General features: G+C 46.6%; 55 protein-coding genes (2 of these 55 only partly in view). 26 read left to right on the top strand and 29 right to left on the bottom strand.

The genetic code is table 11. The annotated features are described in order from the left end of the window. The 3 genes from ACT6NU_RS13375 to ACT6NU_RS13365 form a co-directional block, all read left to right on the top strand. Nucleotides 1-835 carry the 3' portion of an NAD(P)-dependent alcohol dehydrogenase gene (locus ACT6NU_RS13375; protein WP_445382174.1) on the top strand. It extends 218 nt beyond the left edge of the window, so 835 of the gene's 1,053 nt are visible here — the last part of the coding sequence; its start codon lies off the left edge, out of view; its stop codon occupies nt 833-835. A 110-nt stretch (nt 836-945) separates the two neighbouring features. After that, the gene (locus tag ACT6NU_RS13370) at nt 946-2,106 is read left to right on the top strand and encodes a DUF819 family protein (RefSeq protein ID WP_445382173.1); all 1,161 of its coding nucleotides are present in this window, start codon (nt 946-948) and stop codon (nt 2,104-2,106) included. A gap of 73 nt (nt 2,107-2,179) precedes the next feature. Then, nucleotides 2,180-3,106 (top strand): EamA family transporter, encoded by a 927-nt coding sequence (locus ACT6NU_RS13365; RefSeq protein WP_445382172.1) that lies wholly within the window; start codon nt 2,180-2,182, stop codon nt 3,104-3,106. Nucleotides 3,107-3,112: 6 nt separating this feature from the next. Here the strand turns inward: ACT6NU_RS13365 and ACT6NU_RS13360 are convergent, their stop codons facing one another. Next, a complete protein-coding gene (locus ACT6NU_RS13360) occupies nt 3,113-5,338 on the bottom strand; it encodes a DUF5916 domain-containing protein (protein WP_445382171.1) in 2,226 nt (741 codons plus the stop codon). Between the two features lie 182 nt (nt 5,339-5,520). Here ACT6NU_RS13360 and ACT6NU_RS13355 point away from each other — a divergent pair, with 182 nt between their 5' ends. Together ACT6NU_RS13355 and ACT6NU_RS13350 are read left to right on the top strand one after the other, a co-directional pair. After that, nucleotides 5,521-6,234 (top strand): protein-L-isoaspartate(D-aspartate) O-methyltransferase, encoded by a 714-nt coding sequence (locus ACT6NU_RS13355; protein WP_445382170.1) that lies wholly within the window; start codon nt 5,521-5,523, stop codon nt 6,232-6,234. 97 nt (nt 6,235-6,331) lie between these two features. Next, complete coding sequence (locus ACT6NU_RS13350; protein ID WP_445382169.1) at nt 6,332-6,760, top strand: FKBP-type peptidyl-prolyl cis-trans isomerase; 429 nt, start codon at nt 6,332-6,334, stop codon at nt 6,758-6,760. 54 nt (nt 6,761-6,814) lie between these two features. On the opposite strand, the gene ACT6NU_RS13345 is transcribed toward ACT6NU_RS13350, so the two are convergent. Next, nucleotides 6,815-7,903, bottom strand: coding sequence for an endonuclease/exonuclease/phosphatase family protein (locus ACT6NU_RS13345; protein ID WP_445382168.1), 1,089 nt, complete (start codon nt 7,901-7,903; stop codon nt 6,815-6,817). Between the two features lie 55 nt (nt 7,904-7,958). Further along, the gene (locus ACT6NU_RS13340; RefSeq protein WP_445382167.1) at nt 7,959-10,151 is read right to left on the bottom strand and encodes an amino acid permease; all 2,193 of its coding nucleotides are present in this window, start codon (nt 10,149-10,151) and stop codon (nt 7,959-7,961) included. A gap of 102 nt (nt 10,152-10,253) precedes the next feature. Between ACT6NU_RS13340 and ACT6NU_RS13335 the strand changes: the two genes are divergently transcribed. From ACT6NU_RS13335 to ACT6NU_RS13320, 4 genes are all read left to right on the top strand, one after another. Then, the gene (locus tag ACT6NU_RS13335) at nt 10,254-11,456 is read left to right on the top strand and encodes a PQQ-dependent sugar dehydrogenase (RefSeq protein ID WP_445382166.1); all 1,203 of its coding nucleotides are present in this window, start codon (nt 10,254-10,256) and stop codon (nt 11,454-11,456) included. A gap of 5 nt (nt 11,457-11,461) precedes the next feature. Continuing rightward, complete coding sequence (locus ACT6NU_RS13330; protein ID WP_445382165.1) at nt 11,462-12,148, top strand: class I SAM-dependent methyltransferase; 687 nt, start codon at nt 11,462-11,464, stop codon at nt 12,146-12,148. Between the two features lie 156 nt (nt 12,149-12,304). Continuing rightward, nucleotides 12,305-14,404 (top strand): elongation factor G, encoded by a 2,100-nt coding sequence (locus tag ACT6NU_RS13325; protein ID WP_445382164.1) that lies wholly within the window; start codon nt 12,305-12,307, stop codon nt 14,402-14,404. A 678-nt stretch (nt 14,405-15,082) separates the two neighbouring features. Then, nucleotides 15,083-16,093 carry a leishmanolysin-related zinc metalloendopeptidase gene (locus tag ACT6NU_RS13320; RefSeq protein ID WP_445382163.1) on the top strand — a complete coding sequence of 337 codons (1,011 nt, stop codon included), beginning with the start codon at nt 15,083-15,085 and terminating at the stop codon, nt 16,091-16,093. 272 nt (nt 16,094-16,365) lie between these two features. On the opposite strand, the gene ACT6NU_RS13315 is transcribed toward ACT6NU_RS13320, so the two are convergent. After that, complete coding sequence (locus ACT6NU_RS13315) at nt 16,366-17,061, bottom strand: hypothetical protein (RefSeq protein WP_445382162.1); 696 nt, start codon at nt 17,059-17,061, stop codon at nt 16,366-16,368. Nucleotides 17,062-17,309: 248 nt separating this feature from the next. Between ACT6NU_RS13315 and ACT6NU_RS13310 the strand changes: the two genes are divergently transcribed. Beyond that, nucleotides 17,310-17,759 carry a nuclear transport factor 2 family protein gene (locus ACT6NU_RS13310; RefSeq protein WP_445382161.1) on the top strand — a complete coding sequence of 150 codons (450 nt, stop codon included), beginning with the start codon at nt 17,310-17,312 and terminating at the stop codon, nt 17,757-17,759. 313 nt (nt 17,760-18,072) lie between these two features. Here the strand turns inward: ACT6NU_RS13310 and ACT6NU_RS13305 are convergent, their stop codons facing one another. Together ACT6NU_RS13305 and ACT6NU_RS13300 are read right to left on the bottom strand one after the other, a co-directional pair. Beyond that, nucleotides 18,073-18,645, bottom strand: coding sequence for a DUF4251 domain-containing protein (locus ACT6NU_RS13305; protein WP_445382160.1), 573 nt, complete (start codon nt 18,643-18,645; stop codon nt 18,073-18,075). 104 nt (nt 18,646-18,749) lie between these two features. After that, nucleotides 18,750-20,423 carry a hypothetical protein gene (locus tag ACT6NU_RS13300; RefSeq protein ID WP_445382159.1) on the bottom strand — a complete coding sequence of 558 codons (1,674 nt, stop codon included), beginning with the start codon at nt 20,421-20,423 and terminating at the stop codon, nt 18,750-18,752. 133 nt (nt 20,424-20,556) lie between these two features. Here ACT6NU_RS13300 and ACT6NU_RS13295 point away from each other — a divergent pair, with 133 nt between their 5' ends. Then, nucleotides 20,557-21,501 carry a DUF6268 family outer membrane beta-barrel protein gene (locus tag ACT6NU_RS13295; protein WP_445382158.1) on the top strand — a complete coding sequence of 315 codons (945 nt, stop codon included), beginning with the start codon at nt 20,557-20,559 and terminating at the stop codon, nt 21,499-21,501. Here the strand turns inward: ACT6NU_RS13295 and ACT6NU_RS13290 are convergent. After that, complete coding sequence (locus ACT6NU_RS13290) at nt 21,493-21,864, bottom strand: DUF7009 family protein (protein ID WP_445382157.1); 372 nt, start codon at nt 21,862-21,864, stop codon at nt 21,493-21,495. The two genes, ACT6NU_RS13295 and ACT6NU_RS13290, sit on opposite strands and share 9 nt — an antisense overlap. Nucleotides 21,865-21,988: 124 nt before the next feature. Between ACT6NU_RS13290 and ACT6NU_RS13285 the strand changes: the two genes are divergently transcribed. From ACT6NU_RS13285 to ACT6NU_RS13275, 3 genes are all read left to right on the top strand, one after another. After that, the gene (locus tag ACT6NU_RS13285) at nt 21,989-22,126 is read left to right on the top strand and encodes a hypothetical protein (RefSeq protein ID WP_445382156.1); all 138 of its coding nucleotides are present in this window, start codon (nt 21,989-21,991) and stop codon (nt 22,124-22,126) included. Nucleotides 22,127-22,183: 57 nt separating this feature from the next. Beyond that, complete coding sequence (locus ACT6NU_RS13280) at nt 22,184-23,389, top strand: multidrug effflux MFS transporter (protein WP_445382155.1); 1,206 nt, start codon at nt 22,184-22,186, stop codon at nt 23,387-23,389. A 95-nt stretch (nt 23,390-23,484) separates the two neighbouring features. Continuing rightward, nucleotides 23,485-24,441, top strand: a complete 957-nt coding sequence (locus ACT6NU_RS13275) for a TerC family protein (protein ID WP_445382154.1) — start codon at nt 23,485-23,487, stop codon at nt 24,439-24,441. A gap of 4 nt (nt 24,442-24,445) precedes the next feature. Here ACT6NU_RS13275 and ACT6NU_RS13270 read toward each other — a convergent pair whose 3' ends face one another. Further along, complete coding sequence (locus ACT6NU_RS13270) at nt 24,446-24,775, bottom strand: hypothetical protein (RefSeq protein WP_445382153.1); 330 nt, start codon at nt 24,773-24,775, stop codon at nt 24,446-24,448. Nucleotides 24,776-24,975: 200 nt separating this feature from the next. On the opposite strand from ACT6NU_RS13270, the gene hpf reads away from it, so the two are divergent. Further along, entirely contained in the window at nt 24,976-25,284 is a 309-nt protein-coding gene (gene hpf / locus ACT6NU_RS13265) for a ribosome hibernation-promoting factor, HPF/YfiA family (protein ID WP_445382152.1), read from the top strand. Between the two features lie 2 nt (nt 25,285-25,286). On the opposite strand, the gene ACT6NU_RS13260 is transcribed toward hpf, so the two are convergent. The 11 genes from ACT6NU_RS13260 to ACT6NU_RS13210 form a co-directional block, all read right to left on the bottom strand. Continuing rightward, complete coding sequence (locus tag ACT6NU_RS13260) at nt 25,287-25,628, bottom strand: hypothetical protein (protein WP_445382151.1); 342 nt, start codon at nt 25,626-25,628, stop codon at nt 25,287-25,289. Nucleotides 25,629-25,758: 130 nt separating this feature from the next. Beyond that, nucleotides 25,759-26,007, bottom strand: coding sequence for an acyl carrier protein (locus ACT6NU_RS13255; RefSeq protein ID WP_445382150.1), 249 nt, complete (start codon nt 26,005-26,007; stop codon nt 25,759-25,761). Next, complete coding sequence (locus ACT6NU_RS13250; RefSeq protein ID WP_445382149.1) at nt 26,004-27,284, bottom strand: beta-ketoacyl-[acyl-carrier-protein] synthase family protein; 1,281 nt, start codon at nt 27,282-27,284, stop codon at nt 26,004-26,006. The genes ACT6NU_RS13255 and ACT6NU_RS13250 overlap by 4 nt, the downstream gene beginning before the upstream one ends. Next, on the bottom strand, nt 27,281-27,736 hold the full coding sequence (locus ACT6NU_RS13245) for a 3-hydroxyacyl-ACP dehydratase FabZ family protein (RefSeq protein WP_445382148.1): 456 nt from the start codon (nt 27,734-27,736) through the stop codon (nt 27,281-27,283). The genes ACT6NU_RS13250 and ACT6NU_RS13245 overlap by 4 nt, the downstream gene beginning before the upstream one ends. A 3-nt stretch (nt 27,737-27,739) precedes the next feature. After that, nucleotides 27,740-28,540, bottom strand: coding sequence for an SDR family oxidoreductase (locus tag ACT6NU_RS13240; RefSeq protein WP_445382147.1), 801 nt, complete (start codon nt 28,538-28,540; stop codon nt 27,740-27,742). A gap of 10 nt (nt 28,541-28,550) precedes the next feature. Further along, nucleotides 28,551-29,606: a type III polyketide synthase gene (locus ACT6NU_RS13235; RefSeq protein ID WP_445382146.1), complete on the bottom strand. Its 1,056-nt coding sequence runs from the start codon at nt 29,604-29,606 to the stop codon at nt 28,551-28,553. 6 nt (nt 29,607-29,612) lie between these two features. Next, nucleotides 29,613-30,323, bottom strand: a complete 711-nt coding sequence (locus ACT6NU_RS13230) for a methyltransferase domain-containing protein (RefSeq protein ID WP_445382145.1) — start codon at nt 30,321-30,323, stop codon at nt 29,613-29,615. Further along, on the bottom strand, nt 30,320-31,435 hold the full coding sequence (locus ACT6NU_RS13225) for an NAD(P)/FAD-dependent oxidoreductase (RefSeq protein ID WP_445382144.1): 1,116 nt from the start codon (nt 31,433-31,435) through the stop codon (nt 30,320-30,322). The genes ACT6NU_RS13230 and ACT6NU_RS13225 overlap by 4 nt, the downstream gene beginning before the upstream one ends. Nucleotides 31,436-31,506: 71 nt before the next feature. Beyond that, nucleotides 31,507-32,199 (bottom strand): OmpA family protein, encoded by a 693-nt coding sequence (locus ACT6NU_RS13220; protein ID WP_445382143.1) that lies wholly within the window; start codon nt 32,197-32,199, stop codon nt 31,507-31,509. Between the two features lie 4 nt (nt 32,200-32,203). Beyond that, entirely contained in the window at nt 32,204-32,686 is a 483-nt protein-coding gene (locus tag ACT6NU_RS13215) for a lipocalin family protein (protein ID WP_445382142.1), read from the bottom strand. Nucleotides 32,687-32,792: 106 nt separating this feature from the next. Further along, entirely contained in the window at nt 32,793-34,769 is a 1,977-nt protein-coding gene (locus ACT6NU_RS13210; RefSeq protein WP_445382141.1) for an alpha-ketoacid dehydrogenase subunit alpha/beta, read from the bottom strand. Between the two features lie 108 nt (nt 34,770-34,877). On the opposite strand from ACT6NU_RS13210, the gene ACT6NU_RS13205 reads away from it, so the two are divergent. From ACT6NU_RS13205 to ACT6NU_RS13185, 5 genes are all read left to right on the top strand, one after another. After that, nucleotides 34,878-35,828 (top strand): isopenicillin N synthase family dioxygenase, encoded by a 951-nt coding sequence (locus ACT6NU_RS13205; protein WP_445382140.1) that lies wholly within the window; start codon nt 34,878-34,880, stop codon nt 35,826-35,828. A 36-nt stretch (nt 35,829-35,864) separates the two neighbouring features. Further along, nucleotides 35,865-36,194 (top strand): translation initiation factor, encoded by a 330-nt coding sequence (locus ACT6NU_RS13200; protein ID WP_445382139.1) that lies wholly within the window; start codon nt 35,865-35,867, stop codon nt 36,192-36,194. A gap of 94 nt (nt 36,195-36,288) precedes the next feature. After that, the gene (locus ACT6NU_RS13195) at nt 36,289-37,221 is read left to right on the top strand and encodes a DUF1835 domain-containing protein (protein ID WP_445382138.1); all 933 of its coding nucleotides are present in this window, start codon (nt 36,289-36,291) and stop codon (nt 37,219-37,221) included. A 1-nt stretch (nt 37,222) separates the two neighbouring features. Beyond that, nucleotides 37,223-38,101, top strand: a complete 879-nt coding sequence (locus ACT6NU_RS13190) for a nucleoside phosphorylase (protein ID WP_445382137.1) — start codon at nt 37,223-37,225, stop codon at nt 38,099-38,101. Continuing rightward, nucleotides 38,098-38,946 (top strand): substrate-binding domain-containing protein, encoded by an 849-nt coding sequence (locus ACT6NU_RS13185; RefSeq protein ID WP_445382136.1) that lies wholly within the window; start codon nt 38,098-38,100, stop codon nt 38,944-38,946. The genes ACT6NU_RS13190 and ACT6NU_RS13185 overlap by 4 nt, the downstream gene beginning before the upstream one ends. 8 nt (nt 38,947-38,954) lie before the next feature. Here ACT6NU_RS13185 and ung read toward each other — a convergent pair whose 3' ends face one another. Beyond that, nucleotides 38,955-39,620, bottom strand: coding sequence for a uracil-DNA glycosylase (gene ung / locus ACT6NU_RS13180; protein ID WP_445382135.1), 666 nt, complete (start codon nt 39,618-39,620; stop codon nt 38,955-38,957). 27 nt (nt 39,621-39,647) lie between these two features. After that, nucleotides 39,648-40,169, bottom strand: coding sequence for a hypothetical protein (locus tag ACT6NU_RS13175; RefSeq protein WP_445382134.1), 522 nt, complete (start codon nt 40,167-40,169; stop codon nt 39,648-39,650). Between the two features lie 140 nt (nt 40,170-40,309). Here ACT6NU_RS13175 and ACT6NU_RS13170 point away from each other — a divergent pair, with 140 nt between their 5' ends. Beyond that, complete coding sequence (locus tag ACT6NU_RS13170; protein ID WP_445382133.1) at nt 40,310-42,484, top strand: endonuclease MutS2; 2,175 nt, start codon at nt 40,310-40,312, stop codon at nt 42,482-42,484. Further along, nucleotides 42,481-42,897 carry a thiol-disulfide oxidoreductase DCC family protein gene (locus tag ACT6NU_RS13165; protein ID WP_445382132.1) on the top strand — a complete coding sequence of 139 codons (417 nt, stop codon included), beginning with the start codon at nt 42,481-42,483 and terminating at the stop codon, nt 42,895-42,897. Before ACT6NU_RS13170 ends, ACT6NU_RS13165 begins: the two co-directional genes overlap by 4 nt. Nucleotides 42,898-42,907: 10 nt before the next feature. On the opposite strand, the gene ACT6NU_RS13160 is transcribed toward ACT6NU_RS13165, so the two are convergent. From ACT6NU_RS13160 to aroC, 5 genes are all read right to left on the bottom strand, one after another. Further along, the gene (locus ACT6NU_RS13160) at nt 42,908-44,080 is read right to left on the bottom strand and encodes a flavohemoglobin expression-modulating QEGLA motif protein (RefSeq protein WP_445382131.1); all 1,173 of its coding nucleotides are present in this window, start codon (nt 44,078-44,080) and stop codon (nt 42,908-42,910) included. Next, a complete protein-coding gene (locus ACT6NU_RS13155) occupies nt 44,077-44,901 on the bottom strand; it encodes an N-formylglutamate amidohydrolase (RefSeq protein WP_445383868.1) in 825 nt (274 codons plus the stop codon). Before ACT6NU_RS13155 ends, ACT6NU_RS13160 begins: the two co-directional genes overlap by 4 nt. After that, complete coding sequence (gene gshB / locus ACT6NU_RS13150) at nt 44,894-45,925, bottom strand: glutathione synthase (RefSeq protein WP_445382130.1); 1,032 nt, start codon at nt 45,923-45,925, stop codon at nt 44,894-44,896. The genes ACT6NU_RS13155 and gshB overlap by 8 nt, the downstream gene beginning before the upstream one ends. Nucleotides 45,926-45,940: 15 nt before the next feature. Then, a complete protein-coding gene (locus ACT6NU_RS13145) occupies nt 45,941-47,287 on the bottom strand; it encodes a dicarboxylate/amino acid:cation symporter (RefSeq protein ID WP_445382129.1) in 1,347 nt (448 codons plus the stop codon). A gap of 62 nt (nt 47,288-47,349) precedes the next feature. After that, nucleotides 47,350-48,414, bottom strand: a complete 1,065-nt coding sequence (gene aroC, locus ACT6NU_RS13140; RefSeq protein WP_445382128.1) for a chorismate synthase — start codon at nt 48,412-48,414, stop codon at nt 47,350-47,352. A 190-nt stretch (nt 48,415-48,604) separates the two neighbouring features. Between aroC and ACT6NU_RS13135 the strand changes: the two genes are divergently transcribed. Further along, nucleotides 48,605-49,462, top strand: a complete 858-nt coding sequence (locus ACT6NU_RS13135; protein ID WP_445382127.1) for a UDP-2,3-diacylglucosamine diphosphatase — start codon at nt 48,605-48,607, stop codon at nt 49,460-49,462. On the opposite strand, the gene ACT6NU_RS13130 is transcribed toward ACT6NU_RS13135, so the two are convergent. Then, the gene (locus ACT6NU_RS13130; protein ID WP_445382126.1) at nt 49,459-52,365 is read right to left on the bottom strand and encodes an FAD-binding and (Fe-S)-binding domain-containing protein; all 2,907 of its coding nucleotides are present in this window, start codon (nt 52,363-52,365) and stop codon (nt 49,459-49,461) included. The two genes, ACT6NU_RS13135 and ACT6NU_RS13130, sit on opposite strands and share 4 nt — an antisense overlap. Before the next feature lie 94 nt (nt 52,366-52,459). Between ACT6NU_RS13130 and ACT6NU_RS13125 the strand changes: the two genes are divergently transcribed. Further along, a complete protein-coding gene (locus ACT6NU_RS13125) occupies nt 52,460-52,951 on the top strand; it encodes a hypothetical protein (RefSeq protein WP_445382125.1) in 492 nt (163 codons plus the stop codon). Between the two features lie 97 nt (nt 52,952-53,048). Continuing rightward, nucleotides 53,049-54,155, top strand: coding sequence for a redoxin domain-containing protein (locus ACT6NU_RS13120; protein WP_445382124.1), 1,107 nt, complete (start codon nt 53,049-53,051; stop codon nt 54,153-54,155). Nucleotides 54,156-54,225: 70 nt separating this feature from the next. Here the strand turns inward: ACT6NU_RS13120 and ACT6NU_RS13115 are convergent, their stop codons facing one another. Both ACT6NU_RS13115 and ACT6NU_RS13110 read right to left on the bottom strand, forming a co-directional pair. Then, entirely contained in the window at nt 54,226-55,857 is a 1,632-nt protein-coding gene (locus ACT6NU_RS13115) for a hypothetical protein (RefSeq protein ID WP_445382123.1), read from the bottom strand. 126 nt (nt 55,858-55,983) lie between these two features. Then, nucleotides 55,984-56,631: a rhomboid family intramembrane serine protease gene (locus ACT6NU_RS13110; RefSeq protein WP_445382122.1), complete on the bottom strand. Its 648-nt coding sequence runs from the start codon at nt 56,629-56,631 to the stop codon at nt 55,984-55,986. A 55-nt stretch (nt 56,632-56,686) separates the two neighbouring features. On the opposite strand from ACT6NU_RS13110, the gene ACT6NU_RS13105 reads away from it, so the two are divergent. After that, a protein-coding gene (locus ACT6NU_RS13105; RefSeq protein WP_445382121.1) for a lysophospholipid acyltransferase family protein crosses the window boundary here: on the top strand, nt 56,687-57,378 show its 5' portion. Its footprint extends 226 nt past the window's final position; the window shows 692 of its 918 coding nt (coding positions 1-692); it begins with the start codon at nt 56,687-56,689; its stop codon lies beyond the right edge, outside the window.

Below are 57,378 nucleotides of genomic sequence, written 5' to 3'. Positions count from 1 at the left end.
CGGCAGTAAAGTAAGTCGCTTTAAGGTCGGAGATTTGGTGGGAGTAGGGTGTATGGTAGACTCCTGTCAGGAGTGCAACCCCTGCAAACAGGATTTGGAACAATTCTGTGAGAAGGGATGCACCTTTACCTATAACAGTCCGGACCCGCACCTGGGCGGTCAGACCTATGGTGGCTATTCCACTCACGTGGTTGTAAAGGAAGAATTTGTACTTAAAGTGCCTGAAAATATAGATGAAAAAGGCGCGGCGCCCCTTCTTTGCGCTGGTATTACAACCTGGTCGCCCCTGAGCCACTGGAAGGTAGGCAAAGGAGATAAGGTGGGGGTTGTCGGTTTAGGCGGCCTCGGGCACATGGGGATAAAATTTGCCAGCGCCCTGGGCGCACATGTGGTGATGATCACCCGTTCGCCTGACAAGGCTGGGGATGCGCACAGCCTGGGAGCAGACGAAGTATTGCTTTCCACTGACGAAAAAGCCATGCAGGCCCAGGCCAATAGTTTCGATTTTATTCTGAATACCATTCCGGTAGGCCATGAGATGGACCCCTATATTTCCCTGTTGAAAATAGATGCGACCATGGTACTGGTTGGAGCGGTAGAGCCCCTAAAACCTTTTCATGGTGGAAATATCATTATGGGGAGAAAACGAATTGCCGGATCCCTTATAGGTGGGATAGCGGAAACTCAGGAAATGCTGGATTTCTGTGGGGAACACAATATCGTTTCGGATATTGAACTCATTAAGATGCAGGATATCAATGAGGCCTACGAACGAGTGGTGGCCTCAGATGTGAAATACCGCTTCGTAATAGATATGCAGTCCTTAAAAGATTAGATATTAAAAGCAACTGATAACCACGCCCGAGGCGTGGTTTTTTTATTTCTGTTTCCTGTATAAATGGCAATCGGGTTATAAATGCTATCTTTTGACCCGCAAAAAACCTTATGGAATTTACTGAGACCCCGCTCTACATAATTTCTGCCCTGGCCCTGATTCTGCTTATATCCAACTGGATTAGCAACAGGCCCTTTTTTAAAGCCTTTGGCATTGCCCTGATGGTAATTTTAGTGGGAGCCTTATTTTCAAACTTAGGATTGATCCCAAGTGCGGCGAACCCGGTATACAACAGCATTTTTGAAATAGTTGCACCGGCGGCTCTCTTCCTGCTCCTGCTAGATGTAAACCTGTTGCAACTCAAAAAAACCGGTGTTCCCATATTGTTGCTTTTTGTGGTGGGGAGCCTTGGGACAGTTGCAGGGGTTTTCATTGCAAGCCAGCTCATTTCGGATGGTCCTTTATTTCAGGGAATGTACAATGCCCTTGCCGGGATGTTTACCGGCACCTATACAGGGGGAAGTATCAATTTTAATGCAGTGGCCCTGCATTACGAGGTGATGGATAACGGCCTGCTGTATACGGCTGCAGTAGCTGCAGACAATGTACTTACAACCATCTGGTTTTTTGTTACCATAACCCTGCCGGTCCTGCTGCAGCGATTTTTACCTTATAAAAAGTTTGTGGCTCCCGATGGCGCCGCTTCCGAAGTAAAAGTTGCACAGGATGATGAAAGGGCTCAACTCAATATTGGTAGTCTTTCTTTCTGGATCGCTCTTAGTGGTGGAGGACTTTTACTGGCTTCCTGGTTGACAGAACTACTGGAAACAGCCCTCGGATTGAGAATCCCCTTTATGATCACCCTTACGACCCTGGCCATTTTGCTGGCACAGATTCCTGCCCTGCATCGACTGAAAGGTAATATGTTCCTGGGTAGCTGGGCCATCTATCTGTTTTTGGCAGTGGTAGGGGCCTTCTGCGATATAGGTGCCCTGGCATCTGCCGGCCAACTGGCCGTTTTGTTACTCCTCTTTGTTCTGATTACGGTTTTGGTGCACGGCCTTATTGTGTTCGGCTTCAGTTACCTCGCTGGCTATGGGTGGGAATTGGCTGCAATTGCCTCCCAGGCCAATGTTGGGGGAGGGACCACGGCCATGGCCCTGGCAAAAAATTTTAAAAGGGATGAACTCATCCTTCCTGCCATAATAATTGGTTCCTTTGGAAACGCCCTGGGGACCTACCTGGGCTTTATGGTCGCCGCATACTTGTAGCAGCTTCATTTAATACAGTCACTGTATTATAAATCAGGAGGAAAGCGTAATATTGCTTCATAATTGCAACCGAATGGATTCTGAACCCAAACTACCACTGGTAATTGCCGCCTTCTTTGCAATTTATGTAATTTGGGGTTCTACCTACCTGCTCAATAAAATAGCGGTTACAGAATTACCCCCTTTTTTATTGGCCGGAATCCGTTTTACTACAGCCAGCATCCTGATCTTTGGAATTGCCAGGGCAATGGGCAAACCCCTGAAGATAAGCTGGCGGCAACTGCTCAATACCATCATTGCCGGTTTTCTTTTCCTGAGTTTTGGCAATGGGGTGGTTGTATGGGCACTGCGTTATGTAGACAGTAATTTTGCAGCCCTTGTTATTTCAGCCCAACCCCTGATTATCCTCCTGATGATGTGGATGCTGCAGGGCAAAAAAATTCAACCGATGTCTTTGGTCGGGATAGTGCTGGGTATAGTAGGAATCTATTTGCTAATCGCTCAAAAGGAAGTGGTTCGGCTGGAAAACTCCTTTACGGGCATCCTGATGATTTTTTCGGCTATGCTTGCATGGGCCTATGGCAGTCTATTCGTGGGCCGTGCAGACCTCCCCGGAAACTATCTGGTAAATACCGGCTATCAGATGCTTACCGGGGGGATTTTACTGGGCCTGATGAGTGTCCTTTTCGGGGAACCCTGGGTGTCCCCGCTTAACTGGTCGGCAGATACGCACTGGGCCATGTTATTGTTGGTGATTTTTGGCAGTATTGTAGCCTTTACTTCCTTTAATTTCCTTCTCAAAACAGTATCGCCTGAAAAAGTTGCTACAAACACCTATGTGAACCCAATTGTGGCCATGCTGCTGGGATGGTATTTTCTCGATGAGCAAATTACCCTTCAATCCTTGATCGCAGCCGGAATACTGCTCACCGGGGTTTACTTTATCAATACCAGAAAAAAGCTGGTAGGACTCTCCAGATTCCGGGGACGCGGACAATAGGCATCCTTAATTCAGAATATCAAAACGGTGGGTGTATTTCACTGTAAATACCTGATTATCCAGATTGTCGATCAGGTCGTCATCCCTGACAATATTGAGCACCACAAATAAACCGGTGTTGGCATTCTGAAGCCAGCCGAAGCGGGCATTTACTGAGGTAACCTTGGAAACATTGTTTCGCTGGATCAGGCTTTGCAGGAAAATTCGGGGCGTAAAGGAATACGCCAGTCGCAACCCACTTACAAAAGCCGTTACGTTACCCGTATCCAGTTTAATATCGCTGTGGCTGAAGGTAAGGGAGGAAACAAACTTATCTCCAAGCCGATAGTTTGCAGTACCGCTGTTGGTGATCCGGTTTCCGTTGAAATAGCCTCCTATAAAGGTCCTGGAACTAAGGGAAAAGGCGTTGTTGGGGTTGGTAATCAGCACCAGTTGCAATTCTTCGTTTACATAATTCCCTACCGGAACAGTCACCCGGGAGATATTAAATGGGTTCAGCACCCTTTCGGTGGTAAAATTAATCCCGGTATGGATTTCAAAACCGCTGCGCCAGACCCAGTGGTTATCCACATGCAGGAAACTGGTAATAAGTTGATCGTCAAAATTCCAGTAACCCCTGTAGGAGAGGTGAGGGCGTATCTCGAACATTTTTCGGGCATTTTTAAACCTGTGGGCCTTAAAAATCAGGAGTTCCGGTTTTCGGAAAGCGGTTCGCTGTAAAAAACCAACCTCCGGATTAAAACCTTCTCCTACTTCCGTGTACCCCGCATTCAAATTCCATCCATCCCAATTGTAATTACCCAAAATCTTAAAGGCATGATCATTTTCCTCAACCCCGGGAGTAGTGCTTTTGGCTATAAATCCCGTCACTTCTGCTTTATTTCCAATTCCCCATTTCCCGTCAATCGCATACACCCGGTTGTAGTCATCTTCCAGGGCCCCGAGACCTGCCCGGCTGGTAAAAATCCCGCCTAGGGAGGAGCGGCTACCCGGAAAATTGTGGTTTACCCTGGCGACCGTAAAATTATTTTCCTCAATTCCGGCTTCGGCCACGTCTTCTGTAAACATACTGAGAAGCCCTACGTTGGTCTGCCCGACTTTCCCGGAAACCCGGGCTCCCCCAATGATGGGAACAATGCTGCCGTCAGCCCCTAACCCAATCCTTCTGCTGAAAAACAGATCCACTTCCCCCGGGCTGCCCACGCCGAATTGCCCCGCATTTTCAAGGAAGAAGGCCCTTTTTTCAGGGAAAAAGAGATTGAAACGGTCCAGGTTTACCTGCTGGTCGTCTACCTCTACCTGGGCAAAGTCTGTATTATAGGTTAGGTCCAGGGTCAGGCTGGGGGTAATACTGTATTTAATGTCTGCCCCGAATTCAAAATTGGTGTCGGTTTCTGAGGGGGACACCGCCTGGTCATTTACTACCTGCCCCAGAACATAGGGAATGAGTTTTAAATTCCCCGGGTTTTGCAGGTTTAAGCCCGTCAGTTTCCCCGCCAGGGATAACCGCTTCATGTCAAAACCCAGCGGGAGGGAGGTCCAGAAGGCCGTTTCGGTATTTTTGCTGATGTTTCGCCGGAAATTCATCCCCCAGGTACGGTTGGTACCAGCAGCGAAACGAAGTGAGCGCAGGGGAATGGCGAATTCGGCACTCCAGCCGTAGTCTCCTATTTGGGTGCGTACCTTCCAGGTGGCATCCCAGTTGATATTTGTCCCCCCAATGACCCCGCCCTGCTGGCGGTTGGCATTGAAATTTCCCTTTCCTTCATTGTTGATCTGGGCATCGTACTCCATTCCCTGTGCATTGGTACCAAACAAAAAACCATTCTGATTGTCATTGTAGGTGTCGATAATAAAAAGGAAGCTGTCTTCATCATTCAGGTCGGCATCTCTCCTGGAATCTGATACCACAATATTCTCAGGATCCGAATCGTAGCAGACAACCGCCACGTAGAATGTACCCTGGCTTACGGCGACTCGAATACTGGTTTTCTCCGAAACAGGCTCCCCGTAATTGGGACGCAATTGAATGAGGTTTTCTATGGCAGGGATCCCCTTCCAGACAGGGTCATTGAGGATTTCCCCGTCCACAACCGGATCTTCAGAAAGGCTGGCTGCCTGGTAGGTTGGCGTGGTCATCAGCGAGTCTCTTCCCAAACCTGTCTGGCTATAGGATAGGAGACCGCAGCATAACAGTAACAGGAAAATCCCGCTTTGTTTTGTGGCAATCATAAGCGTTAGTCGGTCAGTGATTAAATATAGGATATTTCCATAATGAATTCAGGATTGATCGATAAGGTTTTCCCGCATATTTGCCGAATTTGTACTGCAGGTATCCACCCTTGACCTATTAGACTGATTATCTTATCTTTAAATGAAACATATTCGTTTTTTTAAGCTACTTCATCGTGAAAATGAAACAGGATTGGATAAAGGGAATTATAAAGCACATTTTTTTATTTCTGGGTTTTACCTGTTTAAAAGCCCAGGAGCCTGACTTTACTGCCTTGCGCGCTCAAATGGTGCGAGAGCAGCTCAAAGCCAGGGATATCCGGCAGGAAGCCGTCCTCAATGCCATGGAATCAATACCAAGGCACCTTTTTGTACCGGAAAACAAACAGCCTTTCGCCTATGAAGACGGCCCTTTATCCATAGGGGAGGGGCAAACCATTTCCCAACCCTATATCGTGGCTTTTATGACACAGGCGCTGAAGTTAAAAGGCGATGAAAAAGTCCTGGAAATCGGTACCGGATCCGGATATCAGGCTGCGGTACTTGCTGCCATTGCCCATGATGTTTATACAATCGAAATTGTACCCTCACTGGGGAAAGCCGCCCGGGAACGTCTTGTAAAAATGGGGTATAATAATATTGAGCTGCGAATTGGAGATGGTTATGCAGGATGGCCGGAGCAGGCTCCTTTTGATGCCATAATGGTAACAGCCGGGGCGGAAGAAATTCCTGAGCCTTTACTGCAGCAACTGGCAGAGGGAGGCCGGATGCTGATTCCCTTAGGACCGCACCGTGGGGTGCGCGATCTTGTGCTGATCGAGAAGAAAAAAGGCAAGTTCCGTCAAAAAAACCTCATGAAAGTTCGTTTTGTCCCCTTTACCCGCAAAAAATCTTAAGATTTTGTCAATCCTTCCAGAAAAACCCTGATTTATGCGGCTAAACATAGTAAAGCCCTTACCTTTGCAAGCGATTAAAAATTAGAAATTTAGAAGTATGAGTAAAGTAAAAGCAAATGATATGGTGAAGGTTCACTATACAGGAAAGCTGACCAATGGAGAGGTATTTGACAGTTCCCTGGAGCGCGAGCCGCTTGAAGTACAATTGGGACAGGGACAACTGATCCCCGGTTTTGAAAAGGGATTGGTTGACATGGAAGTCAATGAGAAAAAAACAATCACTATTCCAAAGGAAGAAGCCTACGGGGAAGTTCAAAAAGAGCTTTTCCATAAGATAGAAAAAGAACAATTGCCTGATACCATCAAGCCCGAAGTAGGGATGGGGCTGGTTGCCCGCAATGAAGACGGGACTGAGCGCCAGTTACGCGTGGCCCAGGTAAATGAAGACAGCATTGTTGTTGATGCAAACCACCCGCTGGCCGGGCAGGATTTAATTTTTGAACTGGAACTGTTACAGATCAAATAATCAACCTGAGATAATTAAAAAGCCGCTTCCGAAAGGAGCGGCTTTTTTTATGCTTTACAGAGGAACTTTATGAAATCTTAACACCCTTCGCAGCGGATCCGCCTTCTTTATTTTTTTTCTGGCCCTTTTTTGATCTTCTGCCTCAGCTTCAGGCATATTTGCGGCCTCTGCTGAAGTTTTGCCGAGATATACGGCTGTATAAATCGGGAAGTGATCGGAACCAATATGCGGTAATCGCTTATAATGAATCAACTTAAATTGACCGGATAGAAAAATGTGGTCCAGAGGCCAGCGAAAAAAGGGGTAGCGGGTATGGAAGGTGTTGAAAAACCCTCTGCCCACCCTGGGGTCCCGCAATCCGCTGATTTTTTGAAACAAGCGGGTTGTATTGGACCAGGCCACATCATTGAGGTCTCCGCAGATCAGCACAGGTTCGGAAGAGTTGCTGACCTTTTTCCCAACCATTAACAATTCTGCATCCCTGGGAGTAGAGGTCTCACTTTCAGTGGGGCTGGGTGGTTCCGGATGCAGGCAAAACAGCCTGACATCCTTCCCGCACGGGAGCCGGATCAGGGCTTCTATTGACGGAATGCCCTCCTTAACCAGGTAGTGTACAGAATGTTCTTTAATGGGTAACCTCGAATACAGGTGCATCCCATACAGATTGTCCATTGGCTTTTTGATAGTATGCGGATAAGCTTTTTCGAGTGGCTTTAATTCCTCTTCCCACCAGGTATTTGTTTCCAGGGTTAAAAGCAGGTCTGGCTGCATTTTTTCTGCCAGTGCCAATAATTTACCAGTCTTTTTATTGGTCATCAAAACATTGCTTACCATTATGGACAATACCCTTTCCGGGTCCTGTATATCTGCTGCAGGGACCTGCCTTTTGCTGAAGGGCGTGTAGGGGAAGATTTTGTAAAGCTGATATCCGAGTGCCAGCAACAATACCCCTGCTAAAAGGTAGTCCTGAAGCTGCCAGCTCCCCAGCCCGAATAGCATAAAGCCCAGGGATATCAGCAGCAAGAGTGCAACCTGCACCCTGGGAAAATCAAAGATACGGATCCACCACTCGTCCCGGCGCAGGAGTCCTGCGAACGTGAATACAACGGATAAAATCGAAATAATAAGCACTAAAATCTCCAAAAGCTTTATTAATTAGAATGTCGAAAGTACGCTTTCTCAAATATTAGGGCCAGGATCAGGCCAGAATACTTTCATGCCCGGAATCTTTGACAAACAAACAGGAACTTTGTGTTTTGGAAGACATCTCCTTTACAAATTCAAAAGGAAGGTCTTCATCCATACCAAAGATGTTGAGATCTGCAGGCGGGGCAATATCAACGATGTCCCTGAAAGCCCCGATGTGCACCTCGGTAAGGGTTTGAGGCAGCCGGGCCAGGCTGATCAGCGAATCCAGGAAGTTACGGGCATTATCAGCTTCTTTGGGATCTTCTATAACCGTTATAAGCCGGATTCTGGCTCCCCAGTTTATTTTTAGCTTGTATGCAACCAGAATGGATAGATCCAGGTTCCCGATGTCCCAGCCCAAATTCCAGTTTCCCTTTCGGTCACTGACCCATACATTTATGGTATTGCGTTGTCCCAGCTGGGCAGTAGGATGTGACAGGAACAGCAGGATTCCAATTTCGAGCCGAATGGATTCCTTCATTATCGGTCTGAGTTCCGTCTCGTAATTGTCATGGTCCTGCATGTTTAGAAATACAATATTGGGTTTAAAAAATGCACCCTGCAGGGCCTGACTCCCATAATTGATGCCATTTGCAAACTGGTCCGTACAAATAACTGAACAGGACGAAAACACCCCTTTTTGACGGAAAGCAGCGGCTACACCTTCCAGTTGCCCGGCCAGTTTTTCGGCTTCGGGAAAAGCTTTGATGCCCAGCAGTTTAATGGACCCTTTGGGCCGGGTAATATTCCGTAGGAATTCAAAATTACCTTTCAGGCCGTTCAGATCACGAACCGGAACCATCAGGTTGGCCTTCCAGGCCCGTTGTTGCATCTTTTTCATTCCCCAGGTATGTTTGGCTGCCCATTCTGCAAAGGATACAAATAAGCCGGAGCGTACATCTTCGAAAGGGGTCTCCAGGTTTTGCCTTGACAGGTACCAGTAAACCATCAGTACAATCATTACAGAAAGAAGGCTTATTGTAGGGTTAATGATGAACATGGCAAATACTGCGGAAATCAGCCCAAGCCAGGGGACCCACCTGTGGATTTTGAAAACAGGACGATAACTGATCAGCCCGAGGTTTTGCTCTATGATTACCACAATGTTGATCATTACGTAGGTGATCAGAAAAAAGAGCGTCACCAAAGGAGCTACTGCATTGATATTGCGCAACATAAGGGTTGTTAATATCAGTAAGCCTGTAACCATCATGGCATTGCGGGGTTGCCCGTTTGGGCTCTGTCCTTTCAGGAAATTGGAATAGGGCAGGACCTTGTGCTCCCCCATGGCAAAGAGAATGCGAGAAGAGCCTACAATAGAAGCCAGGGCAGAGGAAAAGGTAGCTCCAAGGATCCCGGCTATTATCAGGGGGCCAAAATAGGCCTTGTCTACCATCACGTAATAATTGTTCAGCAATTCTTCTTCTGTGGCAGAACGCGCAATCCAGAAGGCCAGCAACATATAAATAATAAAACTGACCCCAATGGCCCAAAGGGTTCCCTTGGGAATACTGCTTTTGGGATCCTTGAGTTCCCCGGACATATTGGCGCCGGCCATAATCCCGGTGGCCGCAGGAAAGAAGACCGCAAATACAATCCAGAAATTACTGCCGCTGAAATTATTTTCCACCGAACCCTGGAATGAACCCCATTTAAGAGCTTCTGAACTGGGAATTTCCATTATCCCGTTGTAGGCTGCCACAACTATGGAAATCAGGGACAGAACAATAATCCCCATAATGATGAACTGCGTTTTGATGGCAAGGTTGGCGCTGATGTAGGCAATGGTGAAAAGCAGCCCGAAAACAATTATGTCCACAAGGAAGGCATTGTGGTCGGGAAATATCCCCAGCCATCCTTCCCGGAAACCAAAAATATACATGGTTACCGCCAGGCCCTGGGAGATATAGCGCGGGATACCAAGGCTGCCGCCAACTTCAAGTCCCAGTGCCTGAGAAACAATGGCATAGGCACCTCCAGCGCCAATACGGATATTGGTGGTTATTGCAGACATGGATAAGGCCGTACACAGGGTTATCAGGAAAGACACCACAATAATGAGCCAGGTTCCCAGTAAACCTGCATTACCCACAACCCATCCGAGCCGCAGGTACATTATAACACCGAGGATGGTAAGCAGGGTTGGAGTAAAAACTCCTCCGAAAGTTCCGAATTTCTTTAAGGATGCAGGCTGTTTTTCCATAAAAGAGGCAGTGAGGTTGGTTGCAGTAAATTACTAAATAAATCTGACCGGGCTCATATGCATCTGAATCACTATTTTTGTGAGGCAAAAAAACAAACAGCTATGAAATCCCCTGATATCTTTATTAAGACTTTATTGATCGGTTTCCTGGCCCTGGGCCTGTTTTCCTGTAAAATGGATACCTCCGGAAAAGATGCGGATAGCTCACTTATCCAATACGAGGAAGCCGCCAGCATTCTACCTTTGGAACGGCTAAAACTCCCTCCGGGTTTTACCATCGAAGTATATGCCGATAGTATAGACGGGGCCCGCTCAATGGCGATGGGAGATGACGGGACATTGTTTGTGGGAACGCGCAATGATAAAACGGTTTACGCCATCCAGGACCGGGACCGGGATTACCGTGCCGATAATGTGATCATCCTGGATTCGACCCTGGAGGTACCCAACGGCATCGCTTTTCGAAATGGCTCCCTTTATGTTGCAGAAGTAGGGCGTTTGTTGCGATACGACAGTATTGAAAGCCGGCTCAGCAACCCCCCGGCCCCGGTGGTTGTTTATGACGATTACCCTACTGAATTCCACCACGGCTGGAAATACATCGCTTTTGGCCCTGACGACAAACTCTATGTACCGGTTGGAGCGCCCTGTAATATTTGTGATTCCGCACAGGCAGATCCGCGCTATGCCTCCATTACAAGAATGGATCCGGATGGGAGCAATCGTGAAATTGTAGCTCATGGGGTACGTAATACGGTGGGCTTTACCTGGCATCCACAAACCGGGGAGCTTTGGTTTACCGACAATGGGCGCGACATGATGGGGGACGATGTTCCTCCCTGTGAACTCAACCGTGTGAGTAAGGTAGGTCAGCATTTCGGATATCCTTTTTGCCACGGTGGGACTATCCCGGACCCGGAATACGGTCAGCAGCGGCCCTGTACAGATTTCGTGGCGCCGGTACAGAATTTGGGCGCACATGTAGCACCCCTGGGGGTAATATTCCCGAAAGGGGAGATGTTCCCAACAAAATACCGAGATTACGCCCTGATTGCGGAACACGGTTCCTGGAACCGCTCCAGAAAATCTGGATACCGCGTCTCCATGGTACAACTGGAAGGCAATAAGGCCGTGAGCTATCAGCCTTTTATAGATGGTTGGCTGGACGAAGAGAGCCAGGAACAGTTCGGGCGGCCGGTAGACCTGCTGTTCATGGAAGACGGTTCCCTGCTCATTTCAGATGATTTCGGGGATGCTATTTACCGGGTAACCTATAACAGTGGGGATATGGCCTCTTTGAAATAGCCCGGATGTCAAAATTTGTATTCCTGATTGGATTGGTCCTTTCCCTGAGCACGGTTCAGGGGCAGGGCTATACGTATAAGAAAGGCGACCCTAACGGGATTGGTAAATGGTATATGGGGCGCGAAATTGCCTACGTAATGGGCTATCAGGGTATGCGGTGGCTGGAGAGACCCGAACGGGAAGAAGAGGAAAACACCCTTAAACTACTCGAAAATATGCAGATCAGCCCAGCGGATACCATAGCTGATATAGGGGCGGGATCTGGTTATCACGTGCTGAAGATAGCACCTGAGGCTGCCCGGGTATATGCCGTGGATATACAACGGGAGATGCTGAATGCTCTGGATATACGACGCAAGGAAGCCGGTTTATCCAATATTGAACTGGTAAAGGGCTGTGAAAAATCTGTTAACCTGCCGGAAAACGCCATCGACAAGGTATTGATGGTGGATGTCTATCACGAATTCAGTTTCCCCAGGGAAATGATATCCTCAATCAAGCGTGCCATGCGGGCAGACGCCAAACTCTACCTGATTGAGTATCGGGCCGAAGACCCGACTGTCCCCATCAAAAAACTCCATAAAATGAGCGAAGCCCAGGCTGTAAAGGAAATGGAGGCTGCAGGCCTGAAATTGCTGAAAAACATTTCAAATCTTCCCTGGCAGCACTGCATGGTATTTATAAAAGAGTAGGGGAGGGTAGTGGTCATTAAAACCTACATTTAATTCATTTTTTTTACTATCTTATTATTTCCCAAAACATGGGTCAATGTCATGTTTTCTGATGCAGGGGGAGCTTATTTTTATATCCTGAACTGAAACGGACTAGCTAACCTTTATTGCAGCATTATGAAAGTATATGACCATAAGCACATTAAAAATATCGTTTTTGTAGGGGCCCATAACAGCGGAAAAACAACCCTGGCTGAAACCATGCTTTTCGAAGCGGGCCTGATCAATCGCCGCGGAACAGTAGAAAATAAAAATACGGTTTCAGATTACCACGAACTGGAACAGGAACGGGGAGCCTCGGTTTTCGCCACCCCCTTACACACGGAGTGGCGAAACTATAAGATTAATATTATCGACACCCCCGGCCTGGACGACTTTATTGGGGAAATCCTGTCTTCTCTCCGCGTTGCGGACACTATTGTCACCGTAATCAATGCCCGCAGTGGGGTTGAAATAGGGACAGAGATTATCTGGAACTACATCAATTCCTACAACAAACCGACCTTATTTGTAATTAATCAGATAGATCACCCAAAAGCCCAGTACGAAGACAGTTTTCGGCAAATAAAGGGGCTGGTCGGCAATAATGCCGTCAAAATACAATATCCCATAAAGATGGATGGGGCCCAGTGTATCGTGGATGTTTTAAAGATGAAATGTTACAAGTTCCCTGCGGAAGGGGGCAAGCCTGAAAAATTACCCATTCCCGAAAACGAGAAAGCCCTGGCAGACCAGCTCCATAATGAGCTGGTTGAAAAAGCAGCCGAAAATGACGAAGCCCTGATGGAACTTTTTTTTGAAAAAGGTACGCTATCGGAAGACGAAATGCGACAGGGTATTAAAGCCGGGATGCTCAACCATGAACTCTTTCCTGTATTTTGCGTTTCGGCACTTCAGGATATGGGAAGCGGTCGCCTGATGGGTTTTATTGATAATGTAGCCCCGGCAGCTGCCGACCTCAAAGCGGAGCAAAGCCTGGAAGGGGAGACTCTTGCCCCTTTAAATGATAAGCCAACTGCCTTGTTCGTATTTAAAACCATCCATATGCCCAATGTGGGGCAGATTACTTTTTTTAAGGTAAAATCCGGGCAGGTTCGGGCCGGGGACAAACTGGTAAATTCCCGCAACGGGGAAACTGAAACGCTGCACCAGCTATTCATAATGGACGGAAAGAACCGGGAACCGGTTAACCGTCTGGCTGTTGGGGATATAGGGGCTACCCTTAAGCTGAAGACCACAGAAACCAACGATACACTCCATCAGGAGGGGCATCCAATAAGCATACGTCCCATTATTTATCCGGAGGCCAGAACCCGCAAAGCGGTGAGTGCTCTGAAACAACAGGAAGAGGAGAAACTCAGCGAGGCTCTTAAAAAAATTCACAGTCAGGATCCTACCGTTACAATTGCCTATTCCCCCGAACTGCGTCAGCAAATCCTGGGGTGCCAGGGTGAGCTGCATCTGGCGACCATCCAATGGATGCTGGAGCATATATACGGTTTGGAGGCCGAGTTTAAAAAGCCGCGAATTGCCTACAGGGAAACCATTATGAGGACTGCGACTGCTAACTACCGACACAAAAAGCAATCCGGCGGTGCCGGGCAGTTTGCGCAGGTCCATATGAAAATAGAGCCCTGGTATGAAGGCATGCCCGAACCAGAAGGTTTCAATATCCGGGGCAAAGAGGAAATAGAACTGGCCTGGGGAGGGAAACTTGTTTTCTACAATTGCATTGTTGGCGGGGTAATTGACCAGCGCTACCTGCCCTCAATTCGCAAAGGAATCATGGAGGTTATGGAATCCGGTCCGCTTACCGGCTCCTTTATACGGGATGTACGGGTGATGGTATACGACGGTAAAATGCATTCGGTAGACTCCAATGATATCGCCTTTAAGATTGCCGGGGCACATGCTTTTAAGGAAGCATTTTTAAATGCCCGTCCCAGGTTGCTGGAACCCATCCGGGAGCTAACGGTTAAAGTCCCTGAGGAAATGGTAGGCCCCGTCATGACCGACCTGCAGTCTCGCCGTTCCATTATTATGGGGATAGACAGCACCGGAGAATACCAGATTTTAAAATGTGCCACCCCGGAAGCGGAGCTATACGGTTACTCTACCAACCTGCGTTCTTTAACGCAGGGGAAAGCCACTTTTAGTACGGCTTTTAAGGCCTTTGAAACGGTACCGGAGAATGTGCAGAAGAGTTTGGTAAACTAGTTTTTATTATTTCTTTTCTTTGCTTGTCCAAAGAAAAGAAATCAAAAGAAAGGACACTTTTTCAAGGCGTTTTTGCAGTACAACTGCAAAACCATCTGCAACCCCCTAAATCGCCTCCAGGGCTTCGGCGATTCCATACGGGTTTTGCAGATTACGCTGGTGAAAAGGGTTTACTTCGAGTTTACCCAAGTTTAGACTTTCGCCTTATGACTTAGTAATTGGTATCTAAAAGGCACATATTTTAATGGATATATTGCATGTCGATAGATGTAATAGGCTGAATGGAAAATAGGCCGAAGATTGTAAATTTAGTAGGAGTTTAATAAGGTTGCCTTTACTAACTATAGATAGTTGCAGGGAATAAGGTAACCTGGGTTACAATCGGGTAGTGGAGCATTGCCTGCCTCAGGGATATAATTTTATTTGAAATACCTATTCTAAAAATTGACGCCCTGAAAATAAAGTGGTAGTTGGGAGAATTGTGAAATACTTCATTCACAAATTAAAACCTTAGGTTTTCTAGGGTTTTTTTTGGGGCAGTTAATATATAAAACAACTATTTTTAAAGCTTTAATATTTTAATTAACCACTTTTAAATTAATTGAACACCCCATGAGAAAATTAAACAAAATCTGTCGATCCCTTCAACAACCAGTACTTTTAAGCACCGTATTAGGCATGCTGCTTTTTACTTCCTGCTCTGAAGAACTTGCGGAGGATACCACGGTAGTTGCGGCAGAAAATCAGTTAACAACTGTTTCCCTGGCCCATGACGGTACAGATTTGATTGAAATACAGGATTTGACGGATTCAAGCCCGCAAGTAGCTACTTCTAAAGCTACCGACGCGGCCGGACTGGACCGTGGACGATTTAACATAAGCCTGAAATTTATCTTACCCCCAACGGAAAGGCAGAAAGAGGTTTTTGATGCGGCCGCAGCAAGATGGGAACGCATTATTATTGGGGATGTACCCTCATTCACAGGGGTTATCCCTTCAGCCTTTAGAGGGTTTCCACCAGCGGTGGATGGCACCCTGGATGATATTGTAATTGAGGTTGCACTGGCAAACATTGATGGGCCCGGGGGCATTTTGGGCCAGGCAGGACCCCGGTTCATCCGGTTAAATGATTTTTTAACCCTTTCAGGGGTCATGTTCTTTGACATTGCGGACCTGGCTTTCCTGGAACAACTGGGCCTATTTGAAGACGTAATTGTCCATGAAATGGGTCACGTTTTGGGAATTGGTACCTTATGGAACATTAATTTTCCTCCATTGAACTTCCAAAGGAACCTTCTGCAAGGCCCGCCAAGCAGTCCTTATTTTGCCGGACAGCAAGCCAATGTATTCTGGAATGCCGAAGGGGGTACGGGCGAATTGCCAATTGAAAACCTGGGAGGCCCGGGAACGGCATTTGGTCACTGGAAAGAATCCACACTCAATAATGAGTTGATGACCGGTTTCCTGAACTTTGGTGAAAATCCGCTGAGCCGTATCACGGCAGGATCCATGAACGATTTAGGCTATAAATCTGCCAGTGTAGGCGAGCAGTATGATCTTCCAAAAGATACGCCGGGGGTGGACCTGGAAGACCTCGAAGCGGCCAGAGTTGGGGAGGGCCTTAACATTGCCAAAATGGAAACCTTGTTACAGCCAGTTGGTTATGTGACGTCTTCCAAAAAGAAATAGATAATAGGCTAATACCGATTATTTCTAATCGGTTATCTTTTTAAGAAGCCCGGTAGTCATAATAGATTACCGGGTTTTTTTAACCTTTTTAAAAAGGGGTTACCGAAATTGATTTAGCGAAAAGGTATAGTAGATAGGAATGAGGTTTAAGCCTGGTAAACCATTCAATCGCTCAATGCTCTCCGGGATTGTTCTGCCGGATATTTGGTCAACGAAAAGAAATTATTGGACAACTGTGTACGGGTGTAATTTTACTCGGTTTGCCAGTGAGGTTATTTTTTGGCTTTAGCATAATTCTCAACTACCTTACGGGCACATTCCACAGCAATGGTATCCAGCAAACCGGCAATCAATTCCTTGCCGTTTTCTTCCAATTCCGTAATATGGAACTTAAGCTCTTTATCGTTGTAGCCCCCATGGCCCACATTGGTTTTCCAGACACGCGCCAGGTCACTTTTACGGATAATCCGTACTTCCACCCCGAGGTTGAGACTGTAGGTGCTCCATTTGGTTGCTCCGTAGGTTGCACGCCAGCCCATTAAGGGAACTATTACTTCTATTATATAATCTGCATCTGCATCGGCGTATTTGGAAACATCCTTCAGGCCAGAGGGCATAGTAAAATCAAAAGCTTCCGGTTTTAGCGCAATTTGGGTCATAAAACCCTGTTCCTGTAATAATTTATCCAGGTTTTTCTGAACTTTCTCGGAAGGATAGAAGCGGTGCCTTTCTCTGTTATCGGCTATATCCGATTTAGTGAGGTTGGCTACCAGGCCGGCTCCTGCCACATCTTTAGGCGTCATAATATCAAGGGGCGGTGCCTCATAACGCACCAACAAAACCCTGGCTGTTTTCAGGGCGTCCTTTACATCTGGCGTAAGTTTTGCCTTTTTCTGGGCGGCCCCATTGAAGGGTGCAAAAGCAAGTAGTATAACTAAAATCAGGGGGGAAAGTCTGGTGATGTTCATGATTAATGATTGTTAATCCTAAAAACGCGAAGAGTTCAGAAATATTGGATGGATTATGTAAGAGTGGGACGTATAGCCTTAAAAATTTAGGAATGCGGAAGGGGTGGGATTCCCCTGAAAGGGTTGAGGGTTTCCGCTTCTAAATATATTTAAATAAACTTCCGGTCAATTACCCCTTCGTTAAATCCCAAATATTCTTAATATAATACCCTCTTATTTGTTACCTTAAAGAGCTATTAATCGATTGTATGAAAACACTAAATTTCCTGGCGATTCTTTTGATTTCCACAGCAAGCCTGTTGGCGCAAACGAACGATTCCCAAAACGATAAAGCTGCCGTCAGGCTGGCGATAACTGATTATATGGAAGCACTTTACAAAGTTGAACCCTATAAAATTGAACGCAGTGTGCACCCAAGCCTGCGAAAAATCGGGTATTGGTATAATCAGCAGGAAGATGCCTATCGGAACAACCTTGAAATGACGTATCAGCAGCTATACGATCTGGCGGGAAGGTGGAATGCGGATGGCACCAAGGTCAATGCCGATTCCCCAAGAGAAATCAAGATTTACGAGGTACACGATAAAACTGCAACCGCCAAATTAACAGCTGAATGGGGAATCGATATTTTCCATTTGGCTAAGGTTGAGGGTCAGTGGAAAATTTACAATATCATCTGGCAGAGCCCTCCGAAATGATAGTAAAGGTAATTTTCTTAATATAAGCGAGAAATGTGAATTACCCGGTGAGTGATTCACATTTTCGGCGAGGCGGTGCGCTGGCGTTATTTAGAAGAATGTTCCTTACAAATCAGGACTATAAAAACTTACTTCTTAGAAGCTTAGTAGCGTAATTTTATTGTCATAAAATCAATACCGTTATGTCTCTGCGAGTCATAACTGATTTTATGGCAAATACTGCGTATTACGAAAATTACTTCAATTGAATCATAATTTATATTATGTCAAATAGAAAATATGGAATAGCAGGCATTGACAAAATTCCTCTGCCCTAATGGTTTTCTGAGAGGTTTTCGAATTCCCCTTCGTAACGGATGGTATTTCGCTGGTTGCTGTAGACTGTAATAAGGCTTCTGTTTTGCGGGTAAACCTTTATATTGAATTGCAAACGTTCTGTTCTGGGTTGCGTTTCAAAATCCAGGTTGATATAATTTCCTCTGGTAGCTCTGGAGATTTTGAGATTTAAAATGTCGGTTTCCAGATCTATACCCTCAGCCCGATTGTAATTGGTTACAATTTGCCTTTCTCCGTAATACGGGAGTTTTATAAAAACGGAATCCCCTTTAATGACAAAGGAATTTGGGGTATTAATAAGGCTGATCCGGGAAACATTGGATCCTGGCGGCAACAGGCCGGAGTTGGAAACCTGTACCAGACCGCTGCTTTGCAAAGGAAGTGCCCAGAGGGCTTCTATTCTGAAATTTCGGGCGGCAACCTGCTCTTGTAGTGCTTCAAGCGCCGTTGAAGCCACAGCTGTTTTACTGGCGTTACAGCCCCAAAGGACCCAGAAAATGCCTCCTAAGTAAAGACTGTAACATAGCAGATGTATGGCGCGTTTTTTCATCTTCCTGTATCTGATACTCAAGATACCTTATTTCCCTATTCGAAAACTCCCAAGGTTTCCCTAAAAACTCCTAAATTAATCTGAATATTTTGAGTTTACCGCTGCTATTTGCCTTCCTCCAGTCGCTTAAGCATCAGCCTGGCACGTTTGCCTATATTCCCGTCAGGGTCCAGTTCAATAGCCTTCTTATAAAACATTCTGGCTTTTTCTTTGTCTCCTGCCCTCCAGTAGCCTTCTGCAAGGCTGTCCCAGGTATTGGCAGATTCCGGAAACAAATTAGTAAGCATGGTAAACACAAAAATGGCCTCCTGATACTGATCAGCATTTAAGAGGTTGTATCCCGCGGTATTGAATTCTGATTCAAAATCAAAAAAGCTGTACCGAGAATCTGCCATCATTTTCTGGGCTTCCGGCATAATCAGGTCTACCTTGCCTGAAGTGAATAAATTCGTAAAGTAAGTCATAGGATCGGAGATAAACCCCTCCCCTTCGAAATCCAGGGCTGCTTGCAGGGCCGGGTCCTGGTTGGTTCTGTATTGCTCAAAAGTCATTCCCTTGGCAATTTGCGGTGCCAGCCAGTCTGCATTCTCCCATTGCGGCTTATCCTGCCACCAGGCAAAGGACAATAAGGCTTTTATCCCGGTATTGGGAAGGGTTACGGGCCGGTTATCCCCATAAAAATTGATATTTTCCGAGGTCGGTTCTCCTACAAAAATGGCATTGGTGTAATTGTGCAGCTCATTGACCAGGTTCTGACAGGCCGAAAATGTCCTGCGCCCGATTATTACAAAAAACTTCCCGGGCACATTGATTTTTTCCGTTTCGATAATCCCGGTTACAATAGGCTTGTTTTTATAGTTATTCCCTCCCCCATTCAGCCGTACATCCAGGATAAGCTTCTCCACAGGGTTGTTTTCGATAAAGTCGAATAATTCCGCATAGAAAGCCGGAATATCCTGAGACGGGTCGTCCTGGATCTGGGAATGCCTCACGTAAACGGTTTGTTGCTCCGGGAGGTATTCATAAAAGTAAATTTTATCGATCTTATTAAGATATAAGGGGGTCTGGGTTGTATCGCGGGCACTGAGCCAGTCTCCACCTGGTTTTACAAATCCGTAATTGGAAGGAAAACGGGCCATGGGTACGGCAGCAATGGTCTGTTTAACCTCCTGCCCGTCCTTTTCCAGGGTCAGGTCAATATTCATTTTTAGTTTGTCTGTGACCCCCTGGGCATGTAATAGCTCTGGAATCGTCAAATAGTGCAGGCCATAAGCCTTTACGAACTGGTCGTTTTCGGCTGGAACCACCGGTCTCATTTTTTCAAGAACGGTCTCAATTGGCATGCCCTCAATGGCAATTACCCTCCCTCCCAGGCTTTCTTTAAAGTCTGAATGGATTCCTTCTATATATATACCGTCATCGAATTGATAGAGGAATAACGGCAGCTCGTGAAGGGTAACTTTTCCTTCCCAGTACCCGAGAACGGTATGCCCGTATTCAAAAGAAGCTACCAGGCGCATCAGCCCGGCCAGGACTTCATGATCCTGCATTGAGGGGATGGCCTCATTTAATTGTTCCACAGCCCGGTCAAAGGTTTCAGCTGTGGTCTTTTTAAATAGAAATGGGTAATCCTTGTGAACCGTCTTTTGCAGAAAGCGCAGGTCTTCCTGCCATTGAGTAGTGGTGAAGTCTGTCTGGGATTGCAAAGCGGTTATAAAAAAAAACAGGAAAGCTGCTAACAATGGTGCTTTCCAACTAGGGTAGCGATTCGATTTCATTAGGTTCAGTTGATTTTATTAAAAAAGTACAGCTATTAATAGGACTAGCCTTTCACAAAATTGTTACAGTTCGCAAAGAAGTTGTCCGTTTGGGCGTAAAATAATTTGGTATCTTGCTGCAAATTCACCGCATTTGAATTTCCGATCGGCCCTGGCTCTGCTCTTTCTATTTAGCGGCCTGCTTAGTCAGGGGCAGCAATATGTAGACATATTGTCTATCTCCTACGGCATTAGTCCGGAAACAGGTTTTGAAAACCAAGACGGTACTTCCCGTATTAACCATGCGGATATCAATCTTACCCTTCCCATCCCCTTAAACGATCGCACCAACCTGATCATAGGTTTTACAGGAATCCTTAACCGACTGCGCCTGGATCCTGCGGCAGCCGAACATAATACGCTCTACAATATCAATTCCCCTATCGGAATTAACAGAATTTATGCCAATGGCTGGTCGGGGACGCATGTACTTATGCCCCGCCTCTCATCGTCTTTCGAAAACAGCCGCCTGGGGTTTCAATTGGGCACGGCCCATCTTTTACAAAAGAATTACTCCCCTACCCGTAGTATTACCTTCGGACTCTATATGAATACGGAAGAACAGGGCCTGCTGCTGGTTCCCCTTCTCGGATATTATTTCCTGAGCCCGGACGAAAGCTGGGAGTTTAATTTGCTGCTGCCTGCACGAGCCGATATCAATTATGGGATAAGTCCCGGTATGAAAATAGGTCTGACTTACGATGGGCTGGGATCTTCTTATGCCATTGATAGTGAACAATTTGGCAAGGCTTATGTTCAGCGTATATCCAATGAACTGGCAACATACTTTCGCTTCGACCTGAGCAAATCTTTTTTGCTTTCTTTCCGCGCGGGTTATTCTTTTTTCCGCTCCTACAGGGTGTATGACAGTGAAGACCGGGTTAACATTTCTGTAGGCAATATCTTCTTTAAAGACCCCCGCTCAATCCTGAATACATCCATTAAGGATGGATTTTTATTTAAGACCAGGCTGGTATACCGCTTCCACCTCAAAGCCCTTTCAGACCAGGCGCTATTAAAATCTCAAAAATTAAACTGATCCCGCCTTTGGATTAGGATACTGGTCGGTTTGTCCGGAGGGATCCCGATCCAGGCAGACGAAGTCCTTTTCAAGGAGCAATTCCAGTTGATGGCCTTCTACGGCCTGTATACTTCCGCTGAACCCGACATTTGAATCCTGGCTCCATTGTCTTCCCCAGGTATCGGGAAGTAAAAGGCATATTTCGCGCTCGGTAAAGCAAGCGCTCAGCTGATCAATTTTACGGGATAATGTAACCCTGTAGGTAAAAAATCCTTCCGGAAAGGCAGTAGTCTGCACCACTTCCCCTTCATTCCCCAGTGTTTCCACTTCAGAGCGCCGCAGCCGGAAACGAACACTATCCCCTTCTATACGGATTTTCATAATGCGAACTTAAATTATCCTTAAAGATACAACAACAACTACAGGAATTTCAAAATCCAAAAAAGCGTTTACTAAGCTGAATTTCTTTGAAGCGAATTAAATAACTTTATCAAAATAGCAACTCATGAAAAACATCATCAGGGCTGTCCTGGCCGCCTGGGGCGCCAAACGTATAGGAGGCGGGCGTTGTGGATGTATAGGGACCATTTTTGTTTTCATCATACTATATTGGCTATTGGGCTACGTCTTCAAAGTGCTATAGAGGAAAACTTGTAGGGCGGACCTTTTGGGTTCCCTTAGATCCGCGTACCTTTGCACGATGGATCTGGAAAACCAGCGTCAATCCGAATTTATTGTCTTAATGGCTGCCCTGATGTCTATGGTAGCCCTCGCGCTGGATGCGCTGCTGCCGGCCCTGGATATTATCGGCCTGGCAATCGGCAACCGCGATCCTGCCAATAACCAGCTTCTTATTACCCTTTTTTTTCTCGGTTTGGGTACCGGTCCACTTATTTTCGGTCCGCTTTCGGATAGTGCAGGACGCAAACCAATAGTCTATATAGGCATATTCATATTCTTGTTTTCCAGTCTTTTATGTATTTTTTCTGAAAGCCTGGAAGTAATGGTAACCGGGCGAATCCTGCAGGGAATGTCCTTGTCTGCTCCGCGTACCATCAGTATTGCGATGATACGGGACCGCTTCAGCGGAGATTATATGGCCCGCATCATGTCTTTCGTAACAGTTGTGTTTATCCTTATCCCCATAGTGGCCCCAGCTTTCGGGAAACTGGTCCTGGATGCATTCGGGTGGGAAGCCATTTTTGTAGTTCAGGCCGGCATTGGAATACTGATAGGCATCTGGTTCTGGAGGCGGCAACCGGAAACCCTTCAGCAACGAAACCGGACCCCTTTCAGGTCATCCCGGATCTGGAATGGCTTTAAGGAAGTACTAAGCTTTCGCCGAACACTGCTATTTACACTAATCTGGGGTTTTATAACCGGTTCTTTCCTGGTCTACCTCAGCACCTCTCAGCAAATCTTTGAGGTACAATACGGACTTGCTGATTTGTTTCCCTATTTATTCGCCTTACTGGCTATCACCATTGGAGGCGCTACTTTTTTAAATGGTTCCCTGGTTGTACGCTTCGGGATGCGAAAATTGATAGGGGTCTCCCTGGTCTGTTTTACGCTTATTTCGCTGGCATACATCCTTTTATTCAATAATGGAAACAACCCATCAATCGCCGTCCTGATGAGTTTTCTGTGCCTTCAGTTCTTTGCGGTAGGCTTTTTGTTTGGAAATCTGAGGGCTATGGCAATGGAACCACTGGGACACATTGCGGGGATAGGTGCCGCCATAACCGGCTTCCTTGCTACCCTTATGTCTGTTCCGTTGAGCACCTGGATCGGGAGTTACGTAATAGAATCCACCCTGCCCCTGTTCGTCGGTTTTTTTGGCTGTGGCTGTATTTCACTGCTGTTGTTCGGATACAGCAATTACCGTCTGCGAGCGAACCGGACCTAGCCTGCGTTATTTATCCGATAATTTAAGTGTGCGTCCGATTTATATCCCTGCAAAAGCATTCGGATGCTTATATTTGCTCAAAAGGAAGCCCCCGCATGTGGATATGGATCATCTTTATCGCTTGTATTATTGTATTTCTGGCACTGGACCTGGGTATTTTCAACAAGAAGGACCACATTATCCGATCCAAGGAAGCTGCGATATGGACTGCTGTCTGGGTTTCCGTTGCGCTTTCCTTTAGCGGAATTATCTATTGGCTTTTTTCCAGAGGCCTGGTGAGCAACCCTACGGATCTCGACCCGGGCACTGCCGTTCTTAAATACATCACGGGTTACCTTATTGAACTCTCCCTTAGCATAGACAATGTCTTTGTGATTGCCGTTATTTTTAAAGCTTATTCCATACCCCCTATTTATCAGCACCGGGTATTATTCTGGGGTATTTTAGGCGCAATAGTCTTCAGGGCCCTTATGATTTTATTCGGGGTGACCCTGATTAACCAGTTCGAGTGGATTATTTATGTTTTTGGGGCCTTTCTCCTGTATACAGCCTATAAAATGATCAAGGCAGAAGATCATGAGTTTGATCCGAAAAAATCACGCACTTTCGCGATTCTTAAAAAACTCTTTCCCATTACAACCTCCTTTAAGGGAAACCAGTTTTTTGTGAAGCGATTAGGTATTTATGCGGCCACCCCCCTTTTTGTGGCACTCATTGTAATTGAGATAACAGACATCCTTTTTGCCCTGGATAGTATCCCTGCCATTTTAGCGATTACGGCAGACCCTTTTATAGTTTTCAGCTCAAATATCCTGGCCATACTCGGACTGCGTTCTATGTACTTCCTGGTTTCGCGTATGCTTCAGAAATTCCGCTATATCAATTACAGCCTGGTCGTTATTCTCGCTTTTGTGGGCTTAAAAATGCTTTTTTCGGATAAAATCCACCTTGAGGAATGGGTTTCGCTTACCGTGATTATCCTTTCCCTTGCGGGCGGCATTTTCAGCTCGCTCCTGATTCCCGAAAAAACAGCAAAGGATAATACAGATTAAATGATTAATGGCGGGTACGTCTGTTGTACTCCCTGATTTCCTTTTCCAGCATCCGGAAATCTGACGAAAACTGCCGTATCTGTTTGGAAAGTTTCCATTGATCCGTTTGCCCCGCAAGATTGTTTCTGTACAGGTTTTCGCAGTTCAACCGGAAAAGCTTCAGTCGATTTCGAAGTTTTTCCTTACGTTCAAATTGTTCAGAAACCTGAGGCTCACAGGCATAGGATTCCAATATTCTTTTCAGGTTCCTGGATTCGTTCTGGATTCGCTTTAATAATTCTGAACCCTGAAACCGCTCCAGGGGTTGCTGGCCGTGTATAATAGAGGGTCCCATACGTACAAGAATCAGGTTGAATACCGGTTTATGCTTAATAATTTACAAATTTTTCAGGTTCATACGGGTAGCTGCAGCGTTTTATCCGTAGATTAACCTATTGTTTACTTTTCTCTGATCATTTCCCAGAAAAGAGATATATGCAGCGAAATTTGGCCGGAATGGGCAGGTGTATTATATTACCTCAAATTGATAGATTAATGGATATTAACTTCGAATACGATTCGGTAAAAGCCAGTGAAAGACTGGAAATAATGGCTGCCGAAAAATTGACTAAACTCCAGGATAAATACGATTTTATAATTCGGGCAGATGTCTTTTTCAAAAAGGAAAACACCTCCAGTCCGAATAGTGGAATGATTTGCAATATGCGCCTGAGTATTCCAGGGCCCCGTCTTTTTGCGGAAGCCAGTCACGGAAGTTTCGAAGCATCCATTGCAGAATCTATCTCAGACCTGGAAAGGCAGCTTCGCAAACGCAAGGAAAAACTGAAAGGGAAGTTTAGCTAAACCTATTCCTCTACACTGTCCCGGTCTTCAAAACCCATGGAAGCCAGCACCTTATCCCACTCGGAAGAGAAAGGGGTCAGGTAGAGTTCGCGCAATAATTTCCGCTTCTTCTTCAAAGGGATATCCAGGGTATCGAGGATGGCCCTGCGGCTCAAAATATACTGTATTCTTCTTCGCTTGAGATCCATCCGGGCTTCTCTTGGAAGGATAAGGTCAGACTCATAGCTTTCCAAGATAGTTTTATGGGTAATTTCCCGGGCTTCGGCCTTTACAACCTCCTGAGCGGCAACAGAGAGGCATCCCATTATCAGCAGTATGCTGAGGACTGATTTTGCTGTTTTCATAAAAGTGTCTCGAAACGGCAAACTACAAAAAACGAAGAAATCTGACTCAAAATGAGCCATTGTCATTCCCTTTGACGAATGGATTGGATTTTTATCGGTGCTTTCCGCTCACCAACCCCTCAGACCGATATCATTTGGTCTTTTCCTGTATGATCCGAAGTGCATCCGCCACTGTCTGCATCTGCTGCATATCTGACTCCTCCAGGCGGATGTTGTAATGATCCTCAACATCCAGAACAATATCGACCAGATGTGCGGAATTGATATTGAGGTCATTGATCAGGTGGCTCGTTTCCTGCACCTGTTCCGGTTTCACATCTTGGGGCAGATAGGGCTTGATAATTTCGGCAAGTTGATGATAATTTGAAATGTCTTTCATGAATCCGGATTATATCTGCTAAAAATAACACAAGAATTGACATCCCCGAAACCAAAACTGGCTTTAGCCACTATATTTATCTTTGCAGGGATGCTTTGTAAAGGGATACGTTCACGGCCCAGCATTTCTTCTATTTCGGGATGCAAATCCTCTGCATTAATATTCCCGAAAATCCGGTTCTTTCGGATCTGCAACACGGCCGCAACACATTCCATGCTTCCTGAAGCAGCCAGGCCGTGGCCTAATAGTGATTTAAAAGAATTTATTAACGGAAAATCCTTTCCACGGCATCCCAAAGCCTCTGTCCAGTTTCGAATTTCCACAGCATCACCGGTTGTAGCCGTCAGATGGCCATTTATAGTATCGATATCCGAGGGTTTGATGCCCGCATTATTCATGGCTTCGGTGATACAGCGCCTGACCCCCTCATTGTTTGCAGCGGTCATGCTTCCGCCATTACGCTGCCCGCCACTATTGATATTCCCCCCCAGTACTTCAGCATAAATGGTAGCCCCGCGTTTTTGGGCACTCTCCATGGTCTCCAAAAAAAGGGCTCCTGCCCCACTTCCTGGCACGAAACCGCTGGCGGATGCAGAAAATGGCCTGCTGGCCCTTTGAGGATCTTCATTGTAGCGGGTTGGAAGGATCCGCATGGCGTCAAAACCACCCCAGATATAGGGCCCGCTATCCCCACAGCTTCCGGCCAGCATACGTGTGGCCTGCCCGCTGCGAATTCGTTCATAAGCGAGAAGTACGGCCTCTGTACCGGTACTACAGGCCGAGGAATTGGTGCTCACCTGGTTCCCTGCACCCATTTTACCGGCTAGAAACGCACTTATCCCGCTGGCCATGGTTTGAGGCACAGTGGTACTGCCCAGCCTGCGTGTGTTCCCGGCATCGACCAGGTAGATAGACTCCCGGAATTTATCTACGCCCAATATCCCTGTCCCGAAAATGACCCCGGTCTCCCAGTCGGTCTGAGAACTATCAGCCAGGCTAAACCCGGCATCCTCCCATGCTTGCAGCCCGGCTATACCTCCGTACAACAAACCGGTAGACAGGAGTCCGCGCTGCTCTAATGTTGTAAAGTACTGGTCTATATCGGACTGCTTAAGTATCGGTTTTCCAGCAATCTGGCATTTAAAATTTAATCGCTCTAATTCAGGGAAATGCCGAATACCTGAGCTCCCCTTATCCATGGCTTCTCCGAAGGCTTGCAGCCGGTTTGCGTTTGGCGCGCATATTCCCATCCCGGTTATGACAACCCGATTTTTCATCTGCTTTCTTGTATGATCATTCCAGAAAGTGTTCCCCGGCACAGTAGTTCGTCTTCCGAATTCACCATCTTAACAGAAGATTTTAATTTCCCGAACCGGAAATATTGCTTCTCCCCGATTACCCTTACCGTTTCACCCGGAAAGACGGCTTTTAAGAATTGCATCTGTGTCTCTGAAAATGCAATTATGTCTTCGCCTTTATATGGATTTCCACTTTCCTCCAGCAAGTATATTCCATGGCAAACCAGGGCAATCTGGGCACAACACTCTGTAAGGATCACCCCCGGGGTAACCGGCCTGTCTTTAAAATGCCCTCTGTAATACCAACTGTCACTTGGAAAGCGATACTGCCCCACAATGCGTTCAGGGGTCAGTTCCGGGAGCGCATCTACAAAAAGGAAAGACTCCCCATAGGGCAATTTCTCAAGCAATCTGTCTGCATCTGTGTACATGATCTATATCAAATGTTCTCCTCCGTCGGCTATTAAGATATTTCCGGTGATCCAGGATGCTTCTGGCCTGCAGAGTAAATAGGTCGCATTTGCCACATCATCGGGTTGGGTCAGGCGATTGTTCGGGTTTCTCTTAATGCTGTAAGCAGCCAGTTTATCCGATCCCGGGATTTTATGAAAGGAATCTGTAAGGGTCACCCCAGCCTGTATACAATTAACTCTTATGCCAAGTGGGGCAAATTCTACTGCCATTTGCCGGACCAGCGCTTCCAGGGCGGCTTTTGCCACACCTACGGCCCCGTAGGAAGGAAGTACCTTGCTACTGCCTTCACTGGTAAAGGCTATCACACGGGTATCAGGAGCCAGTATGCCCGCCAGATTTAATTCCTGTACCCACTGGTAAAGGCTAAAAGCCATCGCATCTGCAGTAATACGTAAATCCTCAGCAGAGAGGCCTTTTTCGGAGCCTTCCGGGAGCATCCTTTTTAAATTCCCTTTTGCAATACTATGGACTACCACTCCAATTCTGCCCGAGCCTCCCAAAAGGGTCCTTATTTTATCAATCTGCTCCTTGCGGCGCTGGGGGTTCAGGGCATCGGTCTGAAAACTGTAAAATGCCGGCGCAATATCCCGGAATTCTTCAAAGTCTTTTTCCACTTGCTCCAGGTCTTTTGCCAGGTCCCTGTGCAGGATAATCAAAGGATATTTTTCAGCAGCCAGTTTCTTTGCCGTTGCCAGGCCAAGGCCCTTGCTCCCTCCCAGGATAAGGGCAAAAGGTTTTGATTTGTTTTCTGTTGTTCCCATTTTATTGACTTCAAAATCGCAATAGTATGCGCTGGGCCGTAAAACCAGGTCCAAAACTTAGCATCAGCCCCAACTCCCCCGCTTTAATCGATTTTTTCATAAAGCGCTCCAGGACGTATAGGACCGTTACACTGCTCATATTTCCGTATTCGCGCAATACTTCGCGAGTATCATCCAATCCCGCTGGCAAATCTGCAAACACTTCGGAAACGGTCTCTACAATTTTACGACCCCCCGGATGAAAAATAAGATGCCTCAGGTCTGCCAGTCCTATTTTCTGTTCCTGAAAAATAGGCTGTAACATAGGGATAAAATGCGCTGCAATGGTTTCCGGAACCTCCGGATCCAGTAACATCTTTAAGCCGCTATTGGTAAGTTGAAATCCCATCAAATGGGTCGCATCCGGAAAATGATACATGCCTTCTGCCAGGATTTCGGGACCGGAATCTTCCTTTGCCGAACTTAGAAGCACACAGCTAGCCCCGTCTCCAAAAAGGGCAGCCGAAACTATATTTGCCATGGAATGATCATTGTGCTGAAAAGTGGCCGTAGGGCTTTCAAAAGCAACCACCGCCGCCCGCTTCCCGGGATGGGCTTTTAAAAAACGGTTTGCGTAAATCAGACCGGAAATACCGGCTACACACCCCATTTCCGTTACCGGCAGACGAACGATGTCTTCCCGGAGCTCCAGGGCGTTTATCAGATAGGCATCCAGGGAAGGGATCATAATCCCCGTACAACTCACTGTAATAATATAATCCAGCTCACTGCCCTCCCAGCCCGCTCCACTCAGGGCTTTACTCAGCACTTTCTGCCCGAGATCTTTGGATGCCCGAACGTATTGTTCATTTTTATCCTCAAAACTCTCAGGGCTGAAAACCTCTTTTAAATCCATGATCCCATAACGGGTGTCCACACCGGCTCCTTCAAAGATCTTTAGGGCTTTACGCACAAGTCGGTCGGGTTCACCTTCCAGCCACTTGGATACATATGGAAGTATTTCGGGGGTAGACCGGCTATAAGCTGGCAATACCTTTTGTGCGGTAACAATGCGCACTGTATTCATAGCAATTCATTTATTTCTGCCCTCCAGAACCCACAGGTAGCGGAAGGCCCATTTCCACCTGATGCTATATGCATTTACGGAAAGCTGATCTGAAAAATTCTGTAGTTCAGCCCTTAGAAATCCCCTTCGGATTGAAATAGCTCCATCCGAACGGGCCACCTCAGACTTCATAAAAATAACACCAAATAACCGGAATAAATAGTAGGCTAGTTTATTTCGATGCAAATCGTTGACCACTATGGCTTTACATGTATCACTTAGCCAGTTATCCAGAAGATTTTTTATTTCTGTATCACGGAAATGGTGTAAAAACAGGTTGCAAATAACCACGGTGTTATGGCCGGGGAGCCCTGGAAAATCCAGGATGTTTTTTTCTTCTATACTGATTTCCGGGAATTCAGCCGCCAGGGCAGCTGCGGAGGCAACCGAACGGGGGTTGATGTCCCAGCCGATGAGTTTTACCTCAAATCCGCGCTTTCGGCAGTAGCGAGCCAGGTAACGAAGAAACTCTCCGTTCCCACATCCGATATCAAGGATACAAATGGGGTCCTCCTTACTGTGCAAATAAGGTTTTAAAGCTTCAATACTGCTGCGATGCCCGCCAAGGTAACGGTTTACCTTGCTGATATCGGCAAGGGCCTTTTTGAGTTCGGTTTCCGGAAGGCTCAGGTCGTCCATCGCCTCAGTTTCATACGTGCGCTTTTTGAAGTCCATCATAGAAGCTGTTTGGTTCCATGGGTTTTACGGATTGCGGTCTTTAACAGGGAAGGAAAATGAGTTGCCAGATCCAGGCCTAAGCGGCTTCCCACCGGGTGTGTCAGTAAACGCTGTAACTGTCTGCCATACCAAAGGCGCTGCCGGTAGGTCAGCAGCCATTCTTCAGAATAACATGCCTCCATCTGCTGTCGGGTAGTAAGCCTGCCCGACAGGTATTCCCCTGCCCAATGGGCCGCCCTTCTGCCACTACCTATAGCCATTGCCATCCCGTTTCCGGTAAGGGGATGGATAAGCCTGGCTGCGTCTCCGGCCAGCAGAATGTGATCTTCAACCAGTCTTTTGGTTTTAAAGGAAATTTGTGAAATGCTCAGGGCTTGCGGAAATAGTGGTTCTGAATCCGCCAGCACTTCATCCAGGTCCGGATGCTCAGCAATAATGCCTTCCATGCATTTACTGAGATTCGGGGTTTCTTTAAAACGGCTGCTTTGTATTAAAAAGCAAAAATTCACAGACCCCGTTTCAGTAACAGAAAGCCCCCCATAGCCTCCCCTGAAAAAATAGAGTCCTACCTGGTCTCTGGGGTACTTCGCCTTAAAATGCATTTTTATTCCCATCCAGGAGCTGTGGCTTTTGAAAAAGTTGCGATTTAACTCCCGGTCCATTCCGCTGCGCTTGCCCCAACTACCAATAACCAGATCAGCCCCCCAGGAATCCTTTGCCATATCAAGCCTGTGGTAGCTGTCATCGAAATGGATATGGTAAACCGATTCAAAAATAAACTGTACACCGGACTTAAGGGCCCGCCTGTATAGTCTTTCATCAAGCGCATAGCGGCTGATTCCGATACCTCCCAGTGGCAGGTCAATATTGTTCAGCTTTCCTTTTCCTGTTGCCAGCACCATTTTATCAATCTGTGGAGCATCAGACAGCGGGATCTCTATGCTCTCCAGATAGGGAACCACTTCCCGGGATAGGTATTCACCGCAAACCTTGTGCCTGGGAAACGGATGTTTTTCAAAGACTACAACACCATAGCCCGCTTCGGCCAGTTCAATAGCCGCCGTAAGGCCCGCAAGGCCTGCTCCCACAATGGCAACTTCCGTCTTTTTCACCCTTGGAAGGTACACTATTTCACAAAAAAATCCCGGAAGTTCCGGGATTCGTAATGAGATTTAAGGTGTGATCAGCCTTTTGTTTTTTGCCGGGCCTCTTCCTTAAGCGCGTCACTGGCAATGATCCCCAGCTCCACCCTTCTGTTCTGCGCTTTTCCCTCTGCAGTGGCGTTATCTGCTTTGGGCTGGGTTTCCCCATACCATTTTACGGTAAAGCGATCAGCATCCAGGCCCTGTGCGATTAAATAATCGGCTACTGATTGGGCCCTTCGCCGGCTTAGGTCCATATTGTATTCATCCGAACCGGAACTATCCGTATGTCCTTCAACCAGGATAACCGTTTTCGGGTACTCCCTGAAGATATTGGCGAGGCGTCCGAGGGTTTCTGTAGAAGCCCCTTTGATATCCGATTTATTAGTGTCAAAATACACCCCGGCTCCCTGGGTAAAGGTGACATTTATCCCCTCACCTACCCGGGTTACCTCTGCACCAGGTACTTCCTCCTCAATGCGCTCGGCCTGCCGGTCCATTCGATCTCCGATATATCCTCCAGCAACACCGCCAACAACGCCTCCGATAATGGCTCCCAATACGGTATTGCCTTTGCCTACGTTATTTCCAATAACCCCCCCGATCACAGCACCGCTACCGGCACCGATTACGGCACCCTTTTGCTTGTTATTGGCATTTTTTACAGCGTTACACCCCAGGGCCAGACTTAAAATGATGACGTAACTGACTGGTTTTAATAATTTAATTTTCATATACTTAATTTTTTTGGAATTCATAAATAACACTGATAGCCTCTCCATCTACTCTAACGTTAGATTTAAGCTGCATTTCAGTAGACGTGAGCCTCTCAATGTTCAATCGATATCCCAGTCCACCTGAAATATCTTTGCGCTTATCGTCTATAAACTTAAACTGCAACTGACTGCTATAGCTCTCCGGGTTTTTTAAAACAGACCAGCGAATGGAGCGGTCTCCCCCTTCACAGAGGCTGCCCTGCTTAATTGTATAACGGCCGGTACTATTATTGTCTCTGAAAAACCAGTTGCTGTCTTCAAAACAAATAGCATCCGCGTCGTTAAAGAGGATGGCCGAAAAAGAGCCTTCGTTGTTTTCATAAGAGATATCCGTAAGGGTCCAGGTTCCGCTGATCAGGTTACGTTGCTGCCTGACTTCCTTGGAGATTGAGCAGGACTGCAGCGCCAGCAAGGGTAAAAAGACCCATAAAAAATGTTTTTTCATATATAAGGCTTAATTAGTTTACTGCTATATACGTATGCGGACCATTAATGGTTCTCGAAAACCGGAATAATTATCAACAGTCTTTACCAATCGATTACTAATGGGGTTAGTAGGCGAGCAGATCTGCCAGTGCCAACCGGAGCCGTTTCTGGGGGAGATACTCCTTTTCCAGTGCTGCTGCAAAGGGTACCGGGATCTCAAGGGAGGCCACCCGTTTAACCGGGGCGTCCAGATATTCAAAACAATTCTCATTAATCAAGGCCGAAAGGTCGGAGGCTATGCCACCGAAGAGACTATCTTCCTGCAGAAGCAGGACCTTGCCTGTTTTTCGTACTGATTGGTATACGGCCTCCACATCCAGCGGGCACAATGTTCTGAGATCCAACAGGTCTGCATCTGCAATTCCCATCTCGTCCAGGGCTTCCAGTGCCCAATGTACACCGGCTCCATAAGTAATCAGTGAAATCGCATTTCCAGACCTTAAAAGAGCTGCCTTCCCGAAAGGGATGGTGTAGTAAGCCTCTGGTACCTCTCCATAAACGCTTCGGTACAAGCCCTTATGCTCAAAAAACAGCACCGGGTTCGGATCATTAATTGCCGTGGTCAGAAGCCCTTTGGCATCTGCCGGAAAAGCCGGATAGGCTACTTTAAGCCCGGGGACTTTGGTAAACCAGGCTTCGTTGGTCTGGGAATGGAACGGCCCGGCCCCCACCCCGGCCCCGCAAGGCATACGGATAACCACATCTGCCTGTTGACCCCATCGATAATGAACCTTGGCCAGGTAGTTGACAATAGGGTTAAAGCCGGAACTCACGAAATCTGCGAACTGCATTTCCACTACCGCTTTCATTTCATTAACAGAAAGCCCCATGGCAGTGGAAACCACGGCCGATTCACAAATGGGAGTGTTGCGGACCCTGTCCCTGCCAAATTGCTTCAAAAAACCTTCCGTAACCTTAAAAACGCCGCCATATTCAGCGATATCCTGCCCCATCAGGACCAGGTTCGGATGCCGCTCCATAGACTGCCGGAGCCCCTGGGATACTGCATCAACCAAGCGAATTTCATTGGTTTTATCTCCAGGACTAACTTCTTGATAGTTAAATGGTTTAAACAGGTCACCCAATTCTTTTGTTTCATTAAAAGGCACCGGTTCTTCGTCAAAGGCTTCCGACAGCTTATCGTTGATCTCGTGGACGATTTCTTTTTTTAGCCGTACCTCCAGGACCTCAGTAAGTATGCGCTCATCTTTAAGATAGGAAGCGAAGTTTTCCAGCGGATCCCTGGCAGCCCAGAAATCCATTAGCTCCTGCGGGACATATTTCGTTCCGCTTGCCTCTTCATGCCCGCGCATACGAAAAGTTTTGAATTCCAATAAAACCGGTCGGGGATCCCTGCGGATACTTTCACAAATTTCGCTTACGCGTGTATAAACCTCTATTATATTATTTCCGTCCAGAATGTGGGACTCCATGCCATAACCGATCCCTTTATCGGCCAGGTTAGCGCACTTGTACTGTTCTTCCACCGGTGTCGAAAGACCGTATCCGTTATTTTCAATACAAAATAAAACGGGTAGGTTCCAAACAGCTGCAATGTTCAGCGCTTCATGAAAATCGCCCTCGCTGGTTGCCCCTTCCCCTGTAAAAACGGCCGTAACCTGCTTGCGCTTATTGATCAGGTCTGCCAGGGCAATCCCGTTTGCGACCCCCAGCTGGGGCCCCAGATGGGAAATCATCCCCACTATCCTGTGCTGGTTGCTGCCAAAATGGAAGCTTCGGTCCCGTCCGTTTGTAAACCCCCCTGCCTTTCCCTGCCACTGGGAAAAAAGACGATTTAGGGGAACCTGCCTGCTTGTAAAAACCCCCAGGTTGCGATGCATGGGCAGGATGTATTCTGAATCGGAAAGGCTGGAGGCCACTCCTACCGATATGGCTTCCTGCCCGATCCCGCTAAACCATTTTGAAATTTTCCCCTGCCGAAGCAGGATCAGCATTTTTTCTTCTATCAGCCTGGGCTTGAGCATCCTTTGGTAGAGCATCAGCAGCTGGTCTTTTGAAAGGGAATGGTTAGGGTATTCCATAAAAGAAATCTCTAGAAATTTGAAGAATTCAAACACAAATCTAAACAATCAGGCCATAGTTCGCTCAATAATTTTAGTAACTTTGAGATCGTAAAAATTATCCTTTCCATGAATAAAATTCCCAATGTGGACCTCAGTGAATTCGTGTCCGGTGACCCGCATCGCAAATCAGAATTTGTAAAACAGATTGGCCATGCTTTCGAGGAAATTGGATTTGTAGCCCTTAGCGGCCACTTTCTTTCTGATTCACTGGTTGAAGAACTGTACAGTGAAATAAAGAAATTCTTTGATTTGCCCGAAAATGTAAAGGCAAAATATGAAATTCCGGGCATAGGAGGACAGCGCGGATATACCTCTTTTGGAAAAGAGCACGCTAAAGGTCGTAAGGAAGGCGATCTTAAGGAGTTCTGGCACTTTGGGCAGTATGTGGAGGACGATGCCAAACTCGCTCAGGAGTACCCTGAAAACGTTCAGGTTGCAGAATTGCCAAATTTTAATAAGGTTGGGCGGGAGACTTACAAAATGCTTGAGAAGACAGCTATTTATGTACTTAGAGCCCTCGCGATCCACCTGGAATTGGACGAATATTATTTTGACGCCTACGTGCACAACGGAAATTCTATATTAAGGCCCATCCACTACCCCCCTATTACCGAGGAACCGAAGAATGCCGTCCGGGCTGCAGCACATGGAGACATCAACCTTATTACCCTTTTAATGGGGGCTCATGGTAAGGGGTTGCAGGTTCAGAACCACAGGGGCGAATGGATAGATGCCATCGCGGCACCAGACCAACTCATGATCAATGTGGGAGATATGCTCTCCAGGCTTTCCAATAATAAATTAAAATCCACCATTCATCGGGTGGTCAATCCGCCAAAGGAATTATGGGGCAAATCCAGGTATTCCATTCCCTTTTTTATGCACCCCATCAGTTCCATGCCCTTGAACTGCCTGGAGCACTGTATCGATGCAGAACACCCGAAGCTTTACGAAGATATAACCGCAGGGGAATTCCTGCACGAACGCCTTGTGGAATTGGGTTTGGTCAAGAAATAGCCCCTATCCTTTTAAACACACAATAGTAAAACTTATATGGACCTTAAAGACCAGTTAAGGGATCTTTTTCCGGATCACGAGCCTGAACCCTCTCAAGAACAGGAAGCCATGCAGCCTTCCATCTGGATTCAGGACGACCCTATCATTTGTAAATACGAAAAGCGAAATGGCCGGCCGGTAACCCTGCTCGAAGGCTATAACGGGGCCGATAAGGACTTTGAAATCCTCAGCAGGGAAATTAAACAGCTGCTGGGCGTGGGAGGTTCCTTTAAGAAAGGACGTATCCTGATTCAGGGAGACTATCGCGACCGGATAATGGATTATTTGAAGCAACAGGGCTTCAAGGTTAAAAGGGTTGGGGGCTGATCCATTATTATTCCCAATTCTTCTGTTAATATTTTTCTTTTTTATCGATTAAATGTTATTTTTAAGGGTTAAAACCTAAACAATTTCTTGTTCCATGAGCTCCCAATTGCATATTACAAACGGGGACAATTTCACCGAAAGGCTCCGGAAATTAAAATATAAAGGAGAAATCATCACCTGGAGGGAAATGCTTTGCGAGGGCAAGACAGAAACAAATGTGGGTAGCGAAGCCTTCTGGAAAACCCGCTTTGAATTCCTTCATAAGAATTACAACGTAAGTAAATCCTGGTTTGTTGAAAAAACACTCAAGGAGTACCGTTCCCTTTGTAATCACAAGCAGCAGGACGAAATTATTCTCTGGTTTGAGTTCGATCTTTTTTGCCAGATCAATATGCTGGCCGTGCTGAGCTGGCTGAAAACCCATCGCAGACATGCGGAAATCTCACTGGTTTGCAGCGGATATCAGGCAGATGGGGAAACCCTTTTAGGACTCAGCGAACTCAGCGATGCCCAGGTTGATGAATTATACAAAAAGAAAATTGTCCTTACCCAGGATGATATAGAATATGCAGATTACGTATGGCAACTGTATTGCAGCGATAATCCGATCCGCCTGGAAAACCTCACGGATTATGAGAACTACCATTTTGAATATCTGGAAAATGCCATAAAAGCGCATTTGAAGCGTTTTCCTACCATTAAGAACGGGTTAAATGAATTGGAAAATCGGATCCTGCAGATTGCGGAGGAAGAAAAACCCGCTTCAAAAAAAGCCCTGATGGGTGCTATCCTCATAAATCAGGGATGGTATGGCTTTGGGGATACACAGTTCCAGCGAATCCTGCAAAACCTTCGGCCCTTATTCAAGACCGTTAGCCCGGTCCGTCTTAGTAAAAAGGGCAAAGAAATCCTTGAAAACAAAACAAATTACTATTCCGTTATACGGGATAATGAAGCCTATTTGGGTGGTGCCCTTAAATACAACTTTTTATACAATACCGAGGCCCACAGAATACTAAAACTTTAGAATGCCCCTAGCCTCTTCTGAGTTGATTCTCAATGCGGATCAGTCTGTATACCATTTAAATTTACGAAAAGAGGATCTTGCCGATACCGTTATCCTGGTGGGAGATCCGGATCGGGTCTCTAAAATTTCACAACATTTTGATACTATTGAGATAAAAAAATCCAAGAGGGAGTTTATCACCCATACTGGAATTTCATCAGGACGGCGGATAAGTGTGGTTTCGACAGGGATAGGAACAGATAATATCGATATTGTCCTGAATGAACTGGATGCCCTGGTGAACATCGATTTTGAATCAAGGGAGCCAAAGCAAGACTTAAAGCAACTGCAGCTGATTCGCCTGGGAACCTCAGGGGCCATTCAGCCCGATATTCCTGTAGATGCCTTTCTGTTAAGTGATTATGCCATTGGATTTGACGGGTTGCTTCATTATTACCAGAGCGAGAAGGTACAGCTTCCGGACATTCAGTATTCGTTTCTGGAACATAGCGGCTGGCCGGTAATGCGTTCTGTCCCTTATGTGGTAGCTGCAGACCAAAGCCTGAATAATAAACTGTTTTCCGAAAATCTCCTGTGGGGATTCACGGCTACGAATGCAGGTTTTTACGGGCCTCAGGGCAGGGTACTGCGACTACAGGAAGATGATCCTGAAATGCAGGAAAAAATAACGGCCTTCCGCTATAAGGATTTACGAATAACCAATATGGAGATGGAAACAGCTGGTATTTTTGGCCTGGCGGCCCTGATGGGGCATAAAGCTGCCTCCCTGAACTGCATCCTCGCAAACCGCTGTAACGGTACTTTTTCAAAAAACCCCGGCAAAACGGTAGATTCCCTTATACTGTATACTCTTGAAAAACTTGCTAATTTACCCGAATGATAGGTGTAAGAATTGTTGGCGTACCAGAGCATTTTAATTTCCCGTGGATACTGGCTATAGATGAGGGAGCCTTCGAAAAAAGGGGGATTGAACTGCAGTGGACCGATATCCCTGAAGGTACGGGACGGATGCGGCAAATGCTCGCAACCGCGGAAACAGACCTGGCCATCATCCTGACCGAAGGGATCATTCAGGGTATTGCCAAAGGGCTTCCAGCCAGGATCGCCCAGGAATATATTGGCAGTCCGCTGCAATGGGGGGTACATGTAGCCGCCAACAGTAAATACAAAACCCAGGCAGATGTCCTTCCCGGGAAAGCGGCTGTCAGCCGGATGGGTAGTGGCAGCCACCTGATGGCCTTTGTAAATGCCCGAAATCAGCATTTCCCTCAGGATCAGCTTGAGTTTGAAATTGTCAATAACCTGGAAGGTGCCGTTACCGCCCTTCAAAGCGGTGCTGCTGATTATTTTATGTGGGAGCGCTTTACTACCCAGCCACTGGTAGACCAGGGCGTTTTCCGCCGGATAGACATTTGCCCGACCCCCTGGCCCTGTTTTGTGGTTGCCTGTACGACCACCTTTCAGAAAGAACATCCGGGTGTCTTATCCGATATTTTAGAGGTGATCAACTCCTACACTGAGGAGTTCCAATATATTCCAAGTATCGACAAAAGCCTTGCGAATTTTTATGGTCAGCAGGTGGCGGCCATTAAGGATTGGCTGGCAATTACGCGCTGGAGCCAGCAACAGATATCAGGAGAAACCGTTTCCGGGGTTGTACAAACCCTTTACGATCTGCAACTCATTGAAAGCCCTATTAGCCCTGATGAAATTCTGGTGAATTGATCTGCCCTTTACCATTGAATGCCGTCCAGGCCCTGGCGCTGAAGCAGCTCATTGGCCTGGCTAAAATGCTTATTTCCAAACCAATACCCTCTGTTGGCACTTAGCGGGGAGGGATGCCCGGCCCGGAGGATAAAATGCCGCTCCGGGTCTATTAAGGCAGCTTTCTTTTTTGCAAAGCCTCCCCAAAGCATAAAAATCAATCCCTTCTGCTGCGCTGATAATTTTTGGATAACAGCATCCGTAAACAACTCCCATCCTTTATTCTGATGGCTTCCCGGCTGACGGGCGCGTACCGTCAGGACCGCATTAAGCAGTAATACCCCCTGTTCTGCCCAGCGCTGCAGGTCCCCATTCTCAGGATAGGGCTGTCCGATATCCTGTTCGATTTCCTTAAATATATTTACCAGCGATGGCGGATGGGCGGTTCCCTGCTTCACGGAAAAACATAAGCCGTTGGCCTGACCGGGACCGTGATAGGGGTCCTGTCCGATGATTACCACTTTTGCTTTTTGAGGGCTGCAATGCTCAAAGGCAGCAAATATCTCCTTTCCTTTCGGATAGCAGGTATGCTGATTGTATTCAGAACGTACAAACTGGGCGAGTTGGGTGAAATAGGGTTTTTGGAATTCCGAACTGATCAAGGGATTCCACTCTGTAGCTATTTTCACATTCATAAACCGGGTTTTCCTGGAAGACAAAAGCTAATTAAGTAATTTTTCCAATCGGGTGTAAAATTCCTTTTCTGCTGAACTGAAACGCTCCCCTCCTATCCCCAGCAAATCATTTTCCTTTGCAGCCATGGCAACTGTCTCTGCAAGATGAAGCAGCCATACCTTGTAGTCTTCAATTATCGTTTCGGATACATACTGCCTAAGGGATTCGAGAAGGTTGGGCAATACATCAAAAATGCGATCCTGAAGGGCTTTATTAGTGCTAACGCCTTCCAGCGCTAATTCTTCAAGGAACTGGTCATGGTGCCTGATAACGGCCTCCGTCAACTCTGATTTGTTTTGTGTGTCTGGTAAAATGCGATATATCAGCGGGTTTTCCGAGCGTTCCCGGCAGCTTTCAATCATATAGGTGAGCCCTTTCTCACGTTCCTGTATGGAACCGGAAAAACCACTTCTACCGGCTCCCTCAACCGCGATTTGCACCCAAAACGGAATGCGCAAAACCTTGCTCCAAATCTCGCCAGGGATATAATTGTGATCTAAAGATTCCATAGATAATCTGTTGTTTGATAAGATACGAAAAATCGAGTGTCCTGTAAAGTTCTATCTGCTCGAGAAGAGAATATTCTGTTGGCCCGGGACTTGCCTTTTAATACCTCGCAATGCTTACCTTTGCAAAGATTTTATCAGGAATGAAACAACTTCCAAAAAAGACAATTGAAGATTTAGAGTTCCCGACGGTCCTGGCGCAGTTGGCAGAGCTCTGCCATACCCAGCCCGGAAAGGAGCGGGCACTCGAATTATCCCCGTTTAAAGAGCATGGAGAGCTAATGGACTCCCTGGGTCGCACACAGGAATACCGCTCCTCTTATGAGAATGAAAACCGTATCCCCAACCACGGATTTGAGTCGATTCAGGAGGCCCTCAAATTGCTGCCTGTTGAAAATATCCTGCTCCCTGTTGAGGCTTTCAGGAAGGTTGGCAGCCTTTGTCGCCTTTTCCAGACACATCAGAAGTTTTTCAGGAAATTTCATGAATATTACCCCTTGTTACACCAATGGATGGAACAGGAGGTGTTTATTCCCGAGATACCGGAGCAGATAGAAGCCGTCATTGATCGCTTTGGGGAAATTCGAAATGATGCCTCCGCGGAACTTGCACAAATAAGAAGAGGGATCAATCAGTTGCGAGGAAAGATCAACCAGAGTTTCAATGCAGCCCTATCCAGGTACCAGCAAGCCGATTTTTTGGATGACATCCGCGAATCCGTTATCGAAAACAGGAGGGTGCTGGCTGTAAAGGCGATGCATAAGCGAAAAGTGCGAGGCAGCGTACTCGGGCAATCCAAAACCGGGAGTATTGTCTACATAGAGCCTGAAGTATCCCTGGCGCAAAGCAGGGAATTACAAATGCTGGAACTGGAGGAGCAGGAAGAAATACGCCGTATCTTAAAAGGACTGGCAGTTGCTATCCGGCCCTACAAAGAAACCCTTGCCCTTTACGAAAAGCTAATGACCGAAGTTGATCTGACAGCGGCCAAGGCAGGCTATGCGAAATCTATGGATGCCTGTCTGCCTGATATCAATACTGAGAAGAGGATGTACCTTCGGGAGGCCTACCATCCCCTACTTTTACTCAACAATAATGCGCGAGGGGAAAAAACCTGGCCGCAGACCATTGAACTTCACCCGGAAAACCGGATCATCGTTATTTCAGGCCCCAATGCCGGGGGTAAGAGCATCACCCTAAAAACCATTGGTCTTTTACAATTGATGCTGCAAAGCGGGCTGTTGGTTCCTGTGCATGAAAGAAGTAGTTGTTGTTTGTTTGATTTGGTACTGACTGACATCGGAGACAACCAGTCCATTGAAAACCATCTGAGTACCTACAGCTACCGCCTGAAAAACATGAATCGCTTTCTTCGCAAGTGCAACGCAGAGACCCTTTTCCTTATCGACGAATTTGGTACTGGTAGTGATCCGGAATTGGGAGGGGCACTGGCTGAGACCTTCCTCGAAACCTTTTACGAAAGGGAAGCTTTCGGGGTTATCACCACCCACTACGCCAATCTTAAAGTGCTGGCCAATGAGCTGCCATATGCCACCAACGCCAACATGCTTTTTAACCGGGAAACCCTTGAGCCAGCCTTTATATTGGAAATGGGGCAGCCGGGAAGCTCTTTCACCTTTGAGGTAGCACATAAAAATGGGATTCCGTACAGCCTGGTTAACAGGGCAAAGAAAAAGGTTGCCCGTGGGAAGGTTCGCTTCGATGCTACCATCGCTAAACTTCAAAAGGAACGATCCAAGATGGCCCAAACGGGCAGCAGGCTGCAGGAAGAGGAAATAAAAGCCAGGGAGGAGGCCCAGCGCCTGGAGGAATTGAATTCAAAAATTAAGGACAAACTCAGTAATTATCAGGAATTATACGACTACAACCAACGGATGATCCACCTGGGTAGCAAGGTAGACAAGGCAGCCGAAAGCTATTTTGTCCATAAAAAGAAAAGACCCCTTATTTCAGAACTGCTGCGAATTGTTGAAACAGAAAACAGCAAACGGATCAAAAAAAGTGCAGCCCAGCGAAAGGAAGAACAGCAGAAGAAAAACGAAGTGGTCAGAGAAGCACAGGAAAAAGTAAAGGATATCCGCCAGCAGAAAAAGAAGCAGGCAGCCAAAAAGGCTAATAAAGAAAAAGAAAAGCCCCGTCCCGTCTTAAAAGTAGGCGACCGGGTGCGACTTTGGGATGGAAAGGCTGTGGGAAGCATTGACAGCATTGAAAAAAACAAGGCAATCGTCAATTATGGCCTCTTTACCACCAATGTAGGGCTAGATCAATTGGAATTGGTAGAAAAGAAAGGGAAATGATGGAGCTGCCAGAGGGAAAAAAGATCATCCTGTTCGATGGGGTATGTAACTTGTGCAACCGGGCTGTTCAATTTATTCTTAAAAGGGACAGAAGGGACGTCTTTCGTTTTGCCTCCCTTCAAGGTGAAACGGGAAAACAACTTTTGGCAGAGCGAGGAATCGATTCCCGGCAAACGGATTCTATTATCCTGATTGATCCGGGCGTTGCCTATTACGTTCGAGCCGGGGCTGCAATGGAAATTTCGAGGAACCTTAAAGGTTTTGGCTTTATAGCACTGGTATTCGGTTGGATTCCCCAACGCTTGCTGGACCCACTCTACAATCTTATTGCCAGAAATCGCTACAGCTGGTTTGGGAAACGGGAGAGCTGTATGCTTCCAGGTCCGGAAACCCGGTCTAAATTCCTGGATTAATTTCCTGGAATCATTTCAGGTTATTCAATATGAATTCAAGGGTTTTGTGCTGATTTTTCTTTTCCTTAAAACTAAGGCAGGTATACGGCCCCATTTTAACAAGGCCCAATTGGGTGAGATAGGCTATTTCCTTTTCGTAATCAAGTGACACTTTCCCGCTTAATAAACGTTCCATGGGCTCCTCTTTCAGGTAGCGCTTGTAAATCTTCCTCAGGCCGCTGAGGTATAAACGGTCTTTTGTAAATCCGCCTCCCCGGTGAGCCCTCAGGGTAATCGTAAAGGCATCATTCCGGTTGAGTTTGTACTGATTGTGTATGAGGTCAAAGGTGTCGGTAAAACTGTATCCTTTACTTAAGCTATGTGATGCTAATACCCTGTAAGAAAGCTCTTTAAGTCTTTTTAAGGTGAGGGCGCCTCCCATGTACTCACTGAAGACAGCAAGGCCTTCCTGGGTTTCTACATTTTTGGGCAATCCATTGGAGAAGATCTTAAGTGGCTGCGCCTGGCCATTGAATGTAGTCACCAAATGCACCCCTATTTCATGGTGCGCCAGGGTAAGGAGTTGGTTTTCGCTGAACTTTGCATTCCTTTTGATCAGCAGGCTTTGGGTGCTGTTACTTACCATGGCCTCTGCTGCGATATGGGTCGAAAAACGAATGTTAAGCGGGAAGTTGTACTGGGCGGCAAATGCTTCAAAATAGGCCTTTGCCTCCTCCGGGCTGTATTTCTTTTCCATGCTGGCCAGCTTTGATTCGTCCTCAAAATGGAGAATGAACTTGGCGTTTTGCACGTCCTTTTCTGTTGGGGTTCCGTACACCCGCAGCGAATTGTAATAAAAACGCCTTTGCTGGCCAATGGTCTCTATACACTGGACCATGTTTGAATAAAAGTAGATGACGTCTGTATACAATTGGCGTAAGACGTCGTCTTCGATGCTGTCCAGTGGATGCGTAAAAAATTGACGGTGGAGTTTGTAACCATCAAATTTAATTTTAGGGTATTTAAACTGGGGCTCCTCGCTGTACTTGGAAGCAAAAAACTTGTGTTTCTCCTTCTCTGTATTGAGGGGGTTCACATAGTTCAGCAATTCAATTTTCTTGACCATCCGATCCAGATGGGCGTCTATTTCAAATACTTTAGCGTATTTGTTGAGGAGTTTTGGGTCTGGGGTTTGCGATATCATAAAGATTCCTGAAATTCAAGGAGCTGCAAAGGTATCAATTCTTTTAATTGCCTTCCGGCCGAAGCCACAACTTCCGGATAGATGATACCACTTTCTTCATCACAATATACTTTTGCAATTTCTGTGGCGAGTACCAGGCTGTTATCAAAAGTTCTGGTAATGTATTTCAGGAAGTAGCCGTTCCCCTGGAAAGTATCATTAATAAGCGAGGTAGCCGGAATACCGTGTGGCAGTTGTATATCCGCCAGGCGTAACCTCCAGGCCTCCGCAAGTCGGCCAAACCTGCCATTGTCGATATTGGAAGTGCCCAGATTCCAGGTTGGGACTTCCCTGTCCCAGCGTTTCCAGTTATAACTGTGCATGTCTATAACCAGAGCCGCTCCGTGGATTTCTTCGATTTTGGAAACCAGTGCGTGTACGACCGAATAAAATCGATAATGTTTATCCAGGCTAGTTCCTTTTTCCTGTTCTGTTAGTGGTTTATGCCACAGGGCTTTGCCCCATGCATCCGAATATATGCAGGTTTCGGGTGGGCGGTTCAGGTCGTATTCAAAACGGGAATCACAACCTGCGATAACAATGGGATGCCGGGCTACCATCTCGAAGGTACAGGGGTCTTCCTCATACCACCTGTCAAATTCGGAATGCGTGCATTTATCCCATAAACCCTTGCGGAATTGGTGTCCGTCATGGACCGCCCCGCAAATAAAGGGGGCGTAATACTCTATCTTCAGCCGGAAGGAGTAATCCTCACAAACTGCCTCAAATGGCTCCTCCTTCCGGATCAGGCCAATCATATCTTCGGCAGACATTCTATGCATCATCCACTTCTTTACGCAAGCGTGACCTGCGGTTAAAGGCCTGAAGTTTGTCTACCACCTGGCTTTCAATAAAATCGATCACCTTGGCCTGGATTTTTGTCTTGTAAACCTTGTTCATATAGGTTATTCCCCCCGGGGACATCACATTGACCTCCACCAGTTTCCCGCCAATCACATCTATCCCCACAAAATACAGCCCGTCATTGACCAGTTTGGGTCCTATTTGCTTACAGAGGGCTTTTTCCTCTTTCGTGAGAACATGTTTGGCAACAGACCCTCCCGCTGAAACATTGGAACGGTGGTCATCACTTCCGGGGATACGACGCATGGCCCCTATCGGTTCCCCGTTTAACAGCAATATACGGATGTCTCCCTGGTCGGCTCCTTCTATATATTCCTGAAGGATAACATAGTTTGAGCTGCCATCGGCATTGGTTACATAAAAATCGAGCAGGGATTTGATATTGGACATGGCCGATTTTTCGATCAGGATTACACCAGAGCCTCCGAAACCATTCAGGGGTTTTAAGATCATTTTGTCTGATTTGGATTCCCTTATTTGGCGCACCAGGTAATTTTTGTTTTTTGAAACATGGGTGGCAGGGATAATATTGCTGTGACTGTCACCAAAGGCTGCCGTGTAAAGCTTATTGTTGGCTTCCCTCAATCCCTGCAGGGAGTTTACAATAAAAACATCATCCTTTACCGAGTCCAGGAAATTAAGCATCAGGGGGTCCAGAGGAGGATTTGCCCGCATAAAGATCACGTCAAAGCCGGCGAGTGGGAGCATCTCTTCCCGGGTTACGGCTTTTCTGTAGAATGCCTTAAGACTTGCAGGAACCTTCTCCATACGATTAATAACCGTGCAAAATGCATTGGTAACACTATTGCGAATAGTCAGATTAGCGGGTGTACAAAGGGCCACGCCATACTTGCGGCGGACGCATTCGTGTATCAGAGCAAGGCTGGTATCATTGTCAGGGTCTATATCCTCCCAGGGATACATCAAAAAACAAATATTCATTGCGTAAGGTTTCTGTTATTTTTTCTTTTTGCCGGAACCCCTCACTTCATCTAAATGATCGTCCCAGTTTTTTGGATTAGGGGCATGTAGCTTCCCTACAGATTTGGCAACCATCATGGATACCGCGGCATCACCGGTCACGTTTACCACGGTCCGGCACATATCCAGAGGGCGGTCTACCGCAAAAATGAGCGCCAGGCCTATCGCCAGTTTATCCGCCGGAAAATTTATGGATTCCAGAACTATTACCAGCATGACCATTCCGGCTCCGGGAACCGCGGCTGACCCAATGGAAGCAAGTAAGGCCGTCAGAATAATAATCAATTGTCCGCTTAAACTCAAATCAAAACCCAGGGCCTGCGAAATAAAGACTGCAGCCACTCCCTGATAGAGACTGGTACCATCCATATTGATGGTGGCTCCCACCGGGAGTACAAAACTGGAGACTTCCTTGTCTACCCCAATATGTTCTTCCACCCTTTCCATGGTTACCGGGAGCGTGGCAGCACTGGAACTGGTCGAAAAAGCGAGTAACTGGGCCGGGCTGATGCGACTCAGAAACGTAAAGGGGTTGTATCGGGTGAAGGTAGAAACCACAACACTGTAAAAAACAATCATCAGAAGTAATCCCAGGACTACCACACCGGAATATTTTAAGAGGGCATACAACAGCTCGGGGTCACCGGAAGAAACCACAACATTGGCCAGCAGTGCAAAAACAGCAACTGGTGCCGTTAGCATAATCAGGTCTACCATTTTGAGGACCACTTCGTTGAGGGAATCAAAGAAATCTTTCAAGGGCCGGGCCGCCTTTTCCCCTATCAGCAACATAGAGATGCCCAGGAAAATGGTAAAAAAGATTACCTGCAACATCAGGCTGTTGTTACTCACAGCCTGAAAGGCATTGTCCGGGACCATATCTACCAGGAACTGCAAAGGGCCTGATTCCTTTTGCCTGGAAGCCTCCTCGATTTTGGAAGTAACCCCAGCATCGGAGGCATAGGTTTCTGTAAGTTGTGCAATGGTTTCCTCGGAAATCCCATTGCCCGGTTTTAACACATTCACCAGGACCAGGCCTATGGTTATGGCGACCACCGTGGTGATAATATAAATGCCTATTGTTCTTAATCCGATGTTGCGGAATTTACTGATATCCTTGAGGTCTGAGATTCCCTTTACCAGTGATGCCAGGATCAGGGGAATAGCGATGAGTTTCAGCAGTTTTACAAAGATGGTACCGAAGGGGTTGATCCAATCCATTACAAAGTCCGCACCCCAGTCCGGGTAGGTCATGATGAATCCAAAAACAATCCCCAGCAGCATCCCGATCAGGATTTGCCAGTGCAATTCTAGTTTCCGCATATCGAGTCTTTTCTATTTCGCGGGAAGATACTATTTTGATCCGAGACGCCCTAAAGGGCGCCTTAGAATTTGGACAGCCTGTTTAAGAGAAAAAAATCAGCAAGCACCAAAGCAGCCATGGCCTCGACTATGGGGACAGCCCTGGGCACCACACAGGGATCGTGCCGGCCCTTGCCCTGCTGTACTACTTTCTGCCCCTGCCTGTCTATGGTTTCGTACTCCTGTATAAGGGTGGCTACAGGTTTGAAGGCTACCCTGAAGTATATATTCATACCATTGCTTATACCTCCCTGTATACCACCACTATAGTTGGTTTTGGTACTGCCATCAGAGTTAAAACTGTCATTGTGTTCGCTGCCTTTCATTTTCACCCCTTCGAAGCCACTCCCGAATTCGAATCCTTTAACGGCATTAATCGAAAGCATTGCGGCTCCAAGACGGGCATGGAGCTTATCGAAAACCGGTTCTCCCAGCCCTACAGGAACGTCTTCTATTAAGCAGCCTACAACCCCACCTATCGTATCTCCTTCTTTCCGGATTTTACGAATCAGGGATTCCATTTTTTCAGCTGTTTCCGGATGCGGACATCGCACCGGGTTTGCCTCTGTATTATTGAAGTCCAAAGACTCGTAGGGTTCGTCAATGGCTATATCCCCTACCTGTGTAACAAAGGCGTTTATTTTGAGCGTTCCCAGTAATTGTTTCGCAAGAGAACCTGCAACAACCCGGCACACTGTCTCACGGGCAGAACTTCTCCCGCCTCCCCGGTAGTCCCGGAAGCCGTATTTCTGGTCATAGACATAATCTGCATGGGAAGGCCTGTAGCTGTCTTTTATATGGGAATAATCTTTAGACTTCTGGTTGGTGTTTTCAATTACAAATCCAATGGGAGTACCTGTGGTTTTGCCTTCGAATATCCCGGAATAAAATACCACCTTATCTGCTTCCTTGCGCTGGGTAACGATTGCTGACTGCCCGGGCCTCCTTCGGTCCAGATCACGCTGAATGGCTTCCATGTCAACCGGGATCCCCGCCGGGCACCCCTCAATAATACCCCCAAGGCCTTTTCCATGTGACTCCCCGAAAGTGGTCAGTTTAAAAACGGATCCAAACGTATTTCCCGCCATATCTGCTGTATAATGAACCTCAAAGGTACCTTTTCGTCCGAAGTCAGACAAGACTCCCTCTATAATATTGGCTTAACATTCTTATGAACTTCTTAAAGCCTGCTTAACACAAACATAGGAAATTGATCATCTTTATGTTTATTACCAAACATACCATTCGTTCTAATTTTGTTTCCGAAAATCTAACAAATTGAAAAAACGAAAAATTGACCTTGCGGTTATCTCCGATGTACACCTGGGCACCTACGGATGCCATGCTCAGGAACTGCTGGCCTATCTGAGCAGCATAGAACCAGGTATCCTGGTATTAAACGGGGATATTATTGACGCAGGGCAATTCGATAAACGCTATTTCCACCCAGCCCATTTGCAGGTGCTCAGGAAAATAACAGGAATGGCAGCCCGCGGGACTCAGGTATATTATATTACGGGCAATCGCGATGAAATGTTGCGGAAATTCTCGGACACAACCATAGGCTCCTTTCGTATTTGCGATAAACTTGTCCTGGAACTTGACGATAAAAAGGCCTGGTTTTTTCACGGAGACGTTTTTGATTTGGCCCTTCCAAATGCCCAATGGCTGGCCAGACTGGGCGGGCATGGGTACAAAGCCCTGATCTTACTGAACCGCGGCGTAAACAACTTACTGACCAAATTGGGCCGTAACAAAATATCCCTTTCGGGGAGGATAAAGAAAAGTGTAAAAGGAGCCGCAGGTCTCATTTCGAACTTTGAGAAAACAGCTGCATCTATGGCAATCTCCAAACGTTATGACTACGTGATTTGCGGACACATCCACCAGCCTAAGAAAGAATGGGTGGAAACATCTGAGGGCCGCTGCCTGTACCTGAACTCAGGGGATTGGGTGGAAAACCTGACCGCCCTGGAATACGCCTTTAAACGGTGGAAGCTTTACTGGTACAATGAGGATAAACTATCCGCCTTTTACGCAGATGAGGAACATAAGGCCACCCAATTTGAAGAAATCATTTACTCAGTTGTGAATCTGGAGCAGGAAAAAAGGAAGGAGAAGCCCCTGGCCTCCTAGTCTGCCAAAGCTTCTCTGAGGATGCTTACCGGGTGTAGCGCCTTTCGCCCCGTACCGTCCGCAATCTGATGCCTGCAACTGGTGCCATTTGCAGCAATCAGCACATTTTCGTCTGCCTTGCGCACCGCCGGAAACAGTTTCAGCCCACCCACCTGCATACTAACCTCATAATGTTCTTTTTCATAACCAAAGGAACCGGCCATCCCACAGCAACCGGAAGCAATGATACTTACCTTGTAATTTTGGGGTAAATTAAGCACGTCAAAGGTCACTTTCTGGTTGGAAAGCGCCTTCTGATAACAATGATTATGTATTTTAACCTCCTTTTCGCGGGTTGTGAATCTGTTGGGTGACAGATTGCCCTTTTCGATTTCCGAAGCGAGGAATTCTTCAATCAGGAAGCAGTTTTTTGCTATGGCATCCGAAATCTCTGATGATAGTCCAAACCTTTTGTATTCATCCCGGAAAGTCAGTACGGCAGAAGGCTCCAGCCCCAATAGCGGAACGCCATCCCCGCTTAACGCATATAATGCCGGGGCGTTCTTATGGGCAAGCTTTCGGGCTTGCTTCAGAAATCCCTTTGAAATAAAGCTCCTGCCACTATCTGCTATAAACAACTGTACATCATATCCCAGTTTTTCCAGCAGGTATATCGCATCCTTCCCCTGCTGAATATCCAGATAACGTGTAAACTCATCAATAAATAAAGCTACCCGTCTTTTTTGACCCGGGGAACCCGATTTTTGCCGCGCGAGGAATTTTCCAAAATCAAAACGCCTGGCAACCGGGATGGATCTGTTTTTAGATACACCCAGAATGCTTTTTATGGGGGAACTGCTCAATTTGCCATTCAAGAGGGGATTCAGCAATGCCGCGAAGTTGCTGTTAAAGGCATTTATTGCCGTATTATGGGCAAAAAGACGATTTCTCAGGGAATATCCGTTTGCCTCCTGATATTGATAGCTGAATTCGGCCTTTAAACCCGCTATATCCACATTGCTGGGGCATTCACTGGCACAGGCTTTGCAACTCAGACAGAGATCAAAAACCTCCTTTAGTTCGGGCCGGTTGAATCCTTTTTGCGGATCCGTCAACATTTCCCTGAGGACATTGGCCCTTGCACGGGTGGTGTCCTTTTCATTTCGGGTGGCCTGGAAAGACGGACACATGGCCCCTCCCATGTGATGGGATTTTCGGCAATCCCCGCTGCCATTGCATTTTTCGGCAGCCCTTAATATGCCCTGGCTGTCTGAAAAATCGAGAAGCGTATTTATTTCGGGTTCCGGGCGGTCCGGAACATATCGCAGGGAAGCATCCATAGGAAAAGCATCCACTATTTTCCCGGGATTGAATATTCCTTTTGGATCAAAATAACTCTTAATACGCCGTAACAACTGGTAATTCTCCTCCCCTATCATTAAAGGAATAAACTCTGCACGTACAATCCCATCGCCGTGTTCCCCGCTAAAGGAACCCTTGTATTTTTTCGTAAGACGCGCTACCCGGGTCGTGATTTCCCTGAAGAGGTGAACATCTGCTTTTTTCTTCAGATTCAGAATGGGTCTGAGATGTAATTCCCCGGCCCCTGCATGGGCGTAATAAACGGCCTCTTGCCCATACTCGGCCATGATTTGCGTGAATTCCCCTATAAAGTCTTTCAGGTCCTTCAGAGCAACGGCAGTGTCTTCAATACAGGCTACTGCTTTGCGGTCTCCAACCATATTGCCCAATAGTCCCAGGCCTGCTTTGCGAAGCTCTATAGCCTGCCCTATTTGCGCCCCGTAAAGCACCGGTGCAGCATATGCCCTGCCTGATTGTTTTATGGTTTTCTGAAGTTTTTGAATAGCTGCGGCCAGCTCTTTTTCCGTTCCGGCGCGCAGTTCGAGCATCAGCAGAGCCGCCGGATCCCCTTCTACAAAGAAACGATTTCTGGCTTGTGCCCTGTTATTTTTAGTACAGTCCAGAATGGTTTTATCCATCATTTCGCACAGGAACAAGCGATGCTCCATGGCAGGCAACACATCAGAGAGACAATCCTCAAGGGTATGGTAATGGGTGATAACCATAGCTGCCACCGGGGGAGGCAGGGAATCCAGCTGCAGGGTCAGTTCCGTGGTAAAGGCGAGCGTCCCTTCACTCCCACACAGTAATTTTGCAAGGTTAAAGGGAGTTTTGTTTTCGCTGAAGACAGTTGTTTCCAAAAGGGCATCCACAGCGTAGCCCGTATTTCTGCGATGGATCTCAGGTAGTGGAAATTCGGTCCTAATTGAATTTTGTATATCCTTGTTTACAAGATCTTTATAAACATTCTTATAAATGGATGATTCAGCATCAGATCCTTGGGTTTTTTGCAGGAATTCATCCCTGCCAAGCGGGCCGGCCTGTATCTGTGAACCATCGGCTAACAAGACCTGCATTTGCAGCACCTTGTCCCGTGTTACCCCATACCGTATAGAAGTTGTTCCACTGGAATTGTTCCCGGCCATCCCGCCGATCATGCAACGATTGGAAGTAGAGGTATTGGGCCCAAAAAAAAGTCCGTGTGGTTTCAGAAAGGCATTCAGCTCGTCCCGAACCACCCCGGGCTCTACCCGTACCTGACGCTTTTCTGTATCCAGCTCCAGGATTTTTGTGAAGTGTTTGGATACATCTACCACCAGTCCCGGACCAACGCACTGCCCTGCCAGGGAAGTGCCAGCCGTTCGGGGTATCAGCCCCACGCCATGCTCGGAGGCAAACGCAATTAAGTGCCGCAAATCTGAGGTATTCCGGGGATAGGCCACACCCAATGGCTGCATCCGGTATACGGATGCATCCGTAGCGTACATGCTCGTATGAAGAGGGTCCCAATGCAGTTCCCCCTCCAGTTTTCCGGAGAGCTCCTCTAGTTTATTTATATCCAAGCTTACACAATTTTTGTTGGCTAAATTAAGTTTTTCTTAACGTAAGGCCATTGAAGATGGCCTATTTTTGATTACTAATTTAAAACAGCTGTTTATGAAAATGCTAAAACTAATCATTGGGATATTTTTCCTTGCCACAGCTTCCATGAGTGCCCAGAATATCTCTGAGCATGCCCTTGGTCTGCGACTTGGAGACAGCGATGGCTTTGGGGCTGAAATCTCCTATCAAAAGTCCGTCGGGCGCTACAACCGGGTTGAAGTGGATTTGGGATGGAGGGATTCCAGGAACTTTGACGCCTTTAAACTTACCGGTATTTATCAGTGGGTACACACCCTGGATGGAAATTTTAACTGGTACTACGGTGTTGGTGGAGGCCTTGGAAGTGTTGATTTCAATACCGGATTTACGGATGACGACGGTGGATTGTTCATCTTTGGGGCCGGGGATATTGGGATAGAGTACAATTTTGATATCCCATTGCTATTATCGCTGGATTTTCGCCCGGAAATAGGCCTGATAGGCTATGACGGGTTTTCCGATAATTTTGATTTTGATATTGCCCTGGGAATCCGTTACCAATTTTAGAGAAGCAGTAAAAGCAAATAAGGCCCTTGGCATAAGCTTATGTTAAGGGCTTTTTATTTGTAAGCGATCTGCATAACTTTGCCAAAAAATTATTTCTATGCGAATTTTGACCTGTTGCCTTTTATCTGTGATGCTCTTTTCCTGTAATCAGGACACCGGAGAAAATTATACTTTGGAGGGAAACCTCAGGGGCGACATCCCTGAAGGCACAACAGCCATCCTCAGGAGGATTACACCTCAAATGCAGTATGAGGCAGTCGATACGGTTCAAATTAATGAGGGTTCTTTTCTTTTTAAAGGCACCCAGGTATCGCCAGAATTACACGTTGTCACGCTTTCCGGGCTTCGGGGAGGCCTGATGCTGGTCCTTGAAGAAGGAGAGATTGAAGTTACTGCCGCCGTTGATAGTTTGAATTATGCCAAAATTGGGGGATCTCCTCAAAACGAGCTGCTCAGTCAGTACCGGGAAGGCCGTAAAAGCATTGACCAGCGAAATGCTTCTCTTTCACGTGAATTTTATACCGCACAAAGCCAGAATGATCTGGTCAACATGAATGCACTACGGGATGAAGCAAACGAATTACAGGAGGATTTGAGGGAATTCAACACCACATTTGTAAAAGAGCATCCTCAGGCTATTATCTCAGTATCGCTTTTAAAAGAAATGCTGCAAAACCCAAGGGCAGACTTAGCCCAAATCCAGGAATTGTACCAGGGACTGGACGCGGCTGTAAAAGCATCAGAAGACGCAGAGGTACTAAAATCGCAAATTGAGAATGGCTTGCGCACAGCTGTGGGGTCAAAAGCTCCTGATTTTAGCGCCCCAACCCCTGATGGCAATGAGCTGGCCTTAAGCGAGGCCCTGGGAAAAATTACCCTGGTTGATTTCTGGGCAGCCTGGTGCCGTCCCTGCCGTGCCGAGAATCCGAACATTGTGGGGGTATATCAAAAATACAAGGACAAAGGCTTGAAAATATTAGGGGTTTCCCTGGACCGGAACGCTGAAGATTGGAAAAAAGCCATTGCCGATGATGGTCTGGAATGGCAGCATGTCTCCAATGTGCGTTACTTTGACGAGATTGCACGTTTATACAATGTAAATGCCATCCCGGCGAGCTTCATTCTGGATGAAAATGGAGTTATTATAGCTAAAAATCTGAGGGGGCCGGAACTGGAAGCTAAAATCGCAGAGTTATTGCCCTGATTAAAATGAACATGCTACAAAAAAGTAACCCGGCCTGCAAGCCGGGTTATTTATTAGGTTGGTTAAAGTCTTAAAATTTATTCCGCACATCGCGGAAAGTACCGTTTACTGTGGCATCGTTATCGATTTTTACTTCACCAAAGACATCGATTACACTATCCGATCCGAAAACTTCCAATACAGATCCGTCCTTGAGTTCCAGATCTCCATAGATGGTTAGAGAGCCCTCAAGACGCAGGGTGCTCCCCTGCTCCACCACTACTTTTTTCGGCTTGCTAAAGCGGCCAACGGACATGGTCCCAAATAATTCAAAGAGTCCGGCCTCCCTGACTTTTAAATTGTTTACAACAGTCCAGGTCCCACATAACAGCAGGCTGGCATCTTTTACCTCCAGGGTATTGAAGCCTTTCGATCCGCTATAGGCTACATTTTCACCATTTTCCACCTTGAATTTGGAATCGCCTTCAAATACGGGAAGATCTATACATTGATTAGCGAGGCTGGGTTCAGGACGATTGAGCTTGATGATCTGCAACCCCTGACTTCCCGAAGCTGCAAAGGCATAGTCACCTTTGGAGGCAACATAATTGATTGAACCGGAAAGCTCCAGAATCCCAACGGCCTCTGTCCCACTCTCATCTGTTTCGGATAGGCTCATCCCCGCCCCGCCATTGGCCATAAATAGGGCTTGCTCATTAGCAACTACTGCATTGGTTACGATGTCACCGGCCTCGGCTCCTTCTGGGCGTACCGGGATATCTATATACTCTATGAGCTGACCATTCCCTGCATTATAAATACCGGCTCCTTTGGCTGCTTCTGCCACTATAATTTTGTCGCCCTGGGTAGCCAGGGTCTTTTTGGAGGCTTCTCCAAGATTAGTTGAAATTGGAATAAGTCCGTTGGATACTAAATTCGCATCCAGCATTTGCACCCCATTTCCTGCATCCAGAACAGCAAACCCTGTTGCGGTGGCACTCATGGCACGGGCATCGGCAACATAGGTTTCCGACAGTATGCTCAGGTCTGTTTTATTGTAGGCGGTAATGCTGCCTTCCTTTCCGCTACTGACCAGAATGCGCGAGCCCTCGACTATAACATCCGTGGCATTATCACCCTGCTGGAATCCATATAGGATATTATCCGTACTAAGGCTACCACCGCTAACCGAAATCTTAGCCACAAATGCATTACTGCTGGCAATTGCTGAATTGGCCGCATCCAGCCCTCCGGCTGCGTAAACAAATCCATTATCATAGGTTATGGAATTCAGGTCTGCATTCATAAAAAACAGCCTGGAAGTGAGTTGCGGATTATGAGGATCAGAGACATCTACTACATCAATGGCTCCGGAATAAACCTCGCCAACCGTATTGTAGGTCACATAGGCATAATCCCCATCTACGCTTACATGGGAGGCCGTAAAATTATCTCCTGCCTGATAGGAAGGAGGAGACACGCTGGCTATAACCGTTAAGGGATAGTCACCTGCAGGCGCTTCTGCTTTGGCAGTAAGGTTGTTTTCATTAAAAATTTCGAGAACCCCGGCTGTATTGTAGCCAATGGCTGCCTGAAGGGCAGCTGTATTTTCAATTACAAGGCTTTCCTCAAGGTCGTTTTGGAAAACGGTTGTTTCATCACTACATCCAATAAATAATAGGGTAAGTCCAAGCGCGAAAAACGCTTTTCCGAATAATTTCATAAGTAGGTTATTTAGATTTCGGGTAAATCTTAAACGCCAAAGAACAGGAAATCTTATAAAATACTGATACAAAACTCGTCAGATAGCTTTATTTTAAGCTGAAATGGTGCTGGGCCTGCTAATTCCTTATATTTTGCCCATCTTTTCAAGGATAAACAGCAATATTATTGGAAGGGCCAATAATAATACCATAATGGGATGACTGCCAATCACTTCGGGGCGGAATAAAAGGGTAACAACGTAGCCTCCCACCGCCCCTCCAAAATGGGCAGTATGGCCAATATTGCCAATTCGGGTTTTCATTCCATAGATGGAGTATAGCAAATAAGCGATCCCAAGGATATATGCCGGAAAAGGGATAGGGATAAACATTAAGGCAAGTCTCATATCCGGTTGCAGTAAAATAGCTGCATAAAGAACCCCTGTAACTGCCCCGCTGGCGCCAACTGCACTGTAATATGGCTCATCCCTGTGAAAGAAAAGCGCCAGGAGGCTGCCAGACAACAAACTGATTCCGTATATCATCAGGAATTTTATGGGTCCCAGCCAGTTGATGACCACATCTGCAAAAAAGTAAAGCGTAAACATGTTTAGGAAAAGGTGGGCGGAATCTACATGTAAAAACCCGGAGGTTACGGTTCGTTCACGCTGCCCGGCCCTGATGGCGCCAATACTGAATTTATAGCGTTCAAAAAAAGATGCGTCATTAAATCCTTTGAGAGACACTAAAATATTGGCAGCAATCAAAGCAATGGTAACAGGATGCAAATTCATTGAGAAGTCCTTATTTTAGGGGTAAATATAGCTATATTTGACTAACATTTAGCGCATGCAAAAACTGATATACCTACTGGCCTTCCCTTTTCTATGGTTGGTTTCCAGACTTCCTTTCCCCTTGCTTTACGCCTTCTCGGATTTTATATTTTTCCTGGTCTACCGGCTTATTGGCTACAGACGAAATGTTGTCTGGAATAATCTCAAACTCGTATTCCCGGATAAGCCTAAGGCCGAATTGAAAATCATCGAAAAGAAGTTTTATGCCCATATGTGCGATATGTTTCTGGAGATGATTAAGACCATGAATATCTCGGAGGCAGAAATTAAGAAGCGGTATAAATTTACGAATCTGGAAGTCATTCTGGAATTTGAGAAAAAAGGCAGATCGGCCATGCTGATGCTCCCGCATTACGCCAGTTGGGAATGGGTTTTCTCATTGAATACGGAGGTATCCGCCAGTGCCTATGGTATTTATCAACCCATAAAAAATAAATATTTTGACCGGCTGGTGCGTTCCATAAGGGCCAAATTTGGCACCACGCTTATCGCCACAAAACAGATCTGGGATATCACTGTACAAAATAAAAAGACCAATACCCTCGCCATATATGGGATTATCAGCGATCAGTCTCCCATGGTCAAAAAAGCGCATTACTGGGCCCCTTTTATGGGCGTGACAGTACCCATTCACACGGGGGCAGAATTTCTCTGTAAAAAATATGACCTGATGGTCTATTATCTTAA

Source organism: Robiginitalea rubriflava (genome assembly GCF_052540725.1).
This window is presented reverse-complemented; position numbering and strand designations above follow the sequence as displayed.

Bases quoted from the DNA above. Each gene is read 5' to 3' on its own strand.
- ACT6NU_RS13370 (WP_445382173.1), top strand. From the start codon at position 946: ATGGAATTTACTGAGACCCCGCTCTACATAATTTCTGCCCTGGCCCTG.
- ACT6NU_RS13365 (WP_445382172.1), top strand. From the start codon at position 2,180: ATGGATTCTGAACCCAAACTACCACTGGTAATTGCCGCCTTCTTTGCA.
- ACT6NU_RS13360 (WP_445382171.1), bottom strand. From the start codon at position 5,338: ATGATTGCCACAAAACAAAGCGGGATTTTCCTGTTACTGTTATGCTGC.
- ACT6NU_RS13355 (WP_445382170.1), top strand. From the start codon at position 5,521: ATGAAACAGGATTGGATAAAGGGAATTATAAAGCACATTTTTTTATTT.
- ACT6NU_RS13350 (WP_445382169.1), top strand. From the start codon at position 6,332: ATGAGTAAAGTAAAAGCAAATGATATGGTGAAGGTTCACTATACAGGA.
- ACT6NU_RS13340 (WP_445382167.1), bottom strand. From the start codon at position 10,151: ATGGAAAAACAGCCTGCATCCTTAAAGAAATTCGGAACTTTCGGAGGA.
- ACT6NU_RS13335 (WP_445382166.1), top strand. From the start codon at position 10,254: ATGAAATCCCCTGATATCTTTATTAAGACTTTATTGATCGGTTTCCTG.
- ACT6NU_RS13330 (WP_445382165.1), top strand. From the start codon at position 11,462: ATGTCAAAATTTGTATTCCTGATTGGATTGGTCCTTTCCCTGAGCACG.
- ACT6NU_RS13325 (WP_445382164.1), top strand. From the start codon at position 12,305: ATGAAAGTATATGACCATAAGCACATTAAAAATATCGTTTTTGTAGGG.
- ACT6NU_RS13320 (WP_445382163.1), top strand. From the start codon at position 15,083: ATGCTGCTTTTTACTTCCTGCTCTGAAGAACTTGCGGAGGATACCACG.
- ACT6NU_RS13315 (WP_445382162.1), bottom strand. From the start codon at position 17,061: ATGAACATCACCAGACTTTCCCCCCTGATTTTAGTTATACTACTTGCT.
- ACT6NU_RS13310 (WP_445382161.1), top strand. From the start codon at position 17,310: ATGAAAACACTAAATTTCCTGGCGATTCTTTTGATTTCCACAGCAAGC.
- ACT6NU_RS13305 (WP_445382160.1), bottom strand. From the start codon at position 18,645: ATGAAAAAACGCGCCATACATCTGCTATGTTACAGTCTTTACTTAGGA.
- ACT6NU_RS13300 (WP_445382159.1), bottom strand. From the start codon at position 20,423: ATGAAATCGAATCGCTACCCTAGTTGGAAAGCACCATTGTTAGCAGCT.
- ACT6NU_RS13290 (WP_445382157.1), bottom strand. From the start codon at position 21,864: ATGAAAATCCGTATAGAAGGGGATAGTGTTCGTTTCCGGCTGCGGCGC.
- ACT6NU_RS13285 (WP_445382156.1), top strand. From the start codon at position 21,989: ATGAAAAACATCATCAGGGCTGTCCTGGCCGCCTGGGGCGCCAAACGT.
- ACT6NU_RS13280 (WP_445382155.1), top strand. From the start codon at position 22,184: ATGGATCTGGAAAACCAGCGTCAATCCGAATTTATTGTCTTAATGGCT.
- ACT6NU_RS13275 (WP_445382154.1), top strand. From the start codon at position 23,485: ATGTGGATATGGATCATCTTTATCGCTTGTATTATTGTATTTCTGGCA.
- ACT6NU_RS13270 (WP_445382153.1), bottom strand. From the start codon at position 24,775: ATGGGACCCTCTATTATACACGGCCAGCAACCCCTGGAGCGGTTTCAG.
- hpf (WP_445382152.1), top strand. From the start codon at position 24,976: ATGGATATTAACTTCGAATACGATTCGGTAAAAGCCAGTGAAAGACTG.
- ACT6NU_RS13260 (WP_445382151.1), bottom strand. From the start codon at position 25,628: ATGAAAACAGCAAAATCAGTCCTCAGCATACTGCTGATAATGGGATGC.
- ACT6NU_RS13255 (WP_445382150.1), bottom strand. From the start codon at position 26,007: ATGAAAGACATTTCAAATTATCATCAACTTGCCGAAATTATCAAGCCC.
- ACT6NU_RS13250 (WP_445382149.1), bottom strand. From the start codon at position 27,284: ATGAAAAATCGGGTTGTCATAACCGGGATGGGAATATGCGCGCCAAAC.
- ACT6NU_RS13245 (WP_445382148.1), bottom strand. From the start codon at position 27,736: ATGTACACAGATGCAGACAGATTGCTTGAGAAATTGCCCTATGGGGAG.
- ACT6NU_RS13240 (WP_445382147.1), bottom strand. From the start codon at position 28,540: ATGGGAACAACAGAAAACAAATCAAAACCTTTTGCCCTTATCCTGGGA.
- ACT6NU_RS13235 (WP_445382146.1), bottom strand. From the start codon at position 29,606: ATGAATACAGTGCGCATTGTTACCGCACAAAAGGTATTGCCAGCTTAT.
- ACT6NU_RS13230 (WP_445382145.1), bottom strand. From the start codon at position 30,323: ATGATGGACTTCAAAAAGCGCACGTATGAAACTGAGGCGATGGACGAC.
- ACT6NU_RS13220 (WP_445382143.1), bottom strand. From the start codon at position 32,199: ATGAAAATTAAATTATTAAAACCAGTCAGTTACGTCATCATTTTAAGT.
- ACT6NU_RS13215 (WP_445382142.1), bottom strand. From the start codon at position 32,686: ATGAAAAAACATTTTTTATGGGTCTTTTTACCCTTGCTGGCGCTGCAG.
- ACT6NU_RS13210 (WP_445382141.1), bottom strand. From the start codon at position 34,769: ATGGAATACCCTAACCATTCCCTTTCAAAAGACCAGCTGCTGATGCTC.
- ACT6NU_RS13205 (WP_445382140.1), top strand. From the start codon at position 34,878: ATGAATAAAATTCCCAATGTGGACCTCAGTGAATTCGTGTCCGGTGAC.
- ACT6NU_RS13200 (WP_445382139.1), top strand. From the start codon at position 35,865: ATGGACCTTAAAGACCAGTTAAGGGATCTTTTTCCGGATCACGAGCCT.
- ACT6NU_RS13195 (WP_445382138.1), top strand. From the start codon at position 36,289: ATGAGCTCCCAATTGCATATTACAAACGGGGACAATTTCACCGAAAGG.
- ACT6NU_RS13190 (WP_445382137.1), top strand. From the start codon at position 37,223: ATGCCCCTAGCCTCTTCTGAGTTGATTCTCAATGCGGATCAGTCTGTA.
- ACT6NU_RS13185 (WP_445382136.1), top strand. From the start codon at position 38,098: ATGATAGGTGTAAGAATTGTTGGCGTACCAGAGCATTTTAATTTCCCG.
- ung (WP_445382135.1), bottom strand. From the start codon at position 39,620: ATGAATGTGAAAATAGCTACAGAGTGGAATCCCTTGATCAGTTCGGAA.
- ACT6NU_RS13175 (WP_445382134.1), bottom strand. From the start codon at position 40,169: ATGGAATCTTTAGATCACAATTATATCCCTGGCGAGATTTGGAGCAAG.
- ACT6NU_RS13170 (WP_445382133.1), top strand. From the start codon at position 40,310: ATGAAACAACTTCCAAAAAAGACAATTGAAGATTTAGAGTTCCCGACG.
- ACT6NU_RS13165 (WP_445382132.1), top strand. From the start codon at position 42,481: ATGATGGAGCTGCCAGAGGGAAAAAAGATCATCCTGTTCGATGGGGTA.
- ACT6NU_RS13160 (WP_445382131.1), bottom strand. From the start codon at position 44,080: ATGATATCGCAAACCCCAGACCCAAAACTCCTCAACAAATACGCTAAA.
- ACT6NU_RS13155 (WP_445383868.1), bottom strand. From the start codon at position 44,901: ATGCATAGAATGTCTGCCGAAGATATGATTGGCCTGATCCGGAAGGAG.
- gshB (WP_445382130.1), bottom strand. From the start codon at position 45,925: ATGAATATTTGTTTTTTGATGTATCCCTGGGAGGATATAGACCCTGAC.
- ACT6NU_RS13145 (WP_445382129.1), bottom strand. From the start codon at position 47,287: ATGCGGAAACTAGAATTGCACTGGCAAATCCTGATCGGGATGCTGCTG.
- aroC (WP_445382128.1), bottom strand. From the start codon at position 48,414: ATGGCGGGAAATACGTTTGGATCCGTTTTTAAACTGACCACTTTCGGG.
- ACT6NU_RS13125 (WP_445382125.1), top strand. From the start codon at position 52,460: ATGAAAATGCTAAAACTAATCATTGGGATATTTTTCCTTGCCACAGCT.
- ACT6NU_RS13120 (WP_445382124.1), top strand. From the start codon at position 53,049: ATGCGAATTTTGACCTGTTGCCTTTTATCTGTGATGCTCTTTTCCTGT.
- ACT6NU_RS13115 (WP_445382123.1), bottom strand. From the start codon at position 55,857: ATGAAATTATTCGGAAAAGCGTTTTTCGCGCTTGGACTTACCCTATTA.
- ACT6NU_RS13110 (WP_445382122.1), bottom strand. From the start codon at position 56,631: ATGAATTTGCATCCTGTTACCATTGCTTTGATTGCTGCCAATATTTTA.